The 57,671-nt window shown below is 70.3% G+C and carries 26 protein-coding genes and 20 pseudogenes; 16 read left to right on the plus strand and 30 right to left on the minus strand.

Translation table 11 applies throughout. The features are described from left to right. Positions 1-2,891 precede the first annotated feature (2,891 nt). The 17 genes and pseudogenes from UK94_RS72560 to UK94_RS01575 form a co-directional block, all read right to left on the minus strand. On the minus strand, positions 2,892-2,969 hold a 78-nt coding region (locus UK94_RS72560; RefSeq protein WP_268761183.1), incomplete at its 5' end, for a hypothetical protein. Position 2,970: 1 nt separating this feature from the next. Beyond that, positions 2,971-3,013 (minus strand): annotated as a pseudogene (locus UK94_RS36625) (hypothetical protein); the annotation flags it as partial. Between the two features lies 1 nt (position 3,014). Continuing rightward, positions 3,015-3,318, minus strand: a pseudogene (locus UK94_RS36630) (methyltransferase, FxLD system); the annotation flags it as partial. 1 nt (position 3,319) lies between these two features. Then, a pseudogene (locus UK94_RS36635) lies at positions 3,320-3,589 on the minus strand (methyltransferase, FxLD system); the annotation flags it as partial. Position 3,590: 1 nt separating this feature from the next. Then, a pseudogene (locus tag UK94_RS36640) lies at positions 3,591-4,154 on the minus strand (methyltransferase domain-containing protein); the annotation flags it as partial. Between the two features lie 56 nt (positions 4,155-4,210). Continuing rightward, positions 4,211-4,387: lantibiotic dehydratase C-terminal domain-containing protein (locus UK94_RS36645; RefSeq protein ID WP_313949438.1), on the minus strand; the 177-nt coding region annotated here is incomplete at its 5' end. A 28-nt stretch (positions 4,388-4,415) separates the two neighbouring features. Beyond that, a pseudogene (locus tag UK94_RS36655) lies at positions 4,416-4,716 on the minus strand (thiopeptide-type bacteriocin biosynthesis protein); the annotation flags it as partial. Between the two features lies 1 nt (position 4,717). Next, a pseudogene (locus UK94_RS36660) lies at positions 4,718-4,993 on the minus strand (thiopeptide-type bacteriocin biosynthesis protein); the annotation flags it as partial. A 16-nt stretch (positions 4,994-5,009) separates the two neighbouring features. Beyond that, on the minus strand, positions 5,010-5,815 hold an 806-nt coding region (locus UK94_RS01555), incomplete at its 5' end, for a lanthionine synthetase C family protein (RefSeq protein WP_235486074.1). 1 nt (position 5,816) lies between these two features. Next, a pseudogene (locus UK94_RS36665) lies at positions 5,817-6,083 on the minus strand (lanthionine synthetase); the annotation flags it as partial. After that, a partial coding sequence (locus UK94_RS36670) for a thiopeptide-type bacteriocin biosynthesis protein (protein ID WP_268761163.1) occupies positions 6,080-6,699 on the minus strand: 620 nt, incomplete at its 5' end. The gene UK94_RS36670 and the pseudogene UK94_RS36665, both read right to left, overlap by 4 nt. Positions 6,700-6,747: 48 nt before the next feature. Beyond that, positions 6,748-8,679: pseudogene (locus UK94_RS01560) on the minus strand (lantibiotic dehydratase family protein); the annotation flags it as partial. 226 nt (positions 8,680-8,905) lie between these two features. After that, positions 8,906-9,055, minus strand: a complete 150-nt coding sequence (fxlA, locus tag UK94_RS31955; RefSeq protein ID WP_095212470.1) for an FxLD family lanthipeptide — start codon at positions 9,053-9,055, stop codon at positions 8,906-8,908. Next, a pseudogene (locus tag UK94_RS36675) lies at positions 9,055-9,625 on the minus strand (methyltransferase, FxLD system); the annotation flags it as partial. The pseudogene UK94_RS36675 and the gene fxlA, both read right to left, overlap by 1 nt. A gap of 39 nt (positions 9,626-9,664) precedes the next feature. Next, positions 9,665-10,231 (minus strand): annotated as a pseudogene (locus UK94_RS36685) (methyltransferase domain-containing protein); the annotation flags it as partial. A gap of 1 nt (position 10,232) precedes the next feature. After that, a pseudogene (locus UK94_RS72565) lies at positions 10,233-10,287 on the minus strand (hypothetical protein); the annotation flags it as partial. Between the two features lie 2,234 nt (positions 10,288-12,521). Next, positions 12,522-13,015 (minus strand): annotated as a pseudogene (locus UK94_RS01575) (CYTH domain-containing protein); the annotation flags it as partial. Between the two features lie 4,229 nt (positions 13,016-17,244). Here UK94_RS01575 and UK94_RS01605 point away from each other — a divergent pair. Continuing rightward, complete coding sequence (locus UK94_RS01605) at positions 17,245-17,880, plus strand: 3'-5' exonuclease (protein ID WP_055748387.1); 636 nt, start codon at positions 17,245-17,247, stop codon at positions 17,878-17,880. 115 nt (positions 17,881-17,995) lie between these two features. Here the strand turns inward: UK94_RS01605 and UK94_RS36690 are convergent. Beyond that, a pseudogene (locus tag UK94_RS36690) lies at positions 17,996-18,246 on the minus strand (2'-5' RNA ligase family protein); the annotation flags it as partial. A 1-nt stretch (position 18,247) separates the two neighbouring features. Beyond that, positions 18,248-18,667: pseudogene (locus tag UK94_RS72570) on the minus strand (2'-5' RNA ligase family protein); the annotation flags it as partial. Positions 18,668-20,432: 1,765 nt separating this feature from the next. Here UK94_RS72570 and UK94_RS36700 point away from each other — a divergent pair. The 14 genes and pseudogenes from UK94_RS36700 to UK94_RS01780 form a co-directional block, all read left to right on the plus strand. Beyond that, the coding region (locus UK94_RS36700; protein WP_235486078.1) for a hypothetical protein at positions 20,433-20,636 on the plus strand (204 nt) is incomplete at its 3' end. Positions 20,637-21,400: 764 nt separating this feature from the next. Beyond that, a pseudogene (locus tag UK94_RS36705) lies at positions 21,401-21,701 on the plus strand (SAM-dependent methyltransferase); the annotation flags it as partial. Between the two features lies 1 nt (position 21,702). Continuing rightward, positions 21,703-22,168 (plus strand): annotated as a pseudogene (locus UK94_RS36710) (SAM-dependent methyltransferase); the annotation flags it as partial. 494 nt (positions 22,169-22,662) lie between these two features. Then, positions 22,663-22,878 (plus strand): hypothetical protein (locus tag UK94_RS36715; protein ID WP_235486080.1); only part of this gene is annotated, 216 nt, incomplete at its 3' end. A 1,217-nt stretch (positions 22,879-24,095) separates the two neighbouring features. Then, the gene (locus UK94_RS01645) at positions 24,096-24,965 is read left to right on the plus strand and encodes a PHP domain-containing protein (protein ID WP_055748395.1); all 870 of its coding nucleotides are present in this window, start codon (positions 24,096-24,098) and stop codon (positions 24,963-24,965) included. 956 nt (positions 24,966-25,921) lie between these two features. Continuing rightward, on the plus strand, positions 25,922-26,233 hold the full coding sequence (locus tag UK94_RS01655; RefSeq protein WP_055748397.1) for a hypothetical protein: 312 nt from the start codon (positions 25,922-25,924) through the stop codon (positions 26,231-26,233). Positions 26,234-28,911: 2,678 nt separating this feature from the next. Further along, positions 28,912-29,433, plus strand: a complete 522-nt coding sequence (locus UK94_RS01675) for a hypothetical protein (protein ID WP_157734059.1) — start codon at positions 28,912-28,914, stop codon at positions 29,431-29,433. After that, positions 29,397-30,533 (plus strand): Na+/H+ antiporter NhaA (gene nhaA, locus UK94_RS01680; protein ID WP_235486082.1); only part of this gene is annotated, 1,137 nt, incomplete at its 3' end. The genes UK94_RS01675 and nhaA, both read left to right, overlap by 37 nt. 8,428 nt (positions 30,534-38,961) lie before the next feature. After that, positions 38,962-39,300, plus strand: a 339-nt coding sequence (locus tag UK94_RS01730) for a 6-carboxytetrahydropterin synthase (protein ID WP_235486084.1), incomplete at its 3' end; no start/stop codon positions are given. Between the two features lie 125 nt (positions 39,301-39,425). Next, positions 39,426-39,534, plus strand: a pseudogene (locus tag UK94_RS72580) (hypothetical protein); the annotation flags it as partial. Between the two features lies 1 nt (position 39,535). Then, a pseudogene (locus UK94_RS01735) lies at positions 39,536-39,971 on the plus strand (hypothetical protein); the annotation flags it as partial. Positions 39,972-40,717: 746 nt separating this feature from the next. After that, on the plus strand, positions 40,718-41,467 hold the full coding sequence (locus UK94_RS01745; protein ID WP_055748412.1) for a hypothetical protein: 750 nt from the start codon (positions 40,718-40,720) through the stop codon (positions 41,465-41,467). 3,262 nt (positions 41,468-44,729) lie between these two features. Beyond that, positions 44,730-45,203, plus strand: a 474-nt coding sequence (locus UK94_RS01770) for a hypothetical protein (RefSeq protein WP_235486087.1), incomplete at its 3' end; no start/stop codon positions are given. Between the two features lie 1,513 nt (positions 45,204-46,716). Then, on the plus strand, positions 46,717-47,154 hold the full coding sequence (locus UK94_RS01780) for a hypothetical protein (protein ID WP_055748419.1): 438 nt from the start codon (positions 46,717-46,719) through the stop codon (positions 47,152-47,154). Between the two features lie 1,908 nt (positions 47,155-49,062). Here UK94_RS01780 and UK94_RS01805 read toward each other — a convergent pair. The 5 genes from UK94_RS01805 to UK94_RS01835 form a co-directional block, all read right to left on the minus strand. Beyond that, positions 49,063-49,302 (minus strand): hypothetical protein, encoded by a 240-nt coding sequence (locus tag UK94_RS01805; RefSeq protein WP_055748424.1) that lies wholly within the window; start codon positions 49,300-49,302, stop codon positions 49,063-49,065. 92 nt (positions 49,303-49,394) lie between these two features. Continuing rightward, the gene (locus UK94_RS01810; protein WP_011603913.1) at positions 49,395-49,661 is read right to left on the minus strand and encodes a hypothetical protein; all 267 of its coding nucleotides are present in this window, start codon (positions 49,659-49,661) and stop codon (positions 49,395-49,397) included. A 584-nt stretch (positions 49,662-50,245) separates the two neighbouring features. After that, a partial coding sequence (locus UK94_RS01820; protein WP_235486089.1) for a hypothetical protein occupies positions 50,246-50,668 on the minus strand: 423 nt, incomplete at its 5' end. 303 nt (positions 50,669-50,971) lie between these two features. Then, the gene (locus tag UK94_RS01825) at positions 50,972-51,490 is read right to left on the minus strand and encodes a hypothetical protein (RefSeq protein WP_157734066.1); all 519 of its coding nucleotides are present in this window, start codon (positions 51,488-51,490) and stop codon (positions 50,972-50,974) included. A gap of 650 nt (positions 51,491-52,140) precedes the next feature. Then, a partial coding sequence (locus UK94_RS01835; RefSeq protein WP_235486092.1) for a hypothetical protein occupies positions 52,141-52,551 on the minus strand: 411 nt, incomplete at its 5' end. Between the two features lie 466 nt (positions 52,552-53,017). On the opposite strand from UK94_RS01835, the gene UK94_RS01845 reads away from it, so the two are divergent. Next, positions 53,018-53,986, plus strand: coding sequence for a DUF3560 domain-containing protein (locus UK94_RS01845; RefSeq protein WP_055748431.1), 969 nt, complete (start codon positions 53,018-53,020; stop codon positions 53,984-53,986). A 1,452-nt stretch (positions 53,987-55,438) separates the two neighbouring features. Here UK94_RS01845 and UK94_RS01855 read toward each other — a convergent pair. From UK94_RS01855 to UK94_RS36725, 6 genes and pseudogenes are all read right to left on the minus strand, one after another. Continuing rightward, positions 55,439-55,675 (minus strand): hypothetical protein (locus UK94_RS01855; RefSeq protein ID WP_235486094.1); only part of this gene is annotated, 237 nt, incomplete at its 5' end. Between the two features lie 82 nt (positions 55,676-55,757). Next, positions 55,758-55,943 (minus strand): annotated as a pseudogene (locus UK94_RS01860) (BldC family transcriptional regulator); the annotation flags it as partial. Positions 55,944-56,252: 309 nt separating this feature from the next. After that, positions 56,253-56,510 (minus strand): hypothetical protein (locus UK94_RS01865; RefSeq protein ID WP_235486096.1); only part of this gene is annotated, 258 nt, incomplete at its 5' end. 125 nt (positions 56,511-56,635) lie between these two features. Then, positions 56,636-56,962, minus strand: coding sequence for a hypothetical protein (locus UK94_RS01870; protein WP_055748435.1), 327 nt, complete (start codon positions 56,960-56,962; stop codon positions 56,636-56,638). After that, positions 56,962-57,333: a VVA0879 family protein gene (locus UK94_RS33450; protein WP_157734067.1), complete on the minus strand. Its 372-nt coding sequence runs from the start codon at positions 57,331-57,333 to the stop codon at positions 56,962-56,964. Before UK94_RS33450 ends, UK94_RS01870 begins: the two co-directional genes overlap by 1 nt. 107 nt (positions 57,334-57,440) lie before the next feature. Beyond that, positions 57,441-57,620 (minus strand): annotated as a pseudogene (locus tag UK94_RS36725) (hypothetical protein); the annotation flags it as partial. Positions 57,621-57,671: the final 51 nt, after the last annotated feature.

The raw sequence follows: 57,671 nt of genomic DNA on the forward strand, positions 1-57,671 counted from the left end.
CTACTGGGCTTGGCCCACTGTCATGTTCTGGCCTTCTTTGGCCCTCTCCGGGTCGCTCATGGCAATTGCGGTGCCTCTGCTCCTGCGCCAGACGCGATAGCCACCCCTCACCCCATCTACCTCTCCCTACCGCCCACTCGGAGGGGTAGAAGTGACATCCTGTGGGGTATGTCGTCCCCGCAGGGTAGGTGAGCCGGTGGCAATGTTCCGTCGTTCCGGATCTCCCCGCCGGGGGNGGCTGCTGGTCGCCTCCGGCGCAGCCCTGGACATCACCGACAAAGACGTGGTGAAACGCGAAAAACGGTTGAGGCAGGCATGGCAGCCCGAAGCATGGGCGTACCGGGACCTGATTCCGGAGCTGCGCTACGCCCACGATTGGCTCGGCTCCGCCGTTTCCCGCATGCGCCTGTTCGCCGCCGCATACACCGATGATCCGGCCGCCCCGCCTGTCCCCGCAGAGGAGGTCTCCGACCTGCCGACCGGGCTGGCCGACGCGGCCCGGGCCCAAATGGAGCGGCTGGGCTCCGGACGAATGGCAATTGCAGCCCTGCTGCACACCCTTTCGGTCAACCTTGAGGTACCGGGCGAAACGTATCTAGTCGGGCTGGAGGAGCCAGGGGGCCAGGAGGACTGGACCATCCGCTCCGTCGACGAACTGGTCCCGACCGACGAAGGCTACCGCCTGCGTGATCTTCCCGCGGACGGGGCCGGCTACACCGTCAGCGGGGAACTGCTGGATCCACGGCACAGCTACGTGGCCCGGCTATGGCGTCCCCACCCCCGCTACCGCGCGTTGGCCGACAGCCCCTCCCGGGCCATCATCGAAATCTGCGAGGAACTGCTGGACCTCTCCCGAGGGGTCCGCNCCGCCGCGAAAAGCCGCGCGATGACCAACGGNCTTCTGCTAGTCCCCGAGGAGCTGTCCGTCGCCGTCGGCGACCAAAGCGACAGCAACCCGACCGCCGACCCATTCATGACCATGTTCACCCGGGCCCTCATGGCCGCAATCGTGGATGAAGGCTCCCCATCAGCGGTGGTGCCGATGGTGCTGCGCGGACCATCCGACATCCTCGAAACGATCAAATACCTACGCCTGGAACGCGACATCGACCGCACCGGGGTCGACACCCGCGCCGAACTGATCCGGAGAATCGCAACGGGCATCGACCTGCCCCCCGAAGTGCTTCTGGGAACGGCGGACGCTAACCACTGGACGGCCTGGCAGATCTCCGCAGATACATTTCGACACCACATCGAGCCGAAAGTCCTGTTCCAGGTTGATTCGCTCACCGCTGGGTTCCTGTGGCCGGCTCTGGCAGCCGAAGGATTTGATGCGGCGGAATACAGGCGCGTTGTCATCTGGTTCGACCCCACCGAGCTCATCAAACCACCCGATCACACTGCCAACGCACTCCAACTGTTCGACCGCGGCGCCATCAGCTGGGACGCGCTGCGCCAGNCCGCGGGCTTCGCCGAGGCCGACGAACCCACCCCGGAACAGCTCCTGATGCAACTGATCGCCCGTCTCAAGGCGCTACCGCCCCCCGTGGTGCAAGCAGTCGTGCAGCGGATGGACCCCACCCTAAAGATCAAAGAAGAGGTCCCGCCGCCCATCCAGGAACCCGACGGTAACGGGAACGAACCCTCGGAGCAGGACCCCCCGGCCGAGCAGGGTCCGCCCGAGGACGACGAACCCCCCACCGGCCCACCCGCCAACCCCTCCCACACCGTTCAGCCCATCACCGCCGCCGGCGGCCGCAGCACCGATCCCTACCGCTTCGCAGTCGCCCTGGCCGACAGCGACCGCAGCATCATCGACCGGCTCCAGGTAGCTGCAGACGCGGAGATGCGCCAACTGCTCGGCCGGGCCGGAGCGCGGATCCGCACCCGCGTCCGGGCCGACCACCACGCCAGCAGCGCCATCAACGGAATCGCCAACATGCGGGTGTGCGCCACCCTAGGACGCGCCCGCGTACTGGCGGCCTACGCCGAACTGGAGGACGAAGGCGAGGACAGCCGATGGGATCAGCTGGCCGAGTTCTGGCGTGAGCTGATCGCCGCCGCCCTCGCCCACATCCACGCCCGCTTGGGCCACCTCATCCCGACCGCGACCGCAGCGGACCTGGCGGAGCTGGGCAGTCTGCTGCACCAGCATGCCGATGCCGCGTGGCAGTGGCTGGCCACCGCCCTCAACGGCCTGTTCCGCCGGCTGCTTTACACGCCGGACCCGGAGCCGGTCACCCTGCCTGACGAGCCCGCCGGCCCAGTGCTCAGCGATGGCCGAATGCTGATCCCCGCGCGGCTGATCCGCGCCGCGCTGGCGATGGCCGGCGGTGCAGGTGGAAGGGAGACCTCCCCTGGTCTCGGCACGGACGGCACCCTCGCAGATCCGACAGAGCTGCTGGGCGGCCTGGCACTCGGCGCGGACGTGCTGGCATGNCTGGCTCAGCATCAGGTGCGAGTTCAGGGATGGGAGTGGCGNCACTTCACCCTGTTCCGCCGGGCGTTTCAACCGCACCTGGAGCTGGACGGGCTACATGTGACCGGCCTGTCCGACCCGCAACTGATCAATGCTAGCGCGTTCCCGCCGACCGCAACCCTCTTCCCCGGAGATCACGAGGGCTGCCGGTGCGACCTGATCCCGCTTCTACACGTGGCGGCCAGCGAAGCCAACGCGCAAGCCGCTTGAGTGAGTGGCGTTTACGCCGCAGTCCGAGGCGAGGAGTGCTGCGAGGTTGTGCACGGCCGACGCCGCGGTCGGGGCGTTGTCGCGGTCGGCTGCGCGGGCGCGTCGGGTCAGGTCCGCTACGCGTTCGTCGAGTGGAAGGCAGGCAGGGCGAGGACGGGGCAGGAGGGGAAAGCGGCGGGCCGTCGGCCCGGTCGGGTCCACCTCATTCCCAGGTGACGGTAATGGGGCGGTGGGGGCGATGCAGGACGAACCGGCCACCGTCAGTGTTGGCGGTAGGGGGNGTGTCGGGGAGTGCGAAGGTGACGTCGCGATGCCGGAAACCCTNATCCCACAGCGTGATTTGCTGTCCGACGTCGGTGGCGAGCTGCTGTCCGGTGGGGCCGTGGCCGAGGACACCGACCTCGTACTGACGGCTGCCGTCCGCGGCCGGCGGGGCTGGGCGCAGGGTCAGGTAGGCCAGGCTGCCGTCCGCGGCGCTGGTGGACATCGCAACGGTCGAGAACATCGGAGAGACCAGGCCGCGCTTCTTCGCCGCGGTGTCGACGTTCATGCGCATGAGGGGGTTGGCCAGTCCGCAGGCCAGCCACAGGTAGAGCCACTCGAACGACTCTCCCGGGCCGAACACCACGNCAGTCCACGCCTCATAGCGGGGGGTGTCTAGGACGCCGGTGAGGGTGTCCTGGTTGGTGGCGTGGCTGTTGTCCCGGTGGGTTTGCAGGGTGACTTCGCCGGTGCCGGTGCCGGTGCCGGTGAGGTCGACGGTGCCGCGAGCGTCGTCGCCGAAACCGCGGAGGGGCATGAACGTGCACATCTCACTGCCGCGGCTGATCCACCCATCCTGGCCGCGCTCGAAGATGATGCTGCGGGAGGCCGCGCCGGCCAGGCGCAAAGGCACCACCANTCGGCCGGCCGGGGCGAGCTGGTCGAGCCAAGCGGTGGGGGTCTCGACGGCACCGACGGTGGCGATCACCCGGTCGTACGGTGCTCCGCCGGGGTGGCCGAACGCGCCGTCACCGAGGACGACGTCGACGTTCGCCACCCCAGCCGCGGCCAGGTGCGTTCGGGCGCCCTCGACCAGGTCTTCGTCGATGTCGACTGCGGTGATGTGGCCGGAGTCGCCGACGATGGCGCCCATGAGCGCCGCGTTGTAACCGGTGCCGGCGCCCACCTCCAGCACACGATGGCCGGACTCGAGGTGAAGCTGTTCAAGCATCATCGCGACGATCCGGGGCTGGGACGCGGCGCTGATGGACACTCCGCCGTCGTGCTTGGTGTAGACGGGATCGTCGGCATACGCCTGCTCGAGGGGCACGCCGGGCAGGAACAGGTGCCGGGGTACGTCGCGGATCGCGGCCTCGACCTCGGGCGTCTTCACGGTGTCCAGGCGCAGACGGTCGGCAAGCTTGGCGCGCAGGTCGCGGGCGGGGTCGGACGAGACACTGGCGTCGCTGACAGTGGCGGGCATGTCGCGGAACCTTATCGGAGTTGGGTTTGACGGACGGCGATGTCTGCCAGATTGGGTTATGGGGGTGTATTGCCGAAGACGGCCTCCTTGGCTGCTCTTGCGAGTCCGGCCTGGGTGGTTGCTGTGAGTCCGAGTCGGTTCCAGTGGAAGATCACGTGTAAGGCTATGACCGCGCGTATTCCGCGGGTGAGTGTGCCGTTTTCCCGCAGGGTTCGGAGTTTCTCGCCTGTTTCNCCGAATGCGTTGAGCCAGTCGCTGTCNATCAAGTCTGGTCGGGCGTCGCGGAGGAGGAGGTGGCGGACGTCGCTGGTGAAGGATGCCCATACCTGTGGGTTCGCTGGTGCGCTGGCCGGGCCGGGGCGCTGCTCGACGACCCGTGCCCACACGTCGCCCTGCTCGTTGAAGTCCAGCCCGGCGGCTCGCATGAGCGCGGTGCACAGCACGAGGGAGTGTTCCCGCCGGTCGGCGGGGTCGTCGCGGAGGAACGTGAGCAGGTGGCGGCTGTCGTGGTGGAACAGCGTGTGCGCGGTGTTCATGCTTCTGGGACCGCCGAAGGCGTGGANTTCCGGTTCGTAGATGTCGGCGGTCCAGCGGACTCCGTCGGTGAGCGGTAGGTGGATGGGGTCGGGGTTCGGCTCGCCGTGGCCGATCGTTTCCCGCGCGACCAGGTAGCGGATACGCCAGGGGCCTTTGCGGATGAAGAACCAGGCGGTGATGAGGCCGTCGGCTTCGGCGGCGGGCAGGACGCGGGCGAGGTGGTCGACGGCGTGGCGTTCCCGCTGGTGGGGGTCGGGGCTGGGGTAGGTGATGTTCACCTGCTTCCAGGCCGTCTCGTTCATCGTCGGACCCTTTCGGTCAGCAGAGCAGGAGGCAGGCGTCCCAGCCGGTCGTGGTCCCGGCGATGGCCAGGTGGGCGCCGGCCGCGCCGTCGAGGAATCCGGCGGGTTCGGTTGCCGTGGGCGTGGTGTGCTGGTGCAGGCGCGCCAGCGGTTCGATCGGGATCGGGGTGAGCGCGTCGGCGGCGATCCGGCGTGCGGCGGTGAGGAGCCCGGCGGTTCCGTGGCACAGGCCGCGGTCGACGAGGCTGCCGAGCTGTGCCGGATCGGTGATGCAGGCGGCGAAGGCTCTTTCGGTGGTGCGCTGGCGGGCGGTGTCGCCTAGGGCGCGGCCGGCGAGCTGCTGGGCGCGGGCGATGCCGGGCGCGCCGTAACACCACGACAAACGCGGCGGGCGGGACAGGTGTAGTTCGCCCCGGTCCAGGTCGTCGAGCGTGACGAACTCGGGCCACCACGAACCCTCGCTGGTCTGCCGCTGCCAGGTGTCCAGCCACTGGCAGACCCGTGTGATCGCCTCCGCGTGCCCGTCGACCGTCACGCCGTCGATCAGCGTGAGGGCCAGGAGCGCGAGCGGGCCGGTGATGCCGTGAGCCAGCCCGTGATTACTGTGCCCGCCCGGCGGGGCCGGTTGGTCGCGGGTGGGGCCGTGCGGGCACCACCAGCCGGGGAGGCCGTGGATGGGGTCGGTCAGGCGCACCAGATAGGTGAGCACGTCGCGAAGCAGGTCGTGATCGCCGGTGCGGCGCAGGGCGACGCCGAGTCCGGTCAGCCCGCGGATCAGGTCGTACTCGGCATACTGAGGTCGCTGGCGTTGGTCGATGCGGCNGTGGGCCGCCCCGAGACGGCGGCGGGTCAGCGTCGCGGTTCCCGCTGCGGCGGTGGCGGTGGCCCGAGCGAGGCCGGGCTGGTCGGTGCCGGCGAGGACGAACGCGAGGGCGGGAGCGCCGTAGTAGAGGCTGGCGCCGTCGGCGACGCTGACGCCGTCGGCGACGGCCTGCTCCAGCGCCGCGTACATCGCCGCCCGCGCGCCGGTTTCCCGGTGGAGCAGGGCGATGCCCACTGCTCCGTCGGCGAGGGACTGCCCCGCCGTCATGATCTGATCCGGGCGAGGTCTGTCTGGACGGTGGCGCGGGCCAGGCGCAGGCAGTGCCGTTCGGATGCCAGGCCGGGGCCGATCATGCGGGCGTGGTGCAGGTGCAGCAGGTCGGCCAGCACCTGGTCCAGCTCGAGGCTGTCCCGGGCGGCGAGGGTCCGATAGCCGGCCAGCGCTGTGGTCAGGTCGCTGTTCCCATACGGGTCGCGGACGCGGGCGAGCTGGGCGGGGTCCAGACGCGGCCCGCCGCGGTGGGGGGCATGGTCGACGAGCCAGCGCGCGCCGTCGCGAGCGAACCCGCCGGCGATGGCGATCATTCCCGCCGCTGTGGCGGCCTGGCGGTCGCCGGCCAGCCGTCGCAGCGCGGCGCGGGAGTCGGCGGCGAACACCGCCTCGGCCGCGGCGAGCGTCGGCCCGAGTCCCCAGCGGGTTTCGGGCCGGTAGGTGGCCAGCGTGTAGTCGGCCAACAGGCCGTCGTCGGCCAGGCCGTCCGCCCAGACGGCGAGGGTGCGGGCAGCGTCGGCGAAGTCGGTGGCCTCACGCAACGGGATACGGAGCCGCACATGGTCTTCGGGGTCGGGGTGGCGCAGGAACCACCAGCCAGCCGGCAGGTCGGNGAGGTCGGCCAGGNGGGCGAGGAGGTGATCCGNGTGTCCGTAGAGGNGGGTGTCCAGCCAGCGCGACCGGCCGGGCCGGTGGGCGAGGGTGCTGGCGGGACGGGCAGGCCGGGCGACCCGGCGGTGGGACGGTGGGGTACGGGTGAGGGTGAGCAGGAACTCGGCGGGTCTGCCGTCGATCCAGCCTGCTCGCTCGCCGGCCTCGGTGAGGACAGCGTTCGGGTGCCGATCAAGGTGGCTGCGTAGCAGGGCGAGGTGGGCGTTCTCGTCCAGGTCGAGGCGCAGCCGCACATCGTCGCCGCCGATCAGCACCTGCTGCGGCAGCCGGTGGCGTTCGCGGTGCCGGTGCCAGGCGTCGAGCCACTGCGGCCACGTGGCGGTGCGGGCGGGCAACCCGGTCGCGGGGATGGTCCAGCGGGCCGGGTGCAGGATGGTGCGGCTCCGCCGGACCCGTGGCAGGAAGGGCAGGGTACGGGCGTGCCCCCAGTCGAACCGGGCGCAGGGCGCCGTCCAGGCCGTCCAGATTTCCGTGAGGAACCGGATGATCGGCTGCTGGGTGGTAGGCAGGCGTACGCAGTTGACCAGCAGCGGCTCGACCGGCCGCCCGGTGGTGGCCGACACCAGCCACAGCCGCTGGCCGTCGCCGGCCACCGCCAGGTCCTCCAGTGTCCACGGCGGGTCGGGGTGGAAGTCGCCGACGGGCAGCACCGGCAGGAGTTCGGGCGTGCGGGCGACGGTGGCCAGGCGAGTGTCCAGCGGAGGCCCGGACAACTGCACGGCGTCCGCGCCGGGCATGGCGGTCGGCAGGCCCGCGTAGACGGCGCGGAAACGCTCCAGCTCGGCAGGGGTGAGCAGGTGCAGGAAGCGGGCAGCCGCGACCCCCGCATGGCGGGCCCCGCTGACCACCGTCAACGTGAACGCACCGCAGTCGAGATCATGCGGTGTCGCGGCGGCGAGGGTGAACCGCAGTTCGGTGTGCGCGATCGGCGGCCGGTCGTCGTCGCCGCGCAGCGATCCGATCAGATCGTCATCCAGGACCACGTCGGTGCAGCCGTCCAGGGCGGACTGCTGCGCGAGCGTCGCGAGCAGCCTGTCCCGGGCGGTGAACATCGCCGGGTCGAGGCGGGGCGAGCCCCGGTAACCGGCGGGGAACCCGAGGACGCGCAGGACCTCGCGCAGGGGCACGGCCGCGCCCGGACCCCACCGTTCCAGAAACGCGCGACGGTAGGCGGCCCAGCCGGGCAGGTGCGGCGCGACCGCGACGAGCGCCGTGGCAGCCTCCGCCGCTTCACGGAGCACCGCGGGCGGCAGCGTCACCGCGCAGTCGACCCGCAGATCCACCGCGACTCTGCCGCCTGGCTCAGACAGGGCGATGTGGCGGGCCAGGTGCGCGGCCGGGTCGGTCACCGTCATCGGCGGCCGAACCGCTGACAGCAGCACTCCCGCGCCCACCAGCGCGGCCAGCAGCCGCTCGGCAGCCACCGTCTCGCTGGGCTGTTCGTCGGCCACCTTCGCGGCCAGTTCCCGGAACGCGATCGGGTCGCTGGCCGCTTCGACCGCCACCCGCACCGGGCCGGTCAGGTCGATTTCCACATCCCACACCCGGTCGCCCTCGACGCGGGCGCAGGGCAGCACCCACACCCCGGCGCGCCGATACCCCAGGGAGTTCGTCATGACCGTGACCGTCCGCAGCGTCTCAACGTCCCGCTCGGCCGCCGCCGTCCACTCGGCGATGTAGCGGTCGTCCGGCCGGATCGCCTCGTGATGCCGATCCCCCCAGCGGACCACCGCGCGGGCGCCGAACTCCACCGGAGCCACGCCGGCGAACCTGCCGAACGGGGTCGCCCGAGTCGTCCACCGCAGCAGATACCGGACCGTCGACTCCACCAGACGCCGTAGCCTGCGCACTGCCATCGGCTCTCGGGCGAGAGCACGGGTGATCTGGCCGGCCAGGTCTGGCGCGGCCTGCCCGACGGCGGNGGTGAACTCCGGCTGCGACCACACCTCCCGCAACCAGTTCAGCCACTCGTCGGGCCGGTCCTCGGCCAGGTCGGGCCACGCGGGCAGCCGTAGATCTCGGGGATAGGAGGCGGCTCTGATCAGCGCCGCGCCCGCCGCTTGGAACATCTCTCGCTCCGCGTTCCGGGATAAGCGGTAGAGGGCGGGCCCGGCCCCTGGAGGCCGGGCCCGAGGGATGGGCGGGGTTCAGTTACCGCTGCCGCTCGAGCAGGCGTCCGACTCCGTGTCGCCCGAGCCGCAGTTGTCGTCGGTGCTGGTGGCGTGACCGCTCGCGGGTCCGGCGTCGACCAGACGCAGGTCCAGTTGGTAGTCGTCGTCCGTCAGTGAGCTGTCCATCAGGGGGTTCCCTTCTCCTGGGATGTGAAGGCCAGGACGAGGCGGCTGTGCCTCTTGTCCAGGACCGCCCCCGCCGGCAGGTTGCCGTCGGGGGTGCGCGCGGGAAGCACGTGCAGTACCGGCGGCGGACAGCCGGCGTCCACCCATGCACGCATGTGCTCGACCATCCGTCCGGCCGCCGCGGCGGCCTCGGTTCCGTGGGCGTAGGCGCCGAGATCGAACCGCCGGTCGGTCCAGCGCAGGGCCGACCGGTAGGCGAGCGTGCCGTCGTGCAGGGTGGCGGGGGTGCCGAACTGCCAGGAGGGCGCGACGAGGCCGGAGTCGATGGCCGTCCTCTGCGCCGTCAGCACCACGAACTGCCCCGCCTCGCGGGTGAGGCGGGTCGCCAACCACAGGTTCAGGTTGATCAGGGCGGTGCGGGGCGGCAGGCTCACCCCGACCCATGCCTCCTCGCGGGGCTGCGCCAGCAGGCCGTCGAGACCAGCGGTGTCGACCTGCTGGCCCTCGTCCATGCGCAGGTGGACACCGTCGGCGATGTCGACGTACCGCACCTGCTGCGCTCCGTCGCCCNGCACGGAGACGAACCCGCACTGGCGGCTACTCTCGCTNACCAGACGGTCACCCTGGCGGCGCAGCGCCCACGACTTGGTGATCCCGAACGTGCGCAGCGGCACGACGAGGACACCGCCGTCGGTGAGCTGCTCACGCCACGCGGGCGGTATGTCCCACGCCCCGGCGGTGATGACGATCAGGTCGTAGTGGCGGCCTGGCGCGATCGGGTGCTCGGCGTCGGCGCAGATCACGGTCACGTCGTCGTAGCCCGCGGCCGCCAGGCAGGCGGTGGCCCGGTCGATCACCTCGGGGTCGATATCCACCGTTGTGACCGATCCTGACGGGCCGACCAGCTCCCGCAGCAACGATGCGTTGTAGCCACCGCTGCCGACCTCCAGTGCGTGACGGCCTTCCAGGCCGCCGAGCGCGTCCGCTGCCTGACCGAGCATCTCCGCGATCAGGAACGGCGCCGACACCGAACTGACGACTTCCTCACCACGCCGCTTCTTGAGGACCGCTTCGTTCTCATACGCCTGCTCCAGCGGAAGGCCCGGCGTGAACAGTTCGCGGGGGACAGCACGCAGCGCCGCTTCCACCTCGGGCCGCAGCGCGAGGCCTTTCGCCNCATGATCAGCGGCCAGGTCGGCGACCATCTTGTGACGGAGGTCCTCGCTGCTCATCGTGTCGACNCTCGTCATGATGTCCTCTCCCGATTTCGAAACTCAGCGGCACGTGTGACGTCAACGGTCAACCTGTCACCTCAATCACTAGATGAATTGTCCCCGCAACTAGTTCAATGATTCGGATGAACTGTGTTCCCGCGGTCTCCGTCGTCGTCCGAGTCTGCCACCGCCACTGCGCCCTACCTCGAGCGCCTGCGCGGCCCTGGTCGCCCGCACCCGCCGGCGCGGACCGACCCGCGGATCAAGGCCGTCTCCCGCTTTTGCTGGCTAGCGTGACCCACCACGATGGTGCGAACTGACAGCGCCGGCACCCGAGGAGGGGCATGGGTCCATCTTCACCTCCTTTTGCGGAACGTCGGCGATGAGGCTGGTAGTAGCGCCGNCGGCTAGAAGTGATTGGTTTCTGGGGGTGTTCTCACCATGCACGTCCGCGGCCCGTTGGGAAAGGGCTATGCGCCTAGTTGGCACAGACGATGCGGAACACGCAAAACCTGTGCACATCCCAACACACCCCGCTATGGTGCAGGCGGGGGNGATGCCCATGGACTCCACCTCGGNCCCCGGTCCGACGATCGGTGAGACGATTCGGCTCGCTCGCCTCGCGGCCCACCAAAGCCAGCGGCAACTAGGAGCGACGCTGGGCTACTCCGCCTCGNCAATTAGCCGNCTGGAAACAGGCAAAAGCTCCCTCGACCTGGACACGCTGCGTTCCATAGCAATCGTCCTGCACATTCCCCCGGAACAACTCGGGCTGGNTCCCGCCCACCGCAACCCCTCCGACACGCCCGTCGCCCCCACAACCCTGGAGATACCTGCTGCTACGCTGACCGCGACGGACACGAAGGATGGTGACGACCGGGTGCATCGGCGCAGGTTCCTCGCGGCCGNAGCAGGAGTAGCCGCCGCGGTAGCCATCGGGGCGCCCGCCCACGCGACGCCAGCACCACCGCAGGAGATATCGACCGCCCGGCTGGACCAGGTGCTGTTCACCGCCGCTCCCGCTGTAGCCCCCGTGGCCGTCGAGCAGTTACGGGCCGCGCTCGCCGCCGCCCGCAGCGACTTCCGCGCCGCCCGGTACGCCACCCTCGCCGATCAGCTACCCCACCTGATCACTCTCGGTGAGACGAGCCAGGCGGCAAGCATCGGAACTATCCGCGAGGCCACGTCCGNGGTCCTCGCCGACACGTACTCCCTCACCACCGAGTGGTGCATCAAGCAGCACCAAGACCCGCTGGCATGGGTCACCGCGGACCGGGCACTGCGTGCCGCTCGCGCGAGCGGCAACCCGACGACCCTCGGCGAAGCCGCCCGCATGGTCGCCATCGCGATGCGCCGCGTCGGCCATTACGACGCCGCCGCGGACCTGCTCACCGCCACCGCGCTCAACCTCGGCGCCGACCACGGCAACCCCGACCCCAACACCCTCGCCGCGTATGGGTCCCTGCTGCTGACCGCCTCCTACGCCGCAGCGCAAGGCGGAAACCGACCCACCGCCCTGGACTTGGCCGGCGAAGCCGAACAAGCAGCGCACCGCCTGCACGACCGCCCCGTCACCGGCCTGTTCACCCCGGACTTCACCACCCAGCAGGTCGCGCTCTACCGCATCGGCGTCCACCTCGCCCTCGGCGACAGCACCGGAGCCCTCACCCACGCCCGCACCGTCGACGTCGCCCGCCTACCCTCCCCGGAACGGCAAGCCCGATACTGCCTCGACGTCGCCCGCACCTACCGCACCCTCGGCAAACCGGACAAGGTCTACCAGGCCCTTCTCGCCGCCGAACGGTACGCACCGGAAGACGTCCGACGCCCCAGCGTCAGAACCGTCGTCGGTGAACTGCTCTACGCCCCGGGCAACATGCCCGGACTACGCACCTTCGCCCACCGCATCGGCGCCTCCGCGTGANCAATCCCCGAAGACCACTTTCCCCAGGCGGTGCGAACGGGTGAGCCGGCTCTGTACCGCACCGGCCGGCCATGCGGGTGGTCTCGGCCCACGACGATCAGGTGAATCCCCTCAGGGACCCGTTGAAGATCGTGCGGGGCGCGAGGCTCAGGATGGTGTTGGTGCACGCGGCGGATCGCCGCCTCGACAGCCGGCGTCTGAGTGGTGTTCTGGCTTAGGACGAGGCCAGGCGGGCGGGTGGTTCGCTGGCGGATCGAGCCGCGTCTTCTACGCCGGCACGTTCTGCGAGCGGCGGATGATGGTGTCGTAGGTGTCGGTGGTGCGGTGNAGCCCGCCCGCGAGGGTTCGGGCGTAGGTGTCGAGGCGGTTCTGCACGTCGGCGGCGTGTTCGTCGGGTTCGGCGAGTTGTTCCAGTTCGAGGAACAGGCCGGCGCCGTCGACCTCGTCGAGGCAGAGGGTGATGTGCCCGTGGCGGGTGGTGCGGCGTCGTTTGACGATGCGGACGGTCGGGGTGAAGCCCATGGCGAGGATCGCCTGGTGCATCTGCTCGCGGTCGGCGATCTCGGTTTCCTGTTCGTCGCAGGCCATGGTGTTGTCGATCGGGGTTTTCACCGTGAACAGGTGCCGGCCGTCCTGGCTGCGTAGGCGCGCGAAGGGAACTCCGATGCGGCCCATGCCGTATTGCCAGCCGGCGCGGGCATAGGCCTGGTCGTCCTGGACGACGGGCGGGGTGAGTGTCAGACCGCGGTGCTGCAGGGCGGCGTGGAGCTCGTCGGGGTCGTTGACGACGTACTTGACCTCGATCTCGCGGATGGGGCTCACAGGGCGGGGTCCTCCAAGGCGTCCGGGTGCGCGACCGAGGAAGCCTAGCGGGATCAGGTCGGGCGGAAGGGGCGCCGGGCCGGGGTCAGAAAAGTTTGTCGGTTTCGCCGGCGCCGCNGGAGACGGCGGTGATGGGGCGGCAGGGATGGTGAGGGTCAGGGTGAGCGCGGAGTGGTCGGACAACCGTGCCAGCCAGTGCCGGACACGGGTCACAGATACGAGCCGGCCTTGGCCGATTATTGCGGCTGACCGGGCCGGTTTTCGGCGGTGGCCGGTGTGGTCGGCCAGTGGGCGGTCTCGTCTCGGCTGATGATGTCTTCGACGGCGAACCGGCCGCCGTCGACGTAGGTGATGTTGACTTCGACGGGGCGTCCAGTCGTGCCGCTGTGGGTGATCCGGGTCAGGACGAGCAGGGCGGCGCCGCGGGGGATGCCCAGTTCCCGGGCTTGTTCTGGGGTGGCGGCGCGGGCACCGGTGGTGCGGGTCCAGGTCAGAGGGCCGTGGCCGAGGTCGTGTTCGAGGCGGTCGTAGATGCCTCCGGGGCCGGTGGAGGCTTCCTCGAGGATCGTGCCGCGGGCGAGGNCGGGCAGGTAGGAGTCGGCGATCAGCACCGCGCGCCCGTCCGGGCCGATCACTCGGTGGCGTTGAAGAATCTCGGAGCCCTTGGGGACGTCGAGGAGGCGGGCGATGTGCGGGGGTGCGGGCAGCCAGCGGCGGGTCGGGGTGGTGATGGGCCGCCAGTGTCCGGCGGCGGCATTGAAGATGTAGCCGAGGTCGTTGCGGCGGACGGTGGTGCCGACGTCAATGCTTTCGGGTGGCTGGGCCGGGTCGAGGACGACGGCGCCGGACCTGTCGGCGACCTTGATCCGGCCTTCCAGCGCGAGTAGGCCGAGGGCTTCGGTGAGGACTCCGCGGCCTACGCCGAACTCGTCGGTGAGGGGGCCGTAGCCGGGCAGGCGGCTGCCGATCGGGTAGCGCGGGGGGTCCGCGTCCATCCGGGCGCGCAGCTCGGCGGCGATCTCCTCATATCTGGTCAAAAGGCACCTCTCGTCACGCAAACTGTACCGGTACTGTCGCCGATCTGTGTGGTGGAGCACACTGTCAGTACCGGTACAGGTGAGGTTACCAGCATGTAACGCCGGGCCGTTGCATGGTCGGATTCCTCGCCGTCGATGACGTGACGACCCAGGACCGCAGCCCGGAGTCTGCGCCTNCCCTGGTAACGCGGCGCCGCGCGGGCGGGGTGGCTTCGGCGCCGGACGCTCTTCGAACGTTCCTCGCGAACGTCGAGCGGGTCCGGATGTGCGCCGAGTTCCTGGGTGGCGGCGCCCCGATCTGATCAGTGAGGTGATGTGCATGCTCGGAATCCCGACCTTCTCGACGTTTGAGGACGCCTACCTTGCGGTGCTCCGGCANGTCGGAGGCCAGACGGAGTTCGTCAACGCCCCGCGGGGCAATGCCTCCCGGGAATGTCTCAACATCAGCTTGCGGCTGGACGATCCGCTGGAGCGGACGCCGTACCTGCGAGCCCGCAAGGTGAACATCATCTTTCACTACGCGGAGGCGCTGTGGTACCTGTGGGGCCGCCACGACGTGGAGATGATTTCCTACTACGCGCCGCAGATGCGCTCCTACTCCGCCGACGGCCACACGCTGCGCGGCTCNGCCTACGGCCATCGCCTGTTCGCGGTTCCNGGCGACGGCGAGGTGAGCCGGTTCGACCGGCTTCTGGCACTGCTGCGACGTGAGGATGCGACGAAGAGAGCGGTCTCGGTCGCGTTCAACGAAGCCGAGCTGAACATCCCACACAACATCGACGTCTCCTGCATGATCGCCCTACAGTTCCTGATTCGGGACGGCGCACTGCACCTGATCTGCTACATGCGGGCCAACGACGCCGACCAGGGCCTGCTGTCCGACGTCTTCTCCTTCACCCTGCTGCAGGAGTTCACGGCGAACCTGCTCGGCGTCGGTATTGGCACCTACGCCCACCACGTCGGCTCGATGCACATCGGTGACCGGGACGCCGGGCGGGTCGAGCGAGTGCTGGTCGAGGCGAGCACCCTCGGGCCGGGACGAGTCCGCTTCCCCTCGGCGCGGATGCCGGCGACGAGCTGGGCAGACCTGGCCGTCCTCGCGGCCCACGAGGAGGCGTTACGGCTCGACCGCGACCGGATCGTCCCGGCGAAGGTCGACGACACCGGCCTGGCGCCGTACTGGCAGCAGGTGCTGCTGCTGTTCGAGGTCCAGCGGCAGATCGTCCACCAACCGGGCCGGCTCCTGGACCGCGCCGTCCTGGAGGCGTTGCATCCCCGCTACCAGTGGCTGATCTCCCACCNATGGCCGGAGCGGATGCCGGCCCCCCTGGCGACCTCGAGGAGCTCGGCGTGAGGACGCATTCCCGGATTCCCGGCACCGTCCTGGACGGCATCGACTGGTCCCGCTTCAGCGTGGTGCTCCTCAAACCGGACTGCCTGCGCCGCCAGCTCGTCGACGACGTCATGGCCGTGATCCGCAGCGCCGCGGACGTCGTCGTCCAGGAGCGGGTGACCGTCGCCGACTGGCAGATCTTCGTCCACTACCAGGATCTCCTCGCCGACAAGGACTGGTTCACCGTCGACGTCGTGGACTACCTGCGCCGCACCTACATCGACAGTCAGGTAGTGATCGCGCTGCTGCGCGGTCCGGCCGGCGTCGACACCCCGGCGGCGATCCGGGNGCTCCTCGGCCACTACGACCCCCGGCAGGCCGCCCCGGNCACCATCCGNAGCACCTTCGGCGTGGACGACCTGGCGACCTCCCGCCGCGAAGGCCGGCTGATCGAGAACCTCATCCATACCTCGGACGACGTCGGCGCCGTCTGCCGCGACTTCGGGACCTGGTTCGGTGCCGACCGTCACCAGCTCCTCGACCTGCCCCCGACCGACAGCGAGAGGAACGTGCCGTGAACCAGNAGACTGCCGTGACCCCACAGGTCGGCGGGGGACCGCGCCAGCTCAGCGTGATGACGGCCGCCGCGCAGGCCGACCTCGACCCGTACATGGCGCAGATCGTGACCTACCNCAAGAGCGGCCTGTCCCTGAACCACATCATCGGCTGCCCGCTGGACTGCGGATACTGCGTGCGCCATTTCTGGGGCGACTTCGAGCACAAGACCCCGCACCTGCTCTGCCCCACCGACGATGCAGTCGAGCTGCTCCTCGGACATGAAGCGTTCCGCCCGTCGATCACCCCGCTGCAGATCTTCAACAAGGCCACCGACCCGTTCCTGCCCGGCGTCAAGCCGCACCTGTTCCAGGTGCTGCGTGCCCTCGACGACCGCGGCCTGGACAACCTCGTCCTCATCATCACCCGGTTCACCGTGACCGCCGCCGACATGGCCGAACTTGAACGGCTGCGCCACCTGCGGGTCACGCTGCTGTTCACCTACTCCGGGATCACCGACAGCCGCGTCGAGCCGATCTCCAAGAGCGCGATCACCACCACGTCGATCGCGACTGCCTGCGCGCACCGGAACCGGACCCGGGTCGTGCTCTACTGGCGGCCGATCGTGCCCGGCTGGAACGACCAGCCCGACACCCTGAACCACGTCCTGTCCGTCGGAGCCGACACGGACGCGATCGTGTTCACCGGCTACTACCACAAGCAGCAGAACTCGACCTACCTACGCGACCTCGGCGTCGAGCTTCCCTACCGCGACGAGGAGTTCCACCGACGCAAGACCATGCCCGACGACCTCGACGCCCGGGTCATCGCGGCCTGGCGCGCATCCGGGATCGCCACCCCGCTGTTCCGCAAGACAAGCTGCGGCGTCTCCGCCGCGCACGCCGCGGCCGACTACAACGGCCACTGGGGCGTCCCCGAACTCTGCGACATCTGCCCCACCCGCCAGATCGACCTCTGCCGCGCCGGCCACCGCCAGCCCACACCGNCAGAGTTCGAGACAGTCCTAGCCGACCTCGGCTACACCTCGGACTACCTCCTCGACGACGGCCACGTCTGGACCCACGGCCTCGGCGAACAACGCCGCTACGCCATCCAGCACACCCTCGGCTTCCAGATCTGGGAACTCGACCAGCCGCACTTCCTCCACGCCCACGGCCGATCCCTCACCGGCCACCCGCCCACCGCAGACCAGGAAACCGAACTCGCCGNGGTGCAACGCGCCTTCGGCACGGCAGTACGGTTCGATACCGACGACTGACTTCGCCCCGACGATCGGATGCCCGATGATCGGAACCTGGCAGGACGCCGCGCTCGTCGCGATCGACCTCGAAGGCACCGGCGCCCAGGACGGTGAGCAGGAAGACGTCCTCGAAATCGCCCTCGTGCCCCTGCGCGCCGGCGCGATGCAGATCGCCGAGTCCTACACCACGGTCATCAACCCGGGGCGGCGTATCGCCGCCCGGCCATGGCACTCACCCGGCCTGACGAACCAGGTCCTCGCTCGCAGTCCACCACTTGGCCGAGTGGAACCCGAGCTCGCCGCCCGGCTGAATGGCCGGATCCTCGTCGGCCACAACGTCGGCGTCGACTGGCGTCTGCTGCACCGCCGGTGCCCCACCGTCACACCCGCCGGGCTGCTCGACACCCTTCGACTCGCCCGACACCTCGGCGTGCGTACAGGTAACTCCCTCACCGCATTGCTCGACCGACACGACCTCACCCGGCAGGTCACCGAACTGGCAGCAGGCAGCCAACCCCACCGCGCACTGTGGGACGCAATTGGCGCCGGACTACTCCTCACCGCCCTCACCCACCAACTCGACAGCTCCCGACCGGCCACGCTCCACGACCTCGCCGGAATCCCCCTCAGCCCCCCTACCCCAGCACGACCCACAGGCGAACAGGCGGAGCTGTTCTGAGACAGNCCGACCTTTTCCGCGCGAAACAGAAACCCCCGCAGGCACCGGGCTCCGTAGCGAGNGTCGCCGCCGCAGCGTCCCGACCGCGCGGCCCCGTGACTGGCCGACAGCACCGTCAGCCGTGGAGGGGGAGCGTTGCGATGGTCGACCAGCGGTAGACGTGCTCGTCCCGGCTCAATTCAATCAACTGCAGGGCGGTGACCGTGGTGGTGATGGCTCTGGGCTCAATACCGGCGAGCTGGTGGCGGAGCGGTCCTGCGGGGGCGTCCGTGGCGGAGTAGAAGACCGACACGTGGGGGGTGAAACCGTCGGGCCGGTCGGGTATCCGGTTGCTGCCCCACACCTCGCCGATGGCGGATCGCGTGGNGGCGCGTAGCGCATCGAGCGGTGCCCATGGTGCGACCTGGAGCATGACGGCCTCGGGATCGGCGTCAGCCGGGCCGAGGGTGATGGTGAACGGTGCGAGCTCGCCGCAGCGTCTCCGGGCGGCTTCGACTATGGCGTCGAGGTCGGTCGTGGTGACTTCGTCGGCGAAGCCGACTCCTTGCATGGTCAGATGAATACCCTCGTCGGGCACCGGGTCCAGCGATCCCGGCAGGTCGATCGCCGCCCGGTAGTAGCGCGCTAGCTCTGCCACTTCGGGCGCGTCGGCAAACGTGACGTGAAAGGTGAAGGCCGAGCGTCCCATCCGCCACCCGGGGCGCCACCACCAGTGTTCCCGCATGCGCTCCAACCGGGCGAATGCCTCCCTGCGGGCTGCGGCGTGGTCTTGTTCCCGTGTCGACATGCCCGGCAGCTAACCACCGGGAAGGGCCGGATGCGCTGGGTTCTGCTGGTCGGNGGCCAACTCGGCCAGGTCCCGCATCGCTGGAGTCGACAGGAAGCGGCGGCCGGCGTCGAGGAACTGGCCGGTGCGTATGGCCACGGTGGCAATCGGCCGGGAGGCGGAGATGCTGAGAGCCTCGACGACGAGGTCCGCGGCGCGGTCCGGATCGTCCTCGGACAGGTACGTCAGCGCGATGTCGATCCGGGTCAGCGATCGCGGTCCGGTCATCTCGGCAGCATCGAAGGGGCCGAGGGCGGCGAATGNCGCCCGTCGGGAACCTGTCAGGTCACCGGCCGAGAGCAAGGCGGTGGCTGCGTTGNCGTCGATGCGGGCCTGGCAGTAGCCGTCCAGCGCGAGGCAAGGGCTCACCGTACCGGGCGGGTTGGGGCGAGCAAGTCCCTGCGCGCGTTCGATGGCGGCCTTCACCATGTGGAGATCGCCGATCTTGCCGGCTGCGCGGGCCTGCCCTTGGACGAGCAGCCGGGCCTGCTGGGCGCCACCGCGGCTGTACTCCAGGCCCGACATAGCCAGCGAGAGGCAATCGGCGTACTCGCCCGCGTAGTACTCGGTGAGCGCCTGCGTGGCCCGTACCCACGCACGCAGCTCGTCGTCATCGGCAAGATCGGCGAGTTGGTATGNCTCATCACAGTAGGCGCGCGCGGTGGATAGGGCACCTCGGTCAACAGCCAGCGACCCCAGCAGGCCAGACAGGCGGCCGGCGATCCGATGGAGACGGGCGCGTTGCCGCAACGTCTGCCGATCATCGAACAGTCTTTCGACCCACTGTCGTTGCTCGATGAGCCGAGGTGCGAGTACCAGGGGCCCCAGCCGCTCGTACTCGCTGACCATGTCGACTGTCATCCGCTCCAGGCGATCAAGGGTCGTATCGGACACGTTGGACGATCCAGCACGCCGCATCCTGTCCACGATCATCATCGTTGACTCGAAGAGTCCGACGTCGTCCGTTCGNCCAGTTGTCGGCTGCGGCGGCAGTCCGGGACGCAGACCGAGATCTTCGACGGTGGCCTGGAACAGACGGGACAGCAGTTCCGGGTACGGCGGCCGAGGCAAAGCAACCCCACGCTCCCACCGCGACACAAGGTTCCCATCGACCCCGACGCGCACGTTGAGGTGGTCCCACGCCAGATTTGCGAGCTCCTCGCCGAGCTGGCGCTGACTGAGCCCGGCGCTCTCGCGGCGTNGCCGAAGCTCCCGCCCGAAGTTGCTGTCGTGAACCGGCATGACCCTCCTCCCGTCAACGAGTCCAACTGTAGTCGTATCGATGCAGATTGTGAAAGGTGCCCCCTGTGGCCTACTGGTTCGCCTAGGCGTTCGGCGGTGCGCCTACACGAGGGCCTTGCCTGACGCCGACTCCTGTTCGCTTTGGGCGCGAAACGCTCAGGACGGCGCGTGAGCGCCGATGGCTTCTTCAGACCCCTCCCTGCCCGCGGCGCCTTTCTATCGGATGCCATGCATCTGCGTCTGCTGCGGGCGGGGAGGTTCCATCCCGTCATCCTGAAAGGGCGTCATGCCGCCGTTCAACGACAAGATGGCCCCGCATCGTGCGGGGGTGCTGGATCTGAGCCCACGGACGACCGCGCCGGAGGAGCCGGCGGNCAGGGTCCTGGAGTGTTTCGAGGAGCTGGGGCTCTCCAACGAGACCATCCGTGTGGTGCTGGGTCTGTCGGCGACGTACCGGCGGCGTCGGCGTGNGATCGAGCGGCAGATGGCTGGTCTGGCGCACGAGCTGCGGACCATGCCGGAGTCGCTGACCGATGAGGGGCTGGTGGCCCGGGAGCCGCTGCACGCGCGGTACGCCGCGCTGTTCGGTGAGCTGGGGATGCTGGGCGACGAGTACGTCGCGCTGGTGATGGGCGCGCTGTCGGAGACCGAGCAGCTCAACCTGATGGAGCTTTACGCCGCGGAGATCNGCGACGAGCTGGAGGCGCTCGGCGTGGTGATCCAGGATGCGGTGGCTCCTCGGTTCGGGCTGGTGGGGCTCGACGAGCCGCCCGGGGAGCCCGTGGGCCGGTCGCTGGCGGCGGCCGTCTCCTAGGCCCCTGACCGGCCGCCTGCCGGGTCCCCTCCGACGCAGGCGGCCCCCCCGTCCTTCCCTTTCCGCTTCCGCTGGCGTCGGACCGGAGGTTGAGCTGGTTCCCGCCTAACCCTGAGTCGTCTCCTCGCCCACGCCGCGCCGGCTCCCGCCGGGTACTCCGCGGGGATCCGTGGGTGGGGAGGCTCCATCTCTGTCCCTGACGGGAGCTTGCGTGGACACCATGGTCGTTCGGGACGGTGAGCTGGTGACGGTCCGCTACACGTCGGCGGGTGTGGACCGGGGGCTGCGGATTCCGCGCACGGCTTGGACGGCTCTGGTTGCCGCGGTTCGTGCGGGCACGTTCGACGGGCTGGGTGAGAGGTGGGTCCGCTGGGTCGCTGGCCCGGCGATCGGCTTTGCGTGTCTCAGCGGCAGGCAGGTCCATCTCCTCCACGGGGATGGGGACGGGTTGACCCGGGAGTACCGCCTGCCTGTCTCCATCTGGACATCGGTGACCGCGGCGGTCCGCGGTGACCTCGAACATCGACAGGACTGCGTTGGACATGTTTCAGGATGAGGAGTCCCGGCCGGATGCCGGTGCCGGGTGGAGGAGCCTGATGGAGGATCGCGCCCCGGTCGAGCTGAGCATCGACCGGCCNCATTCGGCGCGGATGTACGACTACTACCTGGGTGGGAAGGACAACTTCCCGGCCGACCGGGAGGCCGCTGAGGACGCTCTCGCGGTATTTCCCAACGCGCGGGTGATGGCCCGGGAGAACCGCGCGTTCATGGCTCGGGCGACCAGGTATCTGGCCGGTGAGGTCGGGGTCCGGCAGTTCCTCGACATCGGCACGGGTATTCCTACGAGTCCGAATCTGCATGAGGTCGCCCAGCGCATCGCCGCGGACACGCGGGTGGTGTATGCGGACAACGACCCGATCGTGCTGACCCACGCCCGTGNGCTGCTGACCAGCACCCCGCAGGGGCGGACGGCATACCTCGACGCCGATCTGCTTGACCCCGGGCGGATCCTGTCCGCGCCGGAGCTGCGGGACACCCTCGACCTGACCCGGCCGGTTGCGGTCTCCCTGATCGCCATCCTGCATTTCCTGCCGGACGGCGACGCGGACCCGTACGGCATCGTGCGGACGCTCGTCGACGCGCTGGCCCCCGGTAGCTACCTGGCGCTCACCCACGCGACCGCGGATCTCGACCCGGCGGCGCAGGAGATGGCAGCGGTGTACCAGGCGCAGGGGATCACCGCGCAGGCCCGAAGCCGCGTGGAGGTGGGCCGCTTCTTCGACGGCCTGGAGCTGATCGACCCCGGTGTGGAGGTGGTGCACCGCTGGCGGAGCGACTCCCCGGTGCCGTCTGAGCTGACCGATGCCGCGGTCAGCATCTACGGGGCGCTCGGACGCAAACCATGAGCGCGTTCACCCCGGATGATCCCCTGCCCGCTATCGAGGTGGATGGGGCAGTGGATTCCGAGACTGTGCGGGAGTTGTTGCTGGAGGGGGCCGGTGCGGGCTCGGTCCTGACCCTGTCCAACCAGGACCTNCCGGGCCCGTGGGTTAGCGCGGGCCAGCCGGTGGACACGCTGGAATCGGTGCCGGAGGACTGCATTGACGGTGTCCTCGCCGTTCAGGGGTTCACCACGGTGCCGGTGCGGCCCCGGATGGGCCAGATCGCCCGGGTGCTGCGGATCGGGGGCTGGTTGGGTTTGGCCCAGTCGGATCACACCTGTACGTTCGCGGGCCTGNAGCTGGGCGGGTGGACAGGCCGGGAACGCCGGGCCCTCGACGCGGCGCTGCTCGCTGCGTTTCCGCACCAGCGGGGCGCGGTGGTCGAGGAGCTGATCTGGGAGGCCCGGGGGCAGGGTCTGCGCNCGACCCGTCTGCATCTGGGATTCGCTCACCGGAAGGTGGGGGCCGGGGATCTGGATGACTACCTGCGTGAGGGGCCTGCGGCCGGGATACCCGGCCCGCTGGATCGGATCACCGCCGCGGCCGGGGTGACGCTGGCCGACCGGTACGCCGAGGCGTGGCAGGAGGCGACCGCGGCCGGTCCGGTGACGGTGTCCACGCCGATGGTCGTCCTGGCCGCGCGACGGGTGGCGGGAGATCCGCTGGCGCCCGTCNCCGGGCCCGCGCGCCGTCTCCCCTTGCTGGCCGAGCCGATTCGCAGCCCTCGCCCGGAAGCAGAGCGGGCGATCATGGATGCTCTGGGTAGACATCGGCGGCGCTGGGACGACCTGGTCGCCGGGACGCGCAGCGAGTCCCGGCGGGAACGGCTGGGGTCGGCATGAGGCCCACCCGGCCGTCGACCGCCGCCGTCGGGCTCGGGCCCGGCGGCGGGCTGGGCCGCGGGCGATGAGCGGCGAGGCGGACCGCCGGGCGCGGTGGACGTTCGCAGAGGAGGATCCCCTGCCGCTGCTGGTCGGCGGGGCAGGGCTGAGGGACCTGGTGTACGCACGAGCCGACCTGGGGTCCGGTGCACGGGTGCTGGATGTGGGCGGGGACCCGCAGCTGTCCCGTGAGGTGGCCGAGCACGCCGGTGCCGGCACCGAGGTCGTGGTGCTCGCAGGCGACGACGCCCAGGTCTGGAACGGGCTGGCGCTGGACGACGGCGCGGTGGGGCTCGTCGTCGGCAACGACGCGCTGCGAGGCCCACTNGTTCCGGCACTGGCCGAGATCGCCCGGGTGGTGCGCCGCGGCGGGTGGGTCAGCCTCATCCAGCCGGCGCATGACCGGGTGTTCACGCCCGCGCTGGCCGAAGACGGGCCGGTCCCGCCGCGGGTACTGGAAGGCGAGGTGATCTGGGCGGCGCGCGCCGTCGGACTGCTGCCCGTCATGGTCGGCCTNGGATTCCAATACCGTGAGGCCCCGGTGGGCGCCGTCGACGGTGTGCGCAGCCCGGTTACGGCCCTGCCCGTCACGCTCGCGACTCCGGTCGTGCAGATCGACGCTGTCCGCGTCGATCCGCGTCCGGACCGTGCCGTTCCACCGGGCAGCGGGCCCGAGTGGTACGAGGCCTACCGGCGGGCGCTCGACCAGGCCCTCGCCGCGGGGATCCCGCCCGCCGCCTGGCAGATCGCGCAGGCGATCGGCAACCACCTTGCCCGCGAGAACGACCCGCTGTGCCACTGGCCGAACAAGGTCGCCCCCATGTGGACTCCCTTTCACACTCCTGGCGGACCACGATGACACCGACCTCTGGAGAGGCGATGCCGCCCGACGATGAAAGCGACGTGAACGCCCAGCTCCTGGCGGAGTACAAGCGATTCACCCGCAAGTGCTTGCGGTTGCTTGGTGCCGCTGCGCTCGTCGCGATTGTTCTCATGCTGTCGAGGGTCCTGTGAGCGACCACGACGACGCTGACCTGCATTCCCATTCCGGAGAGTCGGACGGGACCGTCCGCCCGAAGGTACTCGTCCGCCTGGCCGCCGAGGCGGGACTGACATACCTCGGGTTGACCGATCACGACACCACCAGCGGTATCGATGAGGCCGCCGGTGCGCTGCCCAGCGGGCTGACGCTGGTGCCGGGCGCGGAGCTGTCGTGCTCGGTGACGGTGGGCGGCAGGCTGCGCACGGTGCACGTGTTGGCCTACCTGTTCGACCGCGAGGACCCGGCGCTGTGCGAGGTGATGGGCCGCGTCCGTGACGACCGGGAACGGCGGGCCCGGGAGATCGTGGCGCTGCTGGCAGCGGACGGCCACCGGGTGACCTGGGAGGCGGTGGAGGCGCTGGCCGGGACTGGGTCGATCGGGAAACCGGTCATCGCCCAGGCCCTGGTCAACGTCGGTGCCCTGGCCGACGTCGGGGCGGCGTGGACGCCGGAGTGGCTCGCATCCGGTGGCCGCTACCACGTGCCGAAATGGCAGCCGGACGCCATCGACGCCATCAGGCTGGTCGAGGCGGCGGGCGGGGTCACGGTGCTCGCCCACCCGCTGCGCAAGGACCGCGGCGGGCTGCTCACCGACCAGCATCTGGCCACGTTGGCCGCGCACGGCCTGTTCGGGATCGAGGTCTTCCATCCCGAGCACGACGCCGACCAGCAGCGCCGGCTGCGCGGGCTCGCCGCCGATCTCGGTGTCGAGGCGACCGGGGGCAGCGACTACCACGGCGACCGCAAACCCCAGCCGCTCGGCGCGCACCGCACCTCCCGCGAGGTGGTGGAGCGGCTCATCGCGTCCGCGTCCGGTGCCACGCCGATCCGCGGCTGATGGGCATCTGCCGGTCGCGGCGGGTCCGGGGGTCGGATCTCGACGGCCTGCCCGAGCAGACCCGGCGGGACATCGAGGAAGCGACGCGGTCGGCGAACGTGTGCCTCGCGATCGCCTTTGCCTCCTGTCTTCTGATCATTGTCATGGCGCACGTCGTCTAGATCGTCCGGGCGGGCTGTCGCCGGTACGGACGGAGAGTTCTGAGGAGTGCAGGTGGGGGAGATGACCGCGGGATCGGCGGTGTGGTCGGGGCGGTTTTTGGGCGTGCTCGATGCTGCGGCCAGGGCGGCGGCCCTCACCCTCGGCGTGGAACAGGTCCTCGACGCCCACACGGTGATCGTCTGGCAGGACGCGCCGGCGGACGAGGTGGTGCTGCTGGTGACCGGCTGGGCGCGCAGCACCAGCATCACGCCGTCCGGGCGGATCGCGATACTCGACATCCACCATCCCGGCGACATCCTGGCCGACCGGCCAGGTGCGCCGCGGGCCGCGACGGTAACCGCCGGCAGTGCCGCACGGGTGCGCAGGATCCCGCACCGCGACATCGCCGCGTTCCTGACCACCTACCCGGGGGCCGGGGCTACGTTCCGGCAGAGNCTGTGCGCCCAGCGGCGCGCCACCCGCCGGGCATGGTGGACAGACCCTCACGTCCCGGTCCAGAACCGGGTGGCCAGGCTCCTGCTCGATCAGGAGCAGGCGTTCGGTCAGGACCCGACGCACACCGGCGGGATCCCGCTGGTCCAACGCGACCTCGCCGCCATGCTGGGCATGTCGATGTCCCTGGTCCAAACCGCGGTGAGCGGCCTGCGTAACGCCGGCTATCTCGAAGTCGTCTCCCGCCGCATCCATCTCATCAACCTGGCCGGGCTGCACCTGCTGGCCGAGGAACCCCCGCCCACGCAGGGCCTGCGCTGCCCGCTGCGGGCGGAGAACTGCGTGGTCTGCGGGGAGGGCCGGTGACCCGCCCGCCCTCACGCGGGCGCGGCAGCCGGTTTCGCACCGAGCATCGTGCGGCGCTGCTCCGGCTCTCCGCACGCCCACCCCAGGTGCCGGCCGGCCGCCTCACCGACGAGCAGGAACGTGCGTTCCGCGCCCGCACCCGCCGGGTGGGCATGATCGGCGTCTGGTATGCCGCCGCAGCCGCGGAGCTGCACCGGTCGGATCGGCGTCCCGCCGGCATCGGCCTGCCCCCGGCGGCCGCCGGCGCCGACAGGTCCGAAACCGATGGGCCGACCGCGGCCTGGTGGGGGCGGTGCGCTGATGGATGAGGAAACGACCCCATCGCCAGAGCGGGACCTGTGGCGGGCTGCTGGGGACGCGCGGCCGCCGGTGGGGGAATGCGTCGTGGCAGTGGCCGCGCTGCTGGCTTTGATCCTGGTGGCGCTGACAACTCCGCATCTCCCATGACCGGTGATACGGCGCAGGTGCGGCACCTTCACGCCGGCTGCCGTGCCTCCGGCGTGTCTCGGAGCCGTCCGGAGTTGCAGCGGTGGGCAGGCCGGTTCCTCGGCGATCTGGACCCCCAGGCCCGCGCCGCCGTCCTGAGCCTGGGCCGCGGCGACGCGATCGCCGCGGGTGGGCCCGTTGTGAACGTCGCGGGTCAGGTTGTCGTGCTGCTCTCCGGCTGGGTGAAGGTCACCGCCAGTGCGGAGACCGGGAGGTCGTTCATGCTCGCAATCCATCACGCCGGTGAGGTGGTGGACGTGGACGCACTGGCAGCGCAGGGAGGGGCGCAGGTGACCGCAGGCGCACTCACGCTGACCCGGCGGATCCCGGCCGCCGGGTTCGCGGAGGTTCTCGCCGCGCATCCCAGCGCCCGGGAGGCGCACTGCCGCGCGCAGTGCGCCCTGCTCCGGGACGCGACCCGGCAGTGGATCACGGGTCTCGCGCCGGTCGCCGTGCGCGTCGCGCGCACGCTGCTCAAGCTGTGCCGCGGCTTCGGGGGCCGGCGGGACACGGCGGGGCGAGTAGTGATCCCGCTGAGCCAGCCGGAGATCGCTCAACTCGCGGATGCCTCCCTTCCGGCGGTGCACCGTGCGCTGACCGGCCTGCAGGACACCGGTGTCCTCACGCTCCGCCGCCNCGCCATCGGCGTCGTCAACCTGCCCGCGTTGGTGGCCGCCGCCGGAACAGGCGCCCCGCTGNCCGCCCACGAGGCAGAACTGCCGGATTACTGCCCTGGCTGCCCGCGGCCGCCGGCCTCGGGGGGACGAGCCACGCCGGCCCCTCTTGATCGTGGTACCGAGGAGGCTGTGTGACCGACGAGGACGTGCGACGGCTGCTGTTCGGCGACGACGAGCAGGCCGTCGATCGGCCGGTACACCGACCCGTGACNCCGCAGGGGAGTCGTGTGGCGTCACCGGACGGGTTGNACTGCGCGCAGGCCTGTCTGGTCATGGCGGTGGAGAGGCTGGGCCACCCGCAGCCGCTGACCCTCGCCGAGGCCGAACAGATCACCGGCTTTCGGGCCGGGGTGGAAACGTGGCCNTACGCGATGCTCGCCTGGCTCGCCGAGAACGGCTTTGAGGTCCGCCACGAGGACCCACTCGACGCTGTCGCGTTGACCCGGGACCCAGAGACGGAGCTGCGACGCTCGGGCCTGGACGAAGAATCCCTGACCTACCTGCTGACGATCAGCGACTTCGAGCGGGAGCGTGCGGCGATCACCCNCTGTCTGGCCAGCAGACAGGTGTCCTTCGCCCCCGGCATCCCTGATCCGCGGCTGTTGCCGAGNCGGCTGCACGCCGGCTGGCTGCCGCTGCTGTGCCTGGACGCCGCGGTCCTCGCCCGCCGGGACCGGGGCGTGTTCGAGGGCCACATGGTCCTCGTGACCGCGACGATCGGCGACTACGCGCTGGTGCAGGATCCGGGGCCACCGGCCCGCTGGGACTGGGCAGTCCCCCTGCAGCACCTCGCGACGGCCCTGCGGTCCCCGGCCGAGACCTCCGGGACGATCACCTACGTCAGGCCGGCGACGGGACAAGCCGCGCCGAGCTCTGGACTGCGGTCCGCGGAGGCTCCATGACTCCCGCGATCCGCCCGAGGGCCGCGACGGTCCAGGGCCTGGACGGTGTGCAGGCTGGTCGGCTACGCGCGGCCCTGGCCTGGGCACACCAGCGCGCGAGCCGCACGGGGACGTTTCCTGCCACCTTGCTGGCGGACCGTCTGCAGGTGCCGGTCGACGAGGNGGCGACCCTGCTCAACAACCTCGCCCTGGTCGGCCTGGCCGAGCGGTACCGCGCGTCCAGTGATGCCTGGGTGTATGCCTGCGGGCCGTTGCTCGCTGCGGCGCCGGCCTCCGCCCCCGCGGCACGCCCGCAGGAGGAGATCCTGCCGCGCGAGCTGTGGGCGGCGATCATCATCGCCCAGGCCGAGACCGGCCTGGCCTCGGGCGAGGCCATCGCCGAACTGCTGGACACCTCCCGGCGCGTGGACCGGGTCGACGTNACGTTGCGCCTCGCGGTGCTGGCCGTGCGGGGACTGCTCCTGCTGGGCCCGGACCGGGGTGCCGCGCACCGCCAGTGGCAGGCGACCGCCCGCGGAACCTACCGGTCCCGCGACCTGCTCGCACGGGCGCTCACCGACCACGAGGTGTGGACGGTGCTCGACGCCGACCCCCTGGACGTCGACGTCGACGTCGACCTCCTCACCGCCGCCCGCCGCCTCGGCGTCTCCGCGGAACGGCTTGACGGCTGGGTGGACCGGCACACCCGCGCCGGTCATTTCACCCGGGTCGGCCCGGGGCTGCGGCTGGCCGACACCGGGTGGGAGGCGATCAGCGCCGTGCGGAAAGACCCGGCACCGTGATGCCGCGCCGCGCACCGAGTCCGCGGCACAGAACTGGCCCCTTCCGCTGCCTAGGGACGGAGCCGGGGTGCGGCACGCGGGGTGGTGCCCGCGCGCCGCACCCATACCCCGCGCCTGCGGCGGAGGTTCGGGATGCCGGGTGAGCCGTCGCCTGGGGCAGGGGATCGAGCGGGTGGCCGTCCGGGACCTGCGCGCGGCGGTGCTCTGGGCCCAGGCCCGCACCGCACACGCGGGCGTGTTCTCCGCCAGCCAGGTCGAGGTGCCAGCGACGGCCCAGGACGTGAGCCGCTGGTTGAACGTTCTTGCCACGATCCGGCTCCTCTCCCGCTACCAGACGGTGAGCGGCATGTGGATGTACGCCTGCCGACCCCCGCTCGCCGTGCCCGCCCCGGACGGCGTACGTCCGCTCGACACGATCTCGCCGCCGGAGTGGTGGGCCGCGGTGGTCACGACGCAGCTCCAGACCGGAAAGGCCTCCGCATCGCAGATCGCTGCGCTCCTCGACACACAGACCGGTCGGGTGGACCGGATGGACCTCCTGCTGCGGCTCGCGGCGCTGGCCGCCGGCGGGCGGCTGCGCGCCTGCACCGACGGCACCACCAGGCTGCCTCCCACCGACATCGGATGGACGACCGTCACCACAACACCACCGCCACCATGACGCGCCGGGCCAGCAGCGGGCTGGCGGTGCTCCTGCGGGCGGAGACCACCGGCGGGCTGCTCCTGCTCGGCGCGACGGTGGCCGCGCTGGTCTGGGCGAACGCCGCACCCGGCGGCTACCACGCGGTCTGGTCCACACGGGCCGGCCTCGGCCCGGCCTGGCTGCACCTCGCCGACATGCACCTCACCGACTGGGTCGCCGACGCCCTGCTCGCCGTCTTCTTCTTCACCGTCGGCCTGGAACTGCGCCGCGAACTGACCGTCGGCACCCTGGCCGACCGCCGCAGCGCGGCGCTGCCCGTCGCCGCCGCGGCCGGCGGCATGCTCGCCCCCGCCTTGCTCTGCCTGGCCCTCACCCACGGCACCGATGGCGCCAGCCGCGCCTGGGCGATCCCCGTGGCCACCGACATCGCCTTCGCCCTCGGCGTCCTGGCCCTCGCCGGCCCCCGCGCCCCCGCCGGTCTGCGCACCGTGCTGCTCGGCCTCGCCGTCGCCGACGACCTCGGCGGCATCGCACTCATCGCCCTCGGGTTCAGCAGCGGGATCGCGGTGGGCTGGTTAGCCGCTGCCGCGGTGCTGCTCGCCGTCGTCGCGGTGCTGCACCGGCACCGGTGGGAGTCGCCGGGGCTGCATCTGCCGCTGGCTGTGGCGGTGTGGGTGTGCGTGCACGCCGCCGGCATCCACGCCACCGTCGCCGGCGTCGCCCTCGGCCTGCTCGTGCGCGTCCACCCCGACCCCGACGAACCCGAAGCACCCGCCACCCGCCTCGAACGCCACCTCGCCCCGATCAGCGCCGCCGTGATCCTCCCCGCGTTCGCGCTCTCCGCCACCGGGGTCTCCCTCACCCCGTCAGCCCTGCTCCACCGAGGCGTCGCCGTCGGCCTGCTCGCCGGCAAACTCCTCGGCGTCCCCGCCGGAGCCTGGCTCGCCGTCCGCCTCCACCTCGCCCGCCTCCCCGACGGCCTCCGCTGGCGCCACCTCATCCCCCTCGGCCTGCTCGCCGGCATCGGCTACACGGTCAGCCTCCTCATCACCCGCCTCGCCCTGGGCGACTCGGATGCTGTTGAGGGCGCGTCCACCGCGATCCTCCTGGCGTCCGTCNCCGCCGCCCTACTGGTCCTCGTCNCTCTGCGCGTTATCCCCGCCGGCGCAGGCCCAGCCGTGCCCTCCGGCCTGGCAGCACGCAGAGTCGGGGACGCAGCCGTGGCCGATCTGTCACCATCTGTGCGATCGGAAGAACAAGAAGAGCAGGAGACGTGATGACGCTGGGGACCGTCGTGGCCCGGATGCTCGCCGGTCTGGACGAGCCGTGGAACGGCACCGGGCCGCGGCGCAACGTGATCTGCATCCACGGCGGAGATCCTGCGGCACNGTCTCGGCAGTCCGAGGTGGTGCAGCGGGAGGCCCACGCGCGCCGACGAGCGCGCACCCACACCGTGCGGATCGACGTCGCGGCGATGGGTAGGGACCCTGAGCGATACCTGTTGGCGCTGCGGGCCGGCCTGCAGACCGGACCGACCCCCACGGGTGATCTTCCCGTGTTCGACGCGGGACTGCTGATCTACTGGGCCCGCCGGTATCCGACGGTGTCCCTGGCACAGGTCGTCACCCGGCGGACGGTGCTCGGGCCCACGACGGCGCGGCTGCGGGCCGCCCGCGCCCTCGCCGATCCGGCCTGGACGACGCCCGGTGACATGGAGCTGCCCTGGCCCCAGCTGGCCGAGACACCTGCCTTGGCGTCCCTGCGGCAGCAGTGCCCGGTGTTGGACCAGGTCGTCACCGGCCGCCTAGACCAAGCCCTGCCGTTGCTGCCCAACCTGCTCGGATGGGATCTCCAACGTCAACGTCAACGGTCGCAGGTCGAGGTCACGGTGGTCCTGGAGGCCGTGGACGCCGTCCGCAGCCTCTGGCCCCGGCTGGGTGACCTGGAGGACGTGATCGTCTGTACTGCCGCGGACCTGCCCGCGCTGATCGTCGTGACCTCGCAGTCCCCGGTGGACTGGGCGTCACCGCAGCGCGCGCTGTACCTGCACCACCATGGCGCGGCGAGATGGCCCGGCCTGCTCGGCAGTGGCCCCGACAGCGACCTGATCGACGCCGCCGAGGACGCGGCGTGACGCCGACGGTCATGAACCTGGGCGGGGCGCGCCGGAGGAACGGTGGGGGACTCTCGCCGAGCTGATCACCAGCGTGGCACCGGATGTGCTGTGCGTGCAGGAGGTCACCGGCTGGGGGACGACGGGCAGCGGCGCCTGAACAGCGTCGTCCGCGAGCTGGGGATGGACGGCGGNCGGCTGGCCCCGGCATCGACTTGGTACCCACCGGGGTGCTGTGGCGGGAGCCGGCGAACCTGATCGACCGGAGCGACGCCTATGCCGCTAGACGCTGCACGGCTTCGGGGGCGCACTGGTGCGCCTCGGGACCGCAGAGCAGCTGGCGGTCCTCAGTAGCCACCTCACCCCGTACAGCGCCGCGCAGGCCGCGATCGAGGTGCAGCGCCAGGTCTGCAGCTCACTGCCTGAGTGGGGGCGACGGGCGGGCTGATCGGGGCTTCTCGCGCCGCCCGAGGGTCCAGATGCCGGCGAGAAGGAGGAACGCGAAGAGCAGAAGCCCCGCGTCCAGGACGGTGAGCAGCAGCGCGCGGTCGCGGAAGCTGAGGGTGCCGGTGAGGGTGACCCGGAGCGCGCCGACGACGAAGACGATGGCCACCGCGAACACCACCAGCAGTTCCAGGGAGCGGACCGCAAGACGCTGGGCGCGGGCCTGCTGAGGGGCGATCGAGGCGGCGAGTTCCTGCCTCTGCTGGATGCCGGCGCGTTCTCGCAGGTACTGCTCCTGGAGGAGGTCGTGGCTGATCCGGGTGCCGATCGCGGGCAGCAGACGCAGCGCGGTGTCGATGGAGGCCAGTGCGTCGGCGTAGTCGCCGCACAGGCGTTGGCCGCACGCGAGCCGAAACCAGAAGACATGATCGCCGGGGAATGCGGCGACGGCGTCGGCGGCACGTCGGTGGAGCTGCCCACCTCGGTCGGGGAAGGGCGGCGCGGCCGCCAGCGCGTTGAGGCAGACATCAACGANCGCGCGGGACCGGGGCGCACTCCAGGCCCGCTCGAGCAGGTCAAGTGCCGTGCTGGTGGGGATGCTGCGGCTGCCGAGCGCGGCGTAGGCACGCAGCGCGGTGAACAGCGGATCCTCACGGTGCTCACCGGCGGCGACCGCAAGCAGGGAGGATTCGAGGAACCAGGCGAGTTCGTCGAACCAGAAGTTCGCCCGGAGCTTGCCGGCGTGGAACAGCGTGACGAAGAAACAGATGTCGGCCGAGCCCTGGGTCGTCTCGACGATCCGGCCGGTGGCGAGGGTGAGGTCGTGGCGGGACTCGACGGAGTCCCGGGTGATGAAGGCGTAGCCCAGCGACCATCTCTCGATGATGTCCCGGCGGGCCGGTGGCTCGGTGTGCTCGTGCAGCCAGCGGGCGCAGCGGGCCGCGACCTCGACGGTGGGCTCGCGCAGGAACCGGCGGCGCCAGTAGCGGTCGGCGCAGATCAGCCAGGCGTCGGTGGCGAAGTCCGCCGACGGGATGTGAAAGGGGGGTTCGAGGTTCGCGTCGATCAGCTCGGCGGCGAGATCCTCGCAGACCCGGTCCAACGCGCGGGAGTCGGCGGAGGCTGCCTGACCGAGCCGCGCGTTGATCGATCCGACGTCCATGTGTCCCCTTCCGGCGGATCTTCACCGGATATGTACCACAGGGACGCGGATCGGATCGGTACCTACTGCGAACACGCGGGTCGATGCGGTCACCGCGGCCCACACCCGTAAGCGGATCACACTCCCGCGGCCCGCACGCCCCCGTGGCGGGCCGACATGACCACCGCCGGCAAGCGCACCTGCCATCTGCCGGCCGACTCCACCGCCGAGCCACCTACCGCTATTCGACCACGCCGCACCTCAACGCCCCACGCCGCGGGGGCGTAGGGACCAGCGGGCTGCGAACCCGAGGTACCCACCTCGGCGATACGGCACGCCGTCCGCCAGCAGGTCGTCAGGTCCAACGGCCGCACGTGTCATCGGCCACTGGGGGCGGCTGAGCACCGGGCAGGCCGTCACCGCCAGCGCCGCGCAGCGGCGGTGCAGAGCGGTATCGCTGACGATCCGCCCGTCGGCGACGACGACAACGGCGGAGTCGGGCAACAGCAGGCCGCAGACCTGGCAGAGCCAGTCCTGCTGGCAGACCCGCCGCCNCTCCCCGTGTAGATGCTCCCACCAGACCCGGCCGGCGATCACCAGCGTGATCCAGGGGACGGGCAGGCCGTCCCTCCGCGGCCGGGGCCAGCCGGCCGGGGTACCGGCGGCCTGCGGGTGCTGCCATAGTGGGATGGTCATCCCCGCCGCCGCGCACCAGGTTGTGGCGCAGACCAGCCATGCGTCCGCCACCTCCAGGCGCATCGGGATTCCGCACTCGGNACAGGGGCAGTCCGGGATGGCCGGGGGCCCTCCGGGCTGCTGGTCACCTCCGCGGCGGGGAAGGTCCGGCGCGCGGTTCACCGCGTCGACGGCTGCCGCAGCGGCATCGTCGCGTCCAGGGCCGCGTCGTCAGGGGAGACGCCATTGGCCGGGCACGGCCGGTTCCGATACTCCCGCGGGCCGCTCCCGCAGGTGAGGACCTGATGGAGCGGGCCGACCGCCTGTACACGTAGCAAACGATGTTCTGACGTCCCCGTCATGGCCAGATCGTCCCACGATCACTCTGGGAGGGGATCACGACGGGGACGNTATGCCCTTGCTGTGAAGCTCCGTGACCGGGGAGTTCTCCGCAGGCCAGCCACTGCCAGTGGATCAGCATGCGGCGCTCGGGGCTCGTTCGATCATCCTGAGCGGCTGCTGCCAGCGCGGCCACCTCGGGGTCCAGAACGCGCAGTTGGGAGCCGGCCGATCCTGCGAAATCACCGCGGCGGGCCGCCTGCCCGATCTGAAGTGCACGGCTGGTCACCTCCGGGGTGATCGGCAGGCCGCTGAGGATCGCGATGGCGGCGAAGGTATCCGGGCTGGGCCGCTCGACGGCGTAGCGTCCCGCAGCGTGGGCGGCTAGGACCGCGTCCTGAGTGGTGCCGTGCGGCGAACGGCCCTCGCTGGTCCCCCCGTCGCCCCGGTGTGGGATCGGGAGGTCTGGCCAGCCTGCCGTGCGCAGCAGGATCGCGGCTTNNACCGCAGGTTCGGGGCCGGAGACAACGAACACGCAGGCTCTGGCCAGCTCCAAGCGCAGCCCGATGCCGATCACGGGTTTTCCGGCCAGCCGGGCGAGGTCGTTGGCCAGCCTGCCGGGCTGGGAAGGCAATAGGACGATATCCATGATCTTCTTTCGTGGAGGTGAGCCGGCCCGGCTGGGCCGGCATGATGAGTGCGGGCGATCCGAGCCAGACAAGGTCCGGGCACCCGGTGCGGGCCGCTGTTGCGCGGTGTCGCGGTCATTCGACGCGGGCGAGCACGATGTCCAGCGGTTCGGGATCCAGGAGTCGGCCCAGGCTGACGTCCAGNACGCTGGCGATGACCAGCGCCTGGCCCAGGCTGATGTCGCGGCGACGACCGCTTTCCAGATCGGTGACCGCAGTGCNTGTCAGCCCGCACTGGTCGGCGACCTGTTGCTGCGTCAGCCCGCGGAGTTGGCGGATGGTGCGCAGCCTCTCGCGGACTCTCTGCACACCGGCCGCACTGCCCGCGTCGGAATCTGACACGAAGCCATCGTGATGATGTGCATTATTGCGACTCATGGGCCCATTCTAGTCGGAATCTACAACATCGTTGTAAGGGGTTGGGGAGGCCGTCCTGGCTGGCGACCCCCATGCGGACCGGACGGCAGACGAGCCCCGCTGTCGTCGGNGGACTCCACCTCCACCGGGCCACCGCGACGCGCGAAGGCCAGCAGCAGCGCGTCGGCGTTGTCGGGAGACCGGCCGGTGCGTTCCCGGATCTGCTCCTTGGACTCGATCACGATTCGGTCCCCGGCCCCCTTCTTCCAGCTGGGGTCCAGCAGCTGCGCGATCGTCGCATCCGCATTCTCCATCGCAGACAGGTCCCACCCGCGCTGCTCGGAGAGGAGTCGGNCGACCCCCCACCACAGCTCCGCGCGCACGTTCGCGTACTTCTCCGGCTCCCGGGAGGCCGCGCCGAACCTGATCGGGTTGACCGCGACTCCGCGCACCTTGTGCTGCTTCAGCCAGCTCCGCAGTGCTGCGGCGATACCCCACCCCGGCCCCCCGGCGTCGATGTTGACGGTCTTCGCCGCGGTGGCCAGCACTGCCTGGCCGATCAGCTCCACGGCCTGTTCCGGCTCCGGGGTGCGGGCCTGCCACTCCCGGCCGGCTTGGACCCCGCGGCGTTCCCGGACCACCGTCCAGTCGGTGCCCTCCCCGATGTCGACCCCGAGGCAGACCGGCCGCAGCCGCGCGGCCGGNCAGGGCTGGTCACGGCCGACGCGGCATCGGGCGACATCGGAGGTCCGGACGACCTTCCAGGCCACATCCTTCGGGAACCGTGCCAGGACCTTGGAGATGTAGATCGGGTTGTCCTCGCCCCATTCCCGCCGCTTCTCCTCCGCCCAGGTGCGCGACAGCAAGGCCTGCCGCAGCTCGTCGGGGATCGGCTCTCCGGTGAACGCGGGCGTTGCCGCGGCCGGAATGGTGATCACATGCCAGGACGGCAGCTCGNAGACCTGCGCGAAGTAGCTGCTTGGGTCGTCGGGGTTGCCGATGGCCAGGATCCGCGCGTTCTCGTTCGTCGCGATGGAGTCCGCGGCGATCCACAGCTGCTGGGGGATACCGCCGGCCTCGTCCAGCACGACCAGCGGGTACTGGGCATGGATGCCCTGAAAACCCCCTTCGTCATGATCGGCGGGCTTTCTCCCGAACGCGACCAGGTCGTCATCGATCAGCCATTCGGTTTGGTTCACCCGGCCCAGCGGCGGGTTCATCAGCCGGGACAGGCGACGGATCTCCCGCCACAGGATCGCCCGAACCTGCGGGAACGTCGGTGCCGTCGTGATCGCGAAGGCGCTGCCCGGGGGGTGGGTGTCCAGCCAGTGCGCGACCGCGGCCGCGGCCACGAAGCTCTTGCCGGCGTCGTGGCAGGACGGCACCGCAACCTTGCGGTGGACCCGCAACGCGTTGATGATCTCCTGCTGTTTCGACCACAGGTGGACTCCGCCCAGGCGGTCCCTGGCCCAGCGCACCGGCTCATCCCGGTAAAAGCCCATCCGGTTTCGGCGGGTCTGCTCCTCCACCCGGCTGCGGGCCAGCCGGGCAGCTTCGTGGCGTGCTCGGCTGTGGAGCTCAGGGGGCAGGCGGGCCAGCAGGACGTCGACCTGCCGGGCCAGGTCCTGCCCGCCACCGGCAATCACCCCTCCACCCCATCCATAGGGGTGATTGTCTAGGGGAAAGCGGTAGAGGATAGGGGTATGGCAGCGCGCGAGGTGCAGTACGTGCGGGTTCGTGATGTAGTGCCCGCGATCCGCAACNCAAAAAATCATGACCTGCTGCGGATCAGCGGACTGATCCGTCGCTTCGGCTTCGTGGAGAGCGTTGTCCGTGACGGGCGCACCGGCAGGCTGGTGGCCGGCCACGGCCGGCTGGAAGCCCTACTCACGATGGAGCAGGACGGGCAGTCACCCCCGGACGGCATCGCCGTCGACGAGGACAGCGCGTGGCTGCTGCCGGTCAGCGTCGGCTGGGCATCGCGTTCCGATGGGGACGCGGAGGCGCTGGGGGCCGCGCTCAACCGAGCGCCGGAGCTGGGGGGCTGGGACCACACCCAACTGGCCAGCATCCTGGCCGAGATCGACGACGCCGATCCCGACCTGCGAGCTCTCATCGGCTGGGATGACCGGCAGTTGACCAACCTGCTGACCCTGCTGGACCCCGACAACTGGGATCCACCGGCACCAGCCGCACCCCCCGGCCCCCACCCTCAGCCCGCCGCGGCGGGCCGGACAGACAGCGCGCCCGACGCTGGTGCAGGCGCCCCGCAGGACCTGATGCCGCGCATCGAGCTGACCGTGTCCAGCGACGTGTTCGAGGCCTGGCATGCCCTGCTGTCCAGCTACCCGGGGCGTTCGGACACGGACAAACTGATCGCCCATCTTCGTTCCACCGGCCACCTCACATGAGGCCCCCCGACTCGACCACCCCCGGGGGGCCGCCCACCATGAATCTGCTGTGGTCCTACGTGTATGCCCGCACCCTGAACCTGGATACCTTCCTGGGCGGCCTGCCCGTACCCCGGCTGAGATTCTTCGCCGACTCCGGCGCGCACAGCGCACGCACGCTGGGACTGGACATCAGCGTCGACGGATATGCCGCATGGGTCAAACGCTGGTCCCACTGGTTCACCATCTACGCGAACCTGGACGTGATCTGGGCGCCGCGTGCCACTTACGACAACCAGAAGAGATTGGAAGAGGTCCACGGGCTCCACCCCATGCCCGTCTTTCACACGGGCGAGCCGGTCAGCGTCCTGGAACGCTACCTGAACGAAGGCTACACCTATATCGCCCTGGGGAAGCTTCTCGGTAACAGCGTGAACGTCCTGCGCCCCTGGTTAGACCAGGTTTTCCGCATGGCAGAGGGCATCGCGGTATTCCACGGGTTCGGCATGACCGTCTGGCCGCTGCTGCAACGCTACCGGTTCTACTCCGTGGACTCCTCCACCTGGGGTGCCGGCGTGCGCTANGGCCGGGTGAACCTGTTCCATGACGGCCGGTGGGTGGAGTGTCGGCTGGGCTCGGTGGACTCCGCACGGAAGCATCACCACGTGCTGGAGGCCTACGGGCTGCCTGTGGCCNCTGTCAGCCGCCGGCATTACGACCCTGAACGGGTGGCCGGGGCCTGCGCGGTGGCGTTCCACCGGGCCAGCCAGTGGCTCACCGCACGCCTGGGCCCGGTCGCGTTGCCTCCAGGCCGGGGCTACCCGCCCCGGCCGGCTGTGGCCCAGCCCGCGCTGGTGTCAGCAGGGGCACCCGGTACGGCCGGTCCGCAGATCTACCTGGCCGACGCCTGGCATGAGGCACACCGCCGCCACGCCGCCGGCCTGCACATCTATCTGGCCGACGCATCAGAGTCCTGGACTGGCCGTGCAGCCAAGGGAATAGGGGCCATGACATGAGGCGAACTGTCGCCGTTGGACCGTTCCCGGTCTTCTTCGGGAACGTCAACACCGCGATGAACCTGCGCGGGCACTATCACACCNGCTCCGTGACCCTGATCTATGAGTCCACCGGTCCCCACGGCTACCCCTCCTTCAAAGCCACCAACGATGCCATCCGGGAACGCCTGCAACAGCTCACCGACCAGATTTTCCGGGATGCCACCAATGAGGACGTGACCGATCGGCTGTTCGCGGCGTTCGACGGATGGACGGCCCCGCAATGGCAGCAGTGGGGCGGTGACTACACCCTGCACGCGGTACACCTGGCTGTGCAGGGCGTTCTGGACTCCATCGGTCACGACGACTCCACCACCATCTACACCACCGCGAGGGACTGACGATGCCCGCCTTTGAGATCAGCAAGACGTTTGCCTTCGCCGCCAGCCATCGCCTGTCCGGGCTGGACGGCGACCACCAATGCGCCCGTCTCCACGGCCACAACTACACCGTGCAGGTCCAGCTCCACGGCGATTCGCTGGACACGGTCGGTTTCCTGCTGGACTACGGGGACTTGAGTCCGGTCCGGGCCTGGATCGATGCCACCTTGGACCATCAGCACCTCAATGCCTGCCTGGACGTCAACCCGACCGCGGAGCTGCTGGCCCAGTACCTGGCCGGGAAGGTCCGGGAGCTGGTGGCGATACCCGACGGGGTACGGGTGGCAGTCGGGGTGTCGGAANCCCCGCGCACGTGGGCGTTCTACCGCGAAGCCGCGCAGTGAGCGGCCCACACCGGCCCCGCCCCGACCAGGGCGCGCGGGGCGGCGCTGTCCACTTGCCGGTGGCGGAGGTCTTCGGCGCGACGGTGCAGGGTGAGGGGCCGGCAGCCGGCCGGCTGGCCACCTTCGTGCGTCTGGGCGGCTGCAACCTGTCCTGCTCCTGGTGCGACACCTCGTACACGTGGGACGGGGCCCNGTTCGACCTCCGCACGGAGATCACGTCCACCGCGGTGGAGACCATCGCCGCGAAGGTCACCACCGACCTGGTCGTGATCACCGGGGGTGAGCCGCTGCTCCACCAGGAACGGCCGGGTTGGACGGCGCTACTGCGCACCCTGACCCAGCAGCAGCGCACCATCCACGTGGAGACCAACGGCACCGTCCCCCCGACCCCGATGTCGCTGCAGCACGTGGCCATGTGGGTGGTATCCCCGAAGCTGCGCAACGCCGGTACGCATCGGGGCCGCCAGCGAGCCCGCCTGGCCACAGAGTGGCCGGCCCTGGCCGCCCAGCACGACGGCCGCGCACACCTGAAGATCGTGTGCGAGGGGGCGGACGACGTCCAGGAAGCCGCGCGGCTGGCCGAACGGTGGGGCTGGCCGGCAGGGCAGGTGTGGGCCATGCCGCAAGGGNCCAGCGTGGAACAGCTGGCTCAGACCTGGCCTGCGGTGGTGGAGGCCGCCGCGGCAGCCGGGCTGAACGCCAGCCACAGGCTGCACGTGCTGGCCTGGGGNCAGCAGAGAGGCCACTGACCCCGATGGACACGACGCGGGCCGTGGCCGCGGTNGAGGAACTGCTGGCCGCGCTCGAGGTGAACGAGGCCGACCACACCGCGGACACCCCCCGGCGGGTAGTCCGAGCCTGGCAGGAAACACTGGCCGGCTACCAGGCCGACCCCCGGCGGCATCTGGCCCGCACCTTCACCGCGCCGGACGACCCCGGGCTGGTGGTCGTGGCCGGCCTGCACCTGGTCACCACCTGCGCCCACCACCTGCTTCCCATCGTCGGGCGGGCCACGGTGGCCTACCGCCCTGCCCCGGGCGCGCCGGTGGTGGGGCTGTCGAAACTGTCCCGGGTCGTCGCGGACTACGCCGCGCGCCTGCAGGTGCAGGAACGGCTCGGCTGGCAGATCGCCTCGGCGGTCCAAGACTGCCTGGCACCGGTCGGGGCCGGCTGCGTCATCACCGCCGTCCACGGCTGCATGACGGTGCGCGGGGTCCGGCAGCCCACAGCGGTGACCACCACGGCGGTGTGGACCGGCACGTGGACGCCGGAACACCCGGACGTGGAGATGGTCGTCGCGGAGCATCGCGCAGCAGGGTAACCCTCTACCCCTCACCGCTACCACGGTCACCCCATGGGGTGGATGATGGGCTCCATGGCCGCCCGTGAGCTGGAGTACGTGCGGGTACGGGACGTGGTCCCGGCTACCCGCAACCCCAAAGAACATGACCTTCCGCGTCTGGTGGACCTGATCCGACGCTTCGGCTTCGTGGAGAGCGTCGTCCGCGACGGGCGGACCGGGCGGCTGGTAGCAGGCCACGGCCGCCTGGAGGCCCTGGAGGTAATGGAGCGCAGGGACCAGTCACCCCCTGACGGGATCACGGTAGACCAGGAGGGGGCCTGGCTCGTGCCGGTCACGGTCGGCTGGGCCTCCCGCTCCGACGACGACGCTGAGGCGTTGGGGGTAGCCCTCAACGCCGTCCCGGCCCTGGGCGGCTGGAACTCCGCCACCTTGGCCGAGACGCTGCGAGACATCAATGCGGTCGATCCGGACCTGCGCAGGCTGATCGGCTACGACGACGCGGAACTGGACGACCTGCTGGCCGGGCTCCAGGAAGACGGCGGCGGCTGGGACGACGACCCCGCCGAGCAGGCGGCCCCCCGGACCGGCGGGGCCGACCCGACGGACCGCAACCAGCGGCGCTCCACCAGCCTGGCGGAGCTGGCCGACGGCTACGACGACCAGGCATCCCGGATCATGGTCCTGTCCTGGGAGGGCCCGCGGTACGTGTGGGCCGTCCAGCAGCTCCGAGAGATCGCCGAGCAACGCGGGCTGGACAGCAACGCCGACGTGGTCCTGGCGCTCATTGCGGATGCCGTCGGACAGGCCCCGCCGGATGCCTGACTGGACAGTGGTGCCCGCCAGGCGCCGACTCAGCCCGCAGCAGGCAGGCGAGCTCATCGGNACCCGGGCCGCCGCTGCCGAGCCAACCATCACCGAGGCAACGGTCGCGGTCGACGAGGACGGCGCCCCGGTGTTCGCCTACCTACCGGCCGGTGAACCGCAGCAGGTCACGGCCCTGCGACGCGCGGTGCTGCACATCCGCTATGAGGCCCTGAGCCGGGCCAACGGCGCCCAGAACGTCAGCCGGAACTTCGGTTTCACCCCACGCCGGCCGGTGTATGGGCGGGAAGGCTGCCAGATCGGCCGGCTCGCGGCCGAAAGCCCCCAGGAGCATCGGGTCCTGGAACGGTGGGCCCTGCTGTTGGAACGCACGCTCGACCAGATCGATCCGAGCATCGTGGCCCGCGACGCGCAGACGATGACCCAGGTCGATCCCTCCTGGCGGCTGGGCGGCGGCCGGCTGTGGACATCGGGGGTCATCAACCGGTCGTCGGCACTGCCCTACCACCGGGACCGCTTCAACTTTTCGACGTGGAGCGCGATGCCGGTCCTGCGCCGCGGGGTACGCGGCGGCTACCTGACGCTGCCGGAGTGGGGCGAGGTGATCGCCTGCCGCGACGGGTGGACGCTGTTCTTCGTCGGCCGCCAGCACGTCCACGGGGTCACCCCGATGCGCACCGTGCAGCCCGACGGCTACCGGGCCAGCGTCGTCTTCTACGCCCTGCGGGGCATGAAGGATTGCCACAGCGCGGCCGAGGAGACCGCCTACGCACGGCAGCGACGCACCCAGCGCGAGCGGGAGATGGCCGCACGGCTCGCCGCGGGACAGCCGATGCTCCCATGACCCCCACCCCGCACAGCGAACAGATGTTCGGAACCTACGCGCGGTGNCACCGGCTGCAGGTGACCACCCGCGACATCGACCCCGTGTACCCCGTGCTGCGGCACGTGATCCGGGCCGCGGGGCTGGACCGCGACCAGGCCGTGTGGCTGGTCGTCCTGCACGTGGCCTACTACCAGCTGGGCTCGGCGCTGGCCGCGTGGGGCGCGCAGCCGGTACCGGGCGGGCCGCGCCCCGGGCTGCTGACGCTGCCGACCGGCACCGAACGGCGAGCGCACCGCGACGTCCGCCAGTTCGCCCGCCACTGGGCCGGGCTGTTGGGGGCCTTCGACCGGCACGGCGGCCCGGCCGGCTGGCTGGACGCCGGCGGCACGGACTGGCGCCGGCTGAACGAGCACGTCGCCCAGGTGGAGGGCAACGGACGGTGGGCGGCCTACAAGACCGCGGAGCTGGCGCAGAAGGTCCTCGACGTGCCGACGGTGGTGNCGGACGCCGGGCATGCGCACTCCACCGGGCCGCGGCGGGGCTTGGCGCTGCTCTACCCGCGGCTACCCGAGGGGAACAGGCCGGTCGACATCCAGGTGCTGGACCGGTACACCCGCAGGCTCGCCCGCCGGCTGGGCGAGGCGGACATCGGCCAGGTGGAGACGTCGCTGTGCGATCTCCACAGCCTGACCCGTGGCCACTACTACCTGGGCCACGACATCGACGCCATGCAGCAGCAGCTCACCCGCGTGCCGTCCGACCTGACGGCCGCGGCGTTCGCCGCGCGGGCGGCCCGGCTGCCGGCGGCCTACCTCGGGGAACGGGGCGGCTGGTCGGGGGTGGATCGGGAGAGGAAACGGGTCTATGCCCGGCAGGGGATCATCTGCACGCGGTAGGCGGACGTTGCTCTACCTCATCGGGGAACCAGGGGTCGGGAAGAGCACGTTGATGGCCTCCCTTACCGCCCGGTGGGTGCGGNCCCCGCTGCCGGGCCAGCCGGGACGGGATGCGTTGGCCGACCGGCGCAGCGNCCAGGTGGTGGCGGTGGAGCTGGGACGTCGCCGCCGGGCGTTCTCCGGTACCGATGCGTTGCCGATGGATGNGGTCGTGGCTGCGGAACGCTACGTCCGATCCGGTCAGGCTGCCCGGGAGACGGCGCTGCTGCTGGGAGAGGGCGCCCGGCTGGGCTGCGCGCGGTTTCTGGCCGCGGCGGTCGCCGGCGGCTGGACGGTGGAGCTGGTCTACCTGCACGGGACGGAGGTCGCGGCGCAACGCCGGGCCNGGCGCGCGGCGGGACAGGATGAGCGATGGGTACGCGGGGCAGCCACCCGGGCACGCCGCCTGGCCGAGGGCCCGCCGGCGGGGGNGCTGGTCCACCGGGTGGACGTGGCCGCCGAGGTGACCCTGCCGGACGTGCCGGGGCTGTTCGACGCCGGACTGTGCGCATGATCCACCTGGAGGGGATGGGGTGNCTCGGCGCTGTCCTGGCGTTCCGGCTGGACCGGGAAGGTGTTCCGTTCACCTGGCACGACATCGATGCCCCGTACGTCGCGTGGCGGGCCTCGACCGGTCTGGTGTACCCGGCCGGCGACGCACGCAGCCAGGCCGGACTGGCCGGGTGGGGGCAGTGGGCTCGAGACGGCTGGCTGCCGGCCGGAACGGTGGAACAGGTGGGCTACGTGTATGCGCACAAGGCACCCCCCCACCAAGGCCGCTACCGCACGGTGCCGCTGGCCCCTGGGGTGACCCTGGCCGATGCCCCGGCGTTCGCGGTGCACGTGCCCAGGGTGGTTGAGGCGGCGCGGCAGAGGTTCGCCGAGCGACGTCGTGCCGGTCGGCCGGCGGGCGCGGTCACGGTGCAGGCCCACGGCAGCGCGCGGGCGAGGGCAGTGATGTGGGGATGGTCGGCCCCGGTGCGCCTGGCGTTGCCGGCGCAGGTCGCGGAACTGCCCTACCGGGCGGCGTTCTACGGGNGGCGAGTACGTCGCCTGGTGTACGCCTACCCGATTCCCGGCAGGGCGCAGTGGTGGTGGGCCGGCTCGGCGCTGGTGCGGCAGACCCGACCGCGCCGGCTGGACACGGCCCGTCAACTGGCCCGATGGGACGAGGACTGGCAGGCGGTGTGGCCGCAGGTACACGTGATGGAGCGGGCACGGGTGGTGGAGGGGTGGCGCCCACGGCCAGCGGACGGGGACCAGGCAGGGGTGGTCACCGACGTCGGGCAAGGGGTGGTGACGGTGCCGGCGTTGTGGCACTCCGGGGTGCGGTGGGCTCCGGGGGTAGTGCGTGAGGTGATGAACGTGCTGGCGGTGTGGGGNGAGGTCATACCCCGATAGCAGTCGGTGAAAATTGGTGCACGGATCGTTTGCGCGTCCCCCGCGACACGTATAGAGTTACCAATGTCAACGAAGAACGCCACACGGAAGGACGTACACCATGGCCACCACCTACATCGTCTTTGAGCTGGACACCGACGGCTGGGTCAAGGTCGGCGAGCGGGCCCGCAAGGAGGCCGCCGAGAAGCTGTACGCCCAGGCCCTGACCTCCGACCGCCTTCCCGCCGCGGTCCGCCTGGCCACTGGCACCGGCAAGGTCCTGCAGGAGCGGGCCATCGAGAACGCGGCGGACCTGAGCGACGCCCAGTGCATCGAGCTGGCCCGGATGGCCGGCGACCACGACCTGGTCGCCGAGCTGGAGGAGCAGGCCCGCCTGGAGGCGGAGAAGGCCCAGGCCCAGCAGCGCAAGCCCAGCACCCGGGCCAAGGGCACCGGGGAGCCGCGGTCGCAGGCAACCTTCATCCCGCAGGACGGCCCGTGCAAGGGGATCAAGTGCTACCCGGGCGGGTTCTACATCCTGGCCCAGCGGGTGCTGCTCACCCCGCAGGGGGACTCGGAATGGCGGGTGGTCGGGNGGACGAACGACAAGAAGGTGGCGCACCGGATGCTGCAGAGGGCCGCTCAGGTCGTGGGCATCCGCCGTGTGCTGGAGCAGTCGTTCACGCAGTCCGGTAGTGGGATCGAGATTTTCCGGGCCACGTTCGCGGACGGGGAGCGCACGGTGGTCCTGGACACCAGCGTGNAGGCCGTCAAGGAGAGCCGGAAGGCACAGCAGGACGCCTGACCTGTAGTTCCAAGACGGGGGTGCCGGTTTGCGCCGACACCCCCGTTGGTATAGAGTTACCAATGTCAGCAAAGAGCGGCCACGAAAGGGATCGGATCATGGCGCACGAATTCGAGACCGGGTTCTTCTACCGCGAGCCGGCCTGGCACGGGCTGGGCAACGTACTGGCTGAGCGGCCGAAGACCTGGGCGGAGGNCCGAGAGGCCGGCGGCTTCACCTGGGACCNGAAACTGGTGCCCTCCTTCGGCTACTCCGGTATCCACATCCCGACCGGCCGGCAGGTGTACGAGCCGGGCCCGGACGTCGTGGGGGACTTCACGCAGAGCACCGCCTTCCAGCGGTGCGTCCGTTCGGACACTGGGTTGGAACTCTCCCACCCGCGGGAAAGCTGGACGCTCATCGACCACACGGAGATGGGTGAGATCGTGGAGGCGTTCCTCGGTCTCGCAAACGTGGAGTACGAGACCGGCGGGGTCCTGGAGGAAGGGCGCGCGGNCTGGGNTCTGATCAAGCTCAACGAGCCCATCGCGCTGCCGGGGGACAACTCCCTCACGCTGCCGTACTTCCTGATCCGGAACAGGCATGACGGGCAGGGCTCCTGCTCGGTGTCCCACACCGCGGTTCGTGTGGTGTGCGCGAACACCTGGAAGCTGTCCGAAATGCGGGACGAGGCAAACGGAACCGTGTTCTCCTTCCGCCACAACGACAAGTGGCGGGACCGGCTGGAGGAGGCCAAGGAGGCGATCAAGGGGGTCCGGAAGGAGTTCACCACCTACCAGGAGATTGCGCAGCGGCTGCTCGGGATGACCGTCACGCCGCGGCAGCAGCAGATGTTCGTCAACGAATTCATCCCGAACCCGACGGGGGCGACCAGCGACCGGCAGTTGGAGAACCTCGCAGTGNCACGTGGCCAGATCCGGGACATCCTCGCCTCCCCGACGACTGCACCCGTCGCGCATACCGCCTACGGCTTGGTGCAGGCTGCGTCGGAATGGGACGAGCATGTCCGTCGCTCCAAGACGCCCGAGACCCGTTTCGCGCGGTCGGTGGTCAAGACCAACGAGAGCCGACAGCGAGCCATCAGGATCGCCGAACTCGTGACCGCGGGGTAGCGGACAGCGGTTCCCCGTAGGGGCCGGTCGTCGTCAGACGGCCGTCCCCTACGGCCGTCCTCGCGATGGACGGGCCCTGCTTCCGCGGGCTGGCCGGGTGGGGAGGCCGCCCGGGCGGTTATCGCTTGCCCACGCCTCCAATATTCGTATAACCTAACCAATGTCAACAAAGAACATCGAGAGGAGCTGCAATGCCGAACAAGCCCATCCACGTCGCCCTCGCCGCCGACGTCCCGATCACCCTGGGCGAGATCGCCCCGGTCGTCCTGCCGACCGGCCAGACCATCGCCGTCCGCATCCTTGCCCGGACTGGCGGGTCCACGCGGGACGTCGCTGGGGAGCCCTCGGTCTGGGGGAGCCTGCTTGACGCCGAGGAGGAGGTGATTCTCTTCAAGATCCACCCGTATGGCTGGACGCCGCGCGCCGTGGAGGACCTGCTGCCGGCGGTTCGTGCGGTGCGCCAGGGGGGTCTTGCCTTCGCCGTGGTGGATGCGAATCGGCTGCGCTGCCTGGACACGTTGGACGCCGCACAGGTCGCGGTTGTCCGGCGCACCCTGCAGCGTTTCGGCTTCGTTGTCGCCGAGGTCCTGGGGGTGGACGGAACCTTCACGTTCCACCTGGAGGCGTAGTCGCGGCGTCCGCCGGCCGGTACCCCATGCAAGGGGGTGGCCGGCGGACGGTTGGGGTAGGGGACGGTCCCGCGTCGGTGCGGTTTGTCCGCTCACTATAAATCGTGTAGACTAACCAATGTCAACAAAGAACACGAAGGGAGCGGTCATGTACGACGCAATCTTTCAGGACACCCACGTCGNGCTCACGAAGGAGGCGCCCAGCGGGATCATGCGGGTCGCCGAGGTGGTGGTGCCCGATGGGCCGACCATCGCCATCAACATCGGGGACCCCGTCATCCAGCCGAAGGACAGCCGGGGGACCTTCCCGTTCTGGGGATACCTCCTCGACGCCGAGGGCTTCGACATGCACTTCATCGTCCACCCGCGTGGCTGGACGCCCAATGACGTGCGGCATCTCAACGAGGGCGTGGAAGCCCTTCGTTGCCGGGACCTGTCCATCTCGGTGTTGGACGCGCACACGCTACGCGTCCAGGAGATACCGGCCGGGTACGGGGTCGGGGACATCCAGGCGGCCCTGTGGNCCCACGGCCTTGTGGTCGCTGAGGTGACCGAGCTGACGTGGTTCACCGTGATCCGTTTGGAAGGGTAGCCGCACGGTCCGATGGCCGGTACCCGGGATGGGTGCCGGCCATCGGCATATCCGAGCCGGCAGGCATCGGCCTACCGGTTTGCCCCGTTCGTGAATGTTGTATAGACTTGCNAATGTCAACAAAGAACGAGGAAGGGGAACCGTGAACCTCAAAAAGATCATTAAGTCGGCCGGTGACGCCCGCTGCCCGGTGTGCTTTGCGCAGGCACCGCGCGGCCGCGCGGGACGCTTCCGCCCCCACCAGATCCACGGGGAGACCTGCGGCGGCCAGGGATTCACCCCCCGCCGGTTGGCGGCGATGGAGCGAGTCCTGACGCCGGAGGCGGCGTCTTGGAACACGGCCCGCAGGGTCCGGAAGGTTGTCGCCCGCCGGACGTTCGTGATCGGCTACACCGTCCGGCAGGACTTGATCACCTGGCACCCGTCCCGCCCGGAGTGGGCGGTGGTGGTCCGAGAGAACCGCAAGCTGTGCGCCGCTGCGCATCTGCCCGACATCGAGGCGGCGAAGGCGTTGGCGAACGCCTGGGCTGGCCGCGCCGACGGTAGCTGAGGGTTGGCCTGCCCCGCGGAAGCGGGGCAGGCGCTCCCCGCCGCACGGTGGGGGGGCGCTGCCTCCCGGCTCATATAGTGTATACTTACCAATGTCAGCAAAGAATGGAGGGGAAGCGCCATGACCATCGACACCGAGCAGATCGCACGCACCCTGGAAGAGAACGGCTTCACGGTGAACACCACCCCTGACGCGCTTCACATCCACGACGTCGGGCTGGTGGAAAGCGACAGGACTGTGATCCACGAAGTGGTCGCCGAGGCTGGNCGCCAGATCGCCTCCGGGCAGCTGGCCGGGGACTGCCTGATCGTCACGCTCGCGTAGGCACCCGGCGTCGCTGGCCCGCGCATCCCCCTGGCGCGCGGGCCGGCCGCCGGCAAGGGCGATCAAGGTACGGGGCGCGGATTATGAGCGGTCGTTCCGCTCATAATCCGCGTTGATCGTCAGGTGGTGATGAGGTGGAGGTGGACGGGGGCCCCACCGTCGAGTGCGCGGGCGAGNGCGACGCTGTGAAGGATGTCCTGGGCCAGCTGCTCGGCCTGCTCTACGGGCAGGTGCACGGTGCGCTGGCCCTGGGCGTCGCGCACTTCCAGGTCGACGCCNTCCCCTGCGGCATAGGGAGTGATGGGGCAGTCCATGCGGCCTCCAGGGCGGGTATCCTGCGGGCGACCGGCCGTGTGCTCCTCGGNCGGTCATGGAAAGGGCTGAGGTGCCGGCGGGTTACGCCTCCACCTGTCGTGGAGTCCGCCGGCACCTCGTGATCATTTTAGATGATCTGGTTGACGTCCTTCAATCCCGCCAGCTCCCGCAGGTCCTCAGCAACGGGCTTCCCGGTGTACGGCGTCAGGGCGTCGAGGGCCTGAATCAGCTGTGCGAAAGCGACGGGGTCGGCGGCGCGGTACTCCCGCAGCGGCATGTCTTTGCCGCCATTCGCCGCCTGCAGGCGGGCCTGGGCCGCCTTGGCCTGCTGCAGCCAGGCCTCGAAGGTCTTGACGATCGCGAACATGCGTTCCTCTCGGGGCTCAGAAGGCGTTTACCTATGGGCTCATGCGGCGGGGGTGACCCCGCCCCCGGCAGTGCCGGGGGCGGGACGGGGTGCTAGCCGGCGCGCCTCTCCTTCCGGTGTGCGCGCTCCAGACGGCCGCACTCCGCGGCGGCGTGCCGCAGGGCCTGTACCGCGGCGGTGATCTTCGGGTCGCGGGCGTTCATCGCCAGCTTGCGGGCCTGGGTGCGGGCCTGCTCGGGGGTGAGGTAGCGGATCCGGCCGCGGTAGGCGACCAGTACCTCCCAGCGGGGGAAGGGGGCCAGCTTGTCGGCCTTGATGATCAGGTCGTCTGGCAACCGCGGGGTCTCAGGGGTTTCCATGGCGCTCCTTGGTGAGATGGGAAAGGGCTGGTCAGCAGGGGTTACGCTCCCCGTTGACATTGGTAACTATATACGAACTAGCACGGGTGGGCAACGGACCCCGATCGGTTCGGACGGCCTGGAAGGCTCCGCGGACAGCAGCTCCGCCTCGGCGGTGTCGAGTTCGGCGCGCGCTTCCTCCACCCGCCGTTGCGCACGATCCAGCTCGGTGGTGCTTCTCTCCACGTGGGCACGCAAGTCCTCCAGATGCGTTGACCACCTGGCCACGGCGGCGAGGTAGTCGAGCAGCCCGGGGTGGTCCGCGAAGAAGCTGCGGGTGTCGGTGCGGACCTGGTTCACCACGGCGTTGACCGTCGTCGGCGGGATGCGGCGCCGGCCTTGCCATCGCTGGACCCGAGAGTCGTAGGTTGNCTGCCACGCGTGTTCGGGATCGAAGTACAGGCGGTACTGCAGGTGGATCCCGTTCAGGGTCACAGTGAGGGCGGGGGTGAGCGTCGGGGNCGCCGTCACCTCGACCTCCCCGTCGGCGGTGACGCGGAACATCGCATCGCCGAACCGGGTCGGGATGGCCCTGTACTCCACGATCACTGGTCGGCCTCGGGACTCGTGGGCCGCTGCTCGGGCCCGGGCAGCGGCCGGTCCACGCGGGCCTCATAGGCGCCCCGAGCCGTGTCGACGGCACGCTGCAGCGCACTGTCCAGGTCGGCAAGGAGCTCCAGGGGGTCTCTTACCCGTCGCTGGATCGCTGCCCGCAGGGCCTGCCGTTCCCACAGCAGCTCCAGCACGTGGGTATCGCGGAAGTAGAACTCGGCGGCGTCCCGCAGGGTTCGGATGACTTCGTTGGTCGCCTCGGGTGACGCGTGCTGGTCGCTGTCCCACGGGCGGATGCGACAGTGGCGGACCCTCCACCCGCGGTGTTCGTTGTCCAGTGTCGCCTCGAACTGGAGGCGTTGGCCGTCCACGTTCACGATCAGATCCGGGGTGAGCGTGGGTGACACCGTCAGCTTNACGGTCGCCCCGGGGGAGGCAGTCAGGGGCACCTCACCCCATGGGGTGGGCAGCAGGAGGACGTAGTCAGGGATCATCAAGGCTCCGCGTGAGATCACAAGGGCCGTGCCTGGCACGGCCATGCGCGGGCTGCGCGCGATCGGCAGGACGAGGTGGCAGGCGGTTTCCGGGTACAGCTCCGGGTCACCGTGAGAGAGGCCGGCGCGGCGGCGTTGGCGTCGCGGGACACCGGCCCGCCGCACGCGACGGGGCGGCGGGCCGATCGCTCCGGTAGGGGTGACCTACTTCCCCTACCGGGTGTGTCACCGCTTGCGGAATCGGCGTCCCGAGAGCAAGCCTCCAACTCTCGGGCGCCCGCGTTCGATTTGAATCCAGATGGCGTCGGTCACCTCGAAGGTGGCCTCGATAATGGACAGCGCCTCGGTGATCGTGCCGGCGGGGTTGAGGGTGGTCTGACCGGCGGTGAGCTCACGGTGCACCGTGGCCAGCCGGGGCTCCAGCTCGGCCAGGGCAACGGCCTGCACGGTCCGGATGTCGGGCGCGAACCCGCGCAGTAGGCGCCGCCAGCGCGTGGTCAGGGCCTGGTCCACCGGGCGGGCCGTGATCGGTCCAGTGAGACCCAGTCCGGTCGGGGGCGCGGTCACCCCTGCATCGGAGGCAGCCTCTTGCAAGGCGGTGAGTGGGTGGCGGATAGTCACCGGCTCGTCGGGCCACGCGACATCGGCCCAGTTCCCGGCGTTGTCCTGGACGAGTGCTGTGACCACCCCGCGGGCGTCGGGGTGCTTTGACAGGTAGACGGTGCTACCGAGGCTGATGGGCATGGCGTCCTCTCGCACATGTTCTTTGTTGACGTTGCTAAGTTTACACGTTCATTCACCTCTAGGCATGCGGTAGCCTCANGGCGACGGGTTGCTTGAGGGGTGAAAAAAAGTTCACTATTGGCAATGTCAACAAAGAATCCGAGGGGAGNGCACGATGCCCGACACGACCACCCTGGAAGAGCTGACCCCCCGACAGCACACAGCCGCCCTGAAGATCGNGGCCGACGCTGTGCGCGAGACGCCGACGGCGCCCACCCGCTTCCACGCCACGACCGTGACCAGCCTGGTGCACCGCGGCCTGGCGGAGTACAGCCGCACCGGGCAGGTCCTGCCGACCCAGCAGTTGCTGGACCTGATCGCAGCCAGTTTCGCGCAGCGGCTCACCGTTGCTCGCCTGGCCCCAGCCCGCCGAGCCGCGGACAACGCGCNCACGCCGGTGAGCGTGGGGGTCGTCGCCGCTCCTGGCGCGCTGGAGGTCCTCCACGCCGAGGCAGCTATCTGGCAGCAGGTCCACGGCCGCGAGGTGTTCGGACCGTACGTGACCGTCCTTCCGGCCACCTGGTACATGCAGGCCAAGGACTAGCCGCCGCCGTCGGGGTGCCCAACGCACAGGTGGGCACCCCGACGGCCACGCTGGGGCACCCGGGGGTCTACCGGGCCGGGCCCCTCTGGCCGTTCGGGGCCTCAGAGTCGACGTGGTCGACGACCAGGTCGGCAAGCTGGCGCACGACCTCATCGAACGCGCCGTCCTCCAACCCGAGCGTGACGTCGATCTTGTCGGACCAGCGGGCCGGGAACCGGTGGCTGAGCATCCACGCGCCGGCGCGCCAATCTCCGGCCGCCGCGGCGGTCTGAATCTGGCCGGCCCATCGCACCTCGGCGGTGGCCTCCGCTCGCGCGGTGTCCTGGGCCAAGGTGGCCCACTTCGTCGCGCGTCCGGCAGCCAGGTCCTCCCGGCCGCGCTGCAGCCACCGGCGCAGGGTGGCATCCCCGACACCGGCCAACGCGGCAGCGGTGGCGTGGAACAGCCCCGCCCGCAGCGCGTCGCAGATCGTTTTCTGNCGGTCGGGGGTGAGGGTGTCCCGTCGCGCCATCGCGTCCCTGTCTGTGCTCGGAGGCCCGTCACCCCATCATGCGGGCAGCCGGCGGCTGCGCGGGGGTGTAACAGCGGGTGCTGNCACCTCTACCGTTTGCCTTACCCCTTGTTTTGAGTAGGGTAACCATTGTCAACAGAGAACGGAGAGGAGATCGAATGTCTGTGCATCCCGCGCATGACCTGGCCTTGCGTGACTTCCTGGTCCTGGTGTCGCACCAGACCGTTGTCTTCCACCCCTGGGCGGAGGAGGGGGTCACCGCCGGCCGGTGGGAAGTGGATCGGCGGCGGGTCGACCCCGGCCTGCCGCGGAGGGCACACCGCACCGGGTTGGTGTGGGCACCGCCCGGCGCTAGGCCGCTGGATCCGCGGCGGGTGACGCTCACNCCCACCGGCCTGGCGGTACTCCACAGCGCGCTGTCGATGGCCGCGTGATGGCCACCATCACCATCACCCACACCCGGGAAGAAGGCACCCTGGTGGACGGCTCGGTGAAGGGGGACGGCACCTACGAAATCCTGGTGGCGAACGGGTTCCGCTGGTTCCGCTCCTTGGACTGCTGCAGCATCGTCTACTCCCGCGGTCGAGCCGCGAAGACGCACATCATCCAGCCAGCGGCGCAGGCGCTGCGTGCCGCCGGGCACACCGTCATCATCACGATCGACGAGACGCCGCCGGACTTCGCCACCGCCGAGCGGGGACGGCTCCTCGATGCCGAGGACCGCGCCCAGCGGTACGCCGGGTACGCGCGGTCCGCCACCAGTCGTGCCGACAGCCGGGAGGCCGCCGCGGACCGGGTCCTGGGGGGCATCTCACCCGGCCAGCCCATGCTGGTTGACCACTACAGCTACGCGGCGGACAAGCGGCGCCGCGAACAAGCGTGGTCTAACCAGGACAAGGCCGCGGAAGAACGGGACACGGCCCAGTACTGGCAGGCCCGGCAGCGGGCAGCGGAACAGTGGCCGACGAGCCGCACCAACCTGGACGCGATGCTGCGACGGGTCCAGCGGATCGAGGCCGACATGCACCGGACCCGTCGGCGGCTGGCGGAGAACGAGATCAGGAGGGCTTTCGGTCCCATCCGCCAGACCCTTGCCTGGTGGGTGGCAGCCCGCCACGGGGACCTTGAGCAGTGGGCCGGGGAGCTGGACTACCTGCGGGAGCAGATCGCCCTCAAGGAACAGGCAGGGGAGAAGGCCTGGGGGCCGGGGGACTTCAAGGTCGGCGACCTGGTGGTCTACCGAGGTGAAGCCCTGCCCGTGCGCAGGGTGAACCAAAAGACGCTGACCGTCACTCGCTCCCTCGCCAATCGGGAGACCACGGGAACCATCCCCTACGACGGTGGCATCACCGGACGCCGTCCCGCCCCCACAGCCGACGACGACACGAACGAGGCATCATGACCGACCAGATCGCCGACGGCGCGCAGGGGATACGGCAGCGGCTCGAAAACGCACGCCAGTACGGCGCGATCGCCCTGGACTACCTGGCCTCCCTGGAGACACAGGGGGAGCAGGAAGCGGAGTTCCTGAGCCTCGAGCTGCACGCGGCGATCTCCAAGATGATCCTGGGGGCCGGCGACGCGCGGCGGATCCTGCTCGGTGTGCCGCAGGACCGTCCACTGACGGACCCGCCGCGGCCTCGGGTGGTTGATCCGCGTGACGTGGAGCGGCTCACCCCCCTGGCCTGCGCCGCGCTGGCAGCCACCGACGGTTCGATGCGCGACGCAGCGCAGGCAGCCGTGGCGGCGGTGCTGGGGGAGTACGGGAGGCTGCTGGAGCAGCGGTCCGCGGCCGACGTGCTGTTCGGCGACGCGGACCTTGATCGTGCCGTCGAGGCCGCGCGTGCCAGCCATGCCGCGACTGCCGACGACCAGGACGATCACCAGCGGGAACGGGCAGCGATCCAGGCGGCCATCGAGTCCCTGCTCGGGCAGCTGCGGGCCGCAGGGATGGTGATGCCCGCCCGCGCCAAGCCCACCTATGTGGTGATTTGCGACGGGGGTCCGGACGTGGGCTGGCTGGCCCTGCCGGCGGCCAGCCATGTGGAGGCGCTGCAACTTGGCCGTGACAGCACCCTGTCGGTCGTNATGGTTGCGGTGGTGACCGCTCGCGGACCGCAGTCACCCTTCATGCGCCGAGCCTTCCCCCTGTCCCCGGAATCGGAGGGCCAGTTCGGCACGGCCGCGATCGCATCCGCCATCCGGTATGCCGTCGCCGGGCGCGGCATTGCGCTCGACGAGGAGACCGGGAAGGCGGCCGCNGTGGCCGCCGCGTACGTCACGGTGCCCGCCCTGCTGGCCGAGTGCCTGCGGCGCGGACCGGCGCCCGAGACACCGGAGAACGACCAATGACTGGCGGCGCACCCGACACCCCTCTCACGCATGACGAGCTTCGTGCTCTGATCGGCCACGCCGTGATGTATCAGGGCAGCCTGCAAGACGAGCACGGTGTGTGGATGCTGGACGGCCGCTGCGTGTGCAGGCGGTGCGTTCACCGCCTGGGCAAGGATTCTCGCTGGGGCCTCAGGGATATGTTCGGCGGTCTGCGCTGCGTCCGGGCTCAGTCGCTTGCCCGGGTACCGGAAGGGCAGCCGATCAGGATCGAAGTGCGCGCGCTGGTCTCTGCACGACTGGCACGGCAGGAGCGGGAACGCCGGTTGCCGCCCCCCAACCTCAAGAACCTCGGGCCGCCCCCAACCCCAGGTAGCACCGGTTCTCCGGGACGGTGATGAACGAGGTGGGCCCGCCAACGACATCAGCGGGCCCACCGTCATGCCTAGCCACCGAGGGCCGTCCCGCAGGGCTGTGACCTGCGTGGATGGCAGGACGGGGGCCTGCCATCCACGCAGAAGTTCTAGGCCGGGACCAGCAGAAACCGCACTCCGGCGGCTTCCATCCCACGGATCTCCTGGAGGGCCCGTTCCACCAGCCGCGTCTCGGAGGCGGTAGGAGTGCAGGGGTCTTCCAGCTTCGTGCGCAGCGTCCAGAATGCCATCAATGGCATCCGGATCCGGGCCGGGAGAGCGGCCAGGTGCGGCAGGCAGAACAGGGCGGTGTAGGACGGCCCGTTCACGCCCTCGACGTGCACGCCNCTGGAGCAGGCCGGTACCCGGCATACCGCATTCTCCATAGATCAACGGTACCACCGGCCTNCAGGGTCACGATGTCGGATNCCCTTTGAGGAGGCCTCGAACCTCGCTTTCCCGATAGCGTCGGTGCCCGCCTAGAGTGCGGATCGAGGTCAGCTTCCCAGCCTTCGCCCAGCGCGTCACGGTCTTCGGGTCCACCCGGAACATCGTGGCCACCTCTGCCGGGGTGAGCAGAGGCTCGGACTCCTGCGCCGCCTTGCTCCCGCCCATCNCCATATGCCCGGCCCTCCTCCGTGTACGGACTTACCTATCGGTCACCGTACACGGAGATAGGGGGTACATACAGCTATAAGCCCAGGTCAGGTGCGGTCAGGCATGCCTGACAATGGTGCTGTTGGACGATGTGATCGCGCGCCGGTCGAGGTGGCGTGTGGGCTGCTCGAACAGCACGGTAAATAGGGTGAGCCACCCGGCTCGGGGGGTNCCGGGTGGCTCACGTCTACTATACACCGGTAATGCGTGATTTCCACGGTGTGGTCCAGGTCTTATCCCGTGCTCATCAGGCCGGGGCTACGCACATCAGCTTGGTTCGTACACCTTGTCCTTGGCACACCGATCGCACAGCGCATCTCCGTAGCAGTTCTTCCACATGGTCATGTCGGACCGGGAGCGACAACAGGAGTGGCAGTAGTTGCCGATGGTCTCGCTGGCTTCGTACTCGAGCGAGCCGATCACTTGGGTGACCAGGAGCAGAGGGTTTGCCGCGAAAGCCTGCCCGGCAGGAGTGATCGTCCAACCCGGGTACTGGAAGACCAGGAGCCCCGCCTCGTCGAGCAGNTCGACCGCCCCGTTGCGCAGACGGTCCCGCAGCCCGGACTCGGCGATCCGGTGCGACTCACCCGGGCGCGCGGCGTACCAGCGGAGCAGCTCAAGCTCGGTCGGGTGCGCCCGGTAGGGGCCGGTCATGCCCGTCGCCGCCGGCCATCTCCGGCAGTCGGCGGGAGGCTGATCGACGCCTGCGGGGAGGCAAGGTGTTCCGCTGCAGCCGCTTTGAGCTCGGCCAGGAGGGCACCCGCGGGAGTGAGCCGGTAGCGGCGCCGGCCGTGGGACGGGCTCACCTCGATCTGCACGGCGCCGAGGTCGGCGGCGGTCTGCACCTCAGCCGCCACCGGTCCTCGCTGCCGTCCGGTCCTGGGGGTCAGTTGATCCAGCGTCCACCAGCCGTCCGTGGTGCAGTCGGCGACCCGCTGGAGCCGGACCAGCGGGACGGCCAGCCACTCGGGGAACATCACGATGTCCTGGAGTGCAGCAGGAGGCTCACGGGCGGCGGTGAGGTCCGCATCCCGGGCTCGGCGAACGGAAAGACCGCGCGCCGTGGTTCATCGATGATTTCCACGCATCCGCTCAGCAGGACGGGTCCGGCCGCCTTCCACAGACAACCTCCGGCCTGGAACAAGCGGACTTGCTCAGACGGCGGCAGTGCGTTGCCGATGCATTCGGCGGCGGCCCGTGCTGCCCCGTCCCTGCGGCCGAATTTCTGCCACATGCGGCCGGTGGAAACGCGTCCGCAGCCGGCGCAGATGTACCGCCAGTCCATCGGGTCGCGGCCGAACAGAGCACGGCCCGTATTCCGCCAGACCTTTCCTGTCAGCTTCTGCATTGCTCCCTGCTTTTCGTGCAGTCATGTGGGGGGCCTGCCATCTCCCGGGTGTGATGCCGATCAGCTCTTGCTGATGGGCCGGGAGATGGCAGGCGGTCAACGGACGGTCAGGAGCTGCCCGGGACTGTCAGGGAGCTGGTGGCGTGCAGCACCCCCCATTCCTGGAACATGCTCATCACCGTGACCTCGGCTCGGTTGAGGCTCATGGCCAGCAGGGACAGGTCGCTGCCGCGCAGGCTGAGGACCCGGCCGGCGTAGTCCCCGCGCCATTGCTGGACGGTCTGCACNCATCGCTTCAACAGGACCTGGTCGGGACTCTCGCCCTCCAGGGAGTTGAC

It is taken from the genome of Frankia sp. AvcI1 (genome assembly GCF_001420875.1).
In the GTDB taxonomy this organism is placed as follows: domain Bacteria; phylum Actinomycetota; class Actinomycetes; order Frankiales; family Frankiaceae; genus Frankia; species Frankia alni.

Coding starts and splice junctions, on each gene's coding strand:
- UK94_RS01805 (WP_055748424.1), bottom strand. CDS start 49,302: ATGTTCGCGATCGTCAAGACCTTCGAGGCCTGGCTGCAGCAGGCCAAG.
- UK94_RS01780 (WP_055748419.1), top strand. CDS start 46,717: ATGCCGAACAAGCCCATCCACGTCGCCCTCGCCGCCGACGTCCCGATC.
- UK94_RS01825 (WP_157734066.1), bottom strand. CDS start 51,490: ATGCCCATCAGCCTCGGTAGCACCGTCTACCTGTCAAAGCACCCCGAC.
- UK94_RS01745 (WP_055748412.1), top strand. CDS start 40,718: ATGGCCGCCCGTGAGCTGGAGTACGTGCGGGTACGGGACGTGGTCCCG.
- UK94_RS33450 (WP_157734067.1), bottom strand. CDS start 57,333: ATGCAGAAGCTGACAGGAAAGGTCTGGCGGAATACGGGCCGTGCTCTG.
- UK94_RS01810 (WP_011603913.1), bottom strand. CDS start 49,661: ATGGAAACCCCTGAGACCCCGCGGTTGCCAGACGACCTGATCATCAAG.
- UK94_RS01845 (WP_055748431.1), top strand. CDS start 53,018: ATGGCCACCATCACCATCACCCACACCCGGGAAGAAGGCACCCTGGTG.
- UK94_RS01605 (WP_055748387.1), top strand. CDS start 17,245: ATGATCGGAACCTGGCAGGACGCCGCGCTCGTCGCGATCGACCTCGAA.
- fxlA (WP_095212470.1), bottom strand. CDS start 9,055: ATGGACAGCTCACTGACGGACGACGACTACCAACTGGACCTGCGTCTG.
- UK94_RS01870 (WP_055748435.1), bottom strand. CDS start 56,962: ATGTTCCCCGAGTGGCTGGCCGTCCCGCTGGTCCGGCTCCAGCGGGTC.